The following is a 57,671-nucleotide window of genomic DNA, read 5'->3' as shown; positions in this document are numbered from 1 at the left end:
ACCGCCGGTGGGCGGGATGACGGTGACCCGATCACCACCATAGGTTGTCGTGGTGGTGCCCAGGACCATGCCGCCGTCGCCGTTCCCGGCGACGTGCTTGATCTGGATCTCGCGGCCGAGCCCGTCGTACCTGTGCCAGGTCTGGGTCTCCACCGACAGCGCGTCGTCTAGTCCGATCAGCGTCCGCGACGGCGCCGAGGTCATGTAGTAGGGAGCGAACTCCTTACCGGTCAGGCCGCGTTCGTCGTAGAAGGTGTCGGAGACCAGACGGCCGCCGTTCGGGCCCGGGGCCTGCGTCTGGCGGGCGCGCAGGAAGCCGTCGTAGATGAGGTACGAGGTGTCCTGGCTGCCATCGTTGTTGACGGTCTTCGTGCCGACCGCAACCGCTTCGTTGTCGGCGATGGTGTAGGTGTGCTCGACGTTCGGGGTCAGGTTGTCGGGGCGGTCGGGAAGCCAGGTCTTCAGAACGCGTCCGAGAGCGTCATAGGTGTTCCTCGTCCGCTTAGTGTTCGGGTCCTGCACCAAGGTGGGCAGGCCGCGCAGCGGGTCGAGGGTCGTCGTGGTTTTCAACGTGGAGGTGGGCACCGTCGGGTCGGCGGGCGGAGTCGTGACATCCACCGTCGTTGGGAGACCGGTGGACGGCGTGTAAGTCGTCGTGGTGGTGCGCCCATCGTTGCGTGTGACGCGGGACGGGGTGCCGGTGTTGGTCGCGGTCACGTTCGCGGTCAGATCGGTGGCGGTCAGCTGCCGGCCGTACTGGTCATAGGTCGCACCCGATTCCAGGTAGGTGCCGGTCGTGCCGTTGTGCGACTTCAGAGTGGCGGTGAACCACGGCTCGCCCTTGGTAGGCGCGGCGGTGTAACTCGATCCGTCGTATGCGATACGCACGTCGGAGATCACCTGGTTGGCCCGGGCAGGCGTGGTATCACATTTCACGGCGACCGTCTCGGTCCGCGACGTCAGCGCCATCAGGTTCGCGTCCGTGTTGTCGAGGTACGTGATACGGGTGCAGCGGTCGTCGGTGCTGCGCGCGTTGTCACCGAGGTCGTCGACCTGGGTGATGCGCCCGGCCGTGTCCTCGAAGGTGCTCTTCGTCATGGTCTGGCGCCAGTTCTGCCCGGCGCCGTCGTCCAACGACGTGAACGATTGCGTGGCATCGGTGCCGGTGAGGTTGGCGGTGGTGGTGCCCCACGAGCGGACCCGGCTCGCAGCCTGGTGGAACCAGCCGTGGTTGACCGTCTTGGCCAGCACCCGCCCGCCGGGCGCCGAGAACGCCTCCGTGCGGTACTCAAAGCCGGTCAACGCCTCCCAGTCGGTGATGGTGGCGCCTTCTCCGTTGTCGAGGGTGACGGTCTTGCTGCCGCCCGCGGTGTTCAACCGGTCACCGTTCATCCCGCGCTGGAAGTAGTGATCAGCCTGCGAGACCATGCCGGCGGGGCCGCCGGTCTGCATCCGTACATGCCGGTACCCGTGCCATTGCGACCAGGTCTTGTGCTTCTCCTCCGTCAGGCCGTCGTCATCGTCGTAGTGCCACGCCGCGCCATCCAGATACGCATGATTGGTGACCATGTCCGGTGAGGCGTTGGTCCGGTCGCTCTGCGTGACAGAGGTGACGACATACTTGTTGAACCACTGCAGCGACGGGTTGAGGTCACCCGACGCGGTGTAGTACACCGGAAAACAGCGGGTCGTGTTCGTCTCCGGCGTCGGCAGTTTGGCCCAGTCGCACTCCGCAGTCGAGTAATTGACGTCGACCTGACCGCCAGACTCGTTCATGACAGTGGACAGCCGCTCCTTGATGAATGGCGCCGTGCCGTCGCCTGTCTTGTCCAGCCGGTTGGCATCCTGATGGTAGGAGAACGTCACCTTCGGCAAAGTGATGTTCGGGGTGGCAGTCTTGCCGGTGCGCTCGATGGAGTCCAGCAACAGCTGGTAGTTGATGTCCGCCATTCCCCACTGGTGGTTGAGGCGCCAGCTGTCTACATCGGTGTAGGTGCCACCCGAGTTCAACCTCTGGGTCGTAACGGACGTCAGACGCTTGCGAGTCCAAAACGTCGGCGCGAACGTGCTGCAGTCGGTGCCGGCCGTGCAGTTCTGATCCCACGGCGTGTCATACCAGTACGACGACTGCGTATCGATCGTATCCGGCGCACACGTCACCCCAGAGACCGGCAGACACCGCTCAGACGACCCGAAAACAACCTTCGCCAAAGCCTTCGCCGAATACATGCTATTGCTGCGCAAGCCGTACTCGATCCGGTCCAGAGTGCCGCCACGGGTGTAGAGGGTGTCATCGGCGGCGGTCAGGTTACGGCCGTAGGAGTTCGTCTCCCGGTTGTAGTAGTACGCCATGGCGTCGCCGCGCCGGTCGACGACATAGTCGAGGTTCCACCGCCACGCCTGCTGGCACCACGACGTGGCGAAAGTCGACCTGTTGCAGGGCTCGTCGGTGTTGTTACCGAAGACAGGAACGGTCCAGGTCGAGTCGGTGGTCTCGTTGCCGGTGGCCCAGTTGGGGAGCTTGTGGTAACCGAAGTAATACTGGGTGCCGTCGGTAGTGGTGACCCGCCAGTACTCCTGATCATTGTCCCCGTTGTCGCGGACATCGGTGCTCGAGCCGTTCAGCTTCTCGATCCGGGTGCCGTCGTCCTGCTTCAGCTTCCAGGTGTTGGTTCCGGCCGGGATCAGCTCGCCACTCTTGCCGTTCAGGCTGATGGTGGCGTTGTCGTAGCCCCAGCACTGATCCGGCGGCTTGAGCCCGTTGGTGGTGGGGGCTCCGTCGTCCGAGCAGGACTTGTAGCCGCGCTCGATGTAGCCCGGCCACAGGTCGAAGCCGTCCCCGACCCAGGAGGACTGGTTGTTGGTCGTGGCGGTCCGCCCGTCAATGGCGCTAGAGGAATACGACACGCCGACATCCGGCGCCAGATTGCCCGGCACGGCCGGTGTTGGCATGGAGTAGGACCAGGAGAAGTCACCGGTGTTGAGACTGATCTGCCAAGTACCCGACGGGGACAGCGACGTCGCTTTGTAGTCCCCGCCGTCGCTGGAGGAACCCGAGACCGCCGCCAGGACCATCGCCTCACCGCCGGTCAAGCGTCCCGCGCCAGCCGCCGGGAGGGTCACGGTGGCGGTGAGGGTCTGACGGGCCGTGTCATTGACCGCGGCCACGGGAGTTCCCGTACGACAAGACGTCTCATCCGGAGTGGTCAGAGCGCACGCCGGCAGCTGGATGAGACGAAGACGAGAGCCGTAGCCACCGCCGTACCCCTGCGCGAAACGGCGGTAATCGATCTCCAAACCCACCTTGCCCGGCTGGGCCGCGTTGTCGGTACGACGCGCTTTCATCAGCAAACCGTCGACTCCGGCCCGCTCAGCGGCCGCCTGACCTTCAACGCTGATCTCGGCGCTGCCGACGGGTGGGGCTGTTATGTCCTCTACGCGGGCGTCGGTGCGTGTGAGCAGGTGCGGTGCCCGCAACGCGACTGGTAGGCCGGCCAACGCAGCGCTCGCCGCCGGCCCAGTATCCACGGTGGGTACGGAGGCGGAAGCGCGACCGGCCACCGGCCACGCGGCGGCGGGCGCCGGCGCCGATGAAACCAAATGTTTGCGCGGCGTGACCTTGACCGGATGCCCGGAAAGCGGCTTGTCCGCCTGCACGCGAGGGCGGCCTGTGCTCGGATCACTCGCCACCGACACGGTCGCGTGGACCAGCGCGCCGATCAGCACCACAGGCAGTGTCAGTGCCAGCTGTCGTCGAGCTCGTTCCCGCCACTGCCTTGTCATCGATCCATTCATCCTTCTGCCGCTCCTCAGCGCGCAACCGGCACCGGCGCCCAAACCGGGGCGATGCCTGGGAGTTCATTCGAAATGTGTCGTGCTCTGTGCGTCACGCCTGTGGGCAGGGCCTAGCCACGCATGGCGCAGCCATGCCCTGCCCGGTCCGACGGCTAGCTGTCGCCCGGAACCGTCGTCGGTAGACCAGGTGTGCCGGTGGAGAGTTGCTGGATCTGCGTCTGGTTGAGCACTCCTTCGAAGGCCCACACGTCATCGATCGACCCAGACCAGTTCTGCCCCCAGACCCCGCCGGACTTCGCACGACCCAGCTGCAGCGACTTCGTGGCGTTGAAGCCGACCACATCCGATGTCCAGGACACGAGGTCCGTGCAGGCTGGGTCATTCGGCGTACCGTCACCGTCGGAATCGGGACATAACGTCTGCTGCAGCTCGCCGTTGACATACAGCCGCATCTGACGAGCGAAGGAGTCGTAGACCAGAGCCAGGTGATTCCAGCCGCCCGAGCCCCAGTCGTCGAAGCTCGCGTTGTCCGCGCTGGCCGTGACCGCGGACGTGGTATCCGCGTTCGGCATCGCGACCTGCCAGTGACCGAGGCCGGCCGTGTCGGTCACATAGCGCACGACGAAACCGCTGTTGAGGGCGCCTTCCTGACTGATCACCGCGGCGTCCTCAGTTGGCCGGCCGGACGGCGCCAGCGCCCAAGCGGTGACCGTGAAACTGCGGCTGGCGTCGATCGGGACACTGCCAGTAGCGGCGTAGTCGTCGACCCCGTCCAGGTTCAGCGCGTTGGTGTCGACCCAACCGGTGTCGATGTGCGCGCCGTTGTAGAGCGTCGCGGAACGGTTGCCCGCCGAATCGTCCGGAGACGTGGTGGGGCTGCCGGTGCTGGCTGACTCCAACTTCCACCGGCCCTTGACCACCGGATGCTGTCTGAACAGGCTCGTGATCTCGTCCGCCGATAGAGCCCGGTCGAAGAACCGGACATCGTCCAGGTCGCCCTTGAAGAAGTTGGCGAAGCCACTGGGATAGTTCGAAGCGCCCAGCGTGATCGGCCCAACGGCCAGCCACGGAGTGGTGAACGCCTCGGTGTCGACCAGAACATTGTCGACGTACAGCCGCATCTGCGCGGTGTCCTTGTCATATACGGCAACCGCATGTGTCCACTCCCCCAATCGAGCCGCCGGGCAGGTAGGGGAGCCGGCGGGGCAGGCTTTCTGTTCCGCCCTGACTAGTGGAGCACCCACGGTGTCGGATGTCGCTCGCTGGAACACCCAGCCGGTGCCCGTGTGATACACCTCAAAACCACGATTGTTCGTGCCCGCCTGATGCGCGGCGACCGAGGTCCGGTCCTCCACCGCCAGCCGTGCCCACAACGACACCGCGAAGCTCTGATAGGTGTCCAGCACCGGCTGCGTCGTCACCGCGCGGTCATCCACACCGTCCAGGTGGACACTGGTTTTGTCCACCCCGGGACCGCCGAGTTGCGGCGATCCGTACAGCACAGCGTTCACCTGCTGGCCAAAACCGGTCACCGTGGTGGCAACGGCGTCCTCATCGAACGGCCAGACAACCTTCGCCGGGCGCTGAGGATTCGCCACCGACTGCTTGGAGGCCAGCCGGGCGATCTGATCAGCGGGCAGCTGGCTGTCGAACAACTGCGCCTCGTCCAGCTCACCTGAGAAGAACGACTTCAGCGTCCCGTTCTGCGTGTTGGCGCCGATAATCGTCTGCCCACGGGCGTCCCACGGGCCGCTGAACGGCGCCGTCGCTACCAAGGCCCCATTCACATACAACTTCAGCAGGCTGTTGGTGTTGTCGAACACACCTGCCACATGCGTCCAGGTACCCAGTCGGGCCGCAGTACAGGCCGTGTCACCAGTCGCACATGCCGGCTGAACAGCCGTTACGAATCCCGGACTCGACGCACTGTCCGAGGTGAACCGGGCGAAAGTCCAACCGCCGGAGAATGGCGAGTAGTACAACTGGAAGCCGCTGGTGTACTGCCCATCCTGCGACAACGCCATCAGCGGTGCGCTGGGCTGCTGAGCCGGAAGCTTCGCCCACACCGACACCGAGAAACTCTTACCCGTGTTCAGCACCGGCGAGGCCGTGGACGCATAGTCGTCCACTCCATCGAAATGCAATCCCGTGCCCGTGACGCCCTCATCGCCGGCGTGCATGCCGCCATGCAGATCTGCCACCCAAACTCCACCGGTACCGTTGATGGAGGCAGACCCGGCCTGCTCATCGAGCCCGAGCGATAGGCGTTCGGGCTGCCCGGCCCGCACCCGGAACTGGTACGTCTTGATCTCGCTGCCATTCCCGGCGCTATCGAACGCCTGCGCCGTCACGTAGTTCAGTCCCGGCTTGGTGGGCATGAACGTCACCTTCACCGCACCGCCACCCGAAGTGGTCGCCGTACGGGCGCTGCTTGGGTCAGCGTTGACGCCATACCAGTACTTGACGACATCCGTCGAGGCCGAGTCGATCGTGAACGAACCGTAGCGGCCTACCCCGTCGGTCCATGGGTCATTGGGATCCTCAGGGTCTGAGGCCGGATACTGCCCGGAGGTGATGGACGGCCCGGCGGGCACGGATGTGTCGTAAACAATGGCGCAGGTCGTCGAGCCCGTCGAGGACCATGGCGACCACTCGGCGCGGTCGTAGGATCGCGCATACCAGCCGATCATCTTGTTCTTCGGTGCGCTCGACGTCAAGGGAATCTGGAAGTCCGATCCCGACTTCTTGTACGTGGACAACGCGGACGCCCACCGCTGAATGTTTCCCTTCCCGTCCCCCGCATCCCACCTGGCGGCGAACTGCACCGCCACGCTGTCACCGTCCGGATCGGTCACATTGTTCGCGATCAGGGTCGGCAGGATACGTACCCGCTTGGGCGCGCTGGCGGTCCCACAACCCCCGCCCGGATTCGACGTCAACTGCGACCGAGAAATCTGCCCCGGCGGCCGGTTGTAATGCACTCGAAGATACGCGTCATCGGAGAAGCGCTTCCAGGCGTATGGATCAGACTCATCGGTGGCCCTGATGCCAAACGTCGTCGTGGTCCAGCCAGATGCCGCCGCTTGCTCCACGGCCCGCCCCGCCCAGAACTCAATATCGCCGGGAGCGCACTCACTCCCCCAACCATGCGCGGTGTTCACCGTCTGCAGTTTGTCGATCCAGAACCCCGACGCAAGCTGGCTGTTCCACGTCGTCGACGACGAGATCGGCTTGGTTCGCCACAACTCGACGTTTCGCGCCGAACAACTGTACGAATGGGTCTCGTGTGCCACAAACTCCGCCGACAGAATCGACTTGCCGATGAACGCCGACGTCGGCACCTGGAAAAAGATCCGCTTCTTGTCTTCCGGCGCGCAGCGCGAGTCGCCCGAACAGTAGCCGACACCAGCATCAGATTCGCCGTTGAACTTCCACTGAGGTGACGACGCCCAATATTGCGACACCATCGTCCAGCTCGGCGCACGGGGCGAAGACCACTGTGGGTCGATGTACACCGGATACTCGGCGTTCTTCAACAGGGCTTGATCAGGTGTGAGTACCAGCGCGTTCCCGCCAGCAGCAACGGCGACATCGAGTGGCGCGACATGCGCCGACTTCCCCGGTCCCGACGACGCGTCACCATCCACCGCTGCGCGAGTGGACGCACCAGCCGATGCCTTGGTACCCGCGGTCCTGCTGGAGTCCCACATGATCGGTTGGGGTGCCTCGAACACCACACCGCCGGAGCCCGTGTCCACGGCCTGCAGCCCGCCGCTGGCCATCCGGCTCAATTTCATGCCATGGGTGTCCATCGCCAGCCGCAGCTTCGCCAGCCCCGGATCTGCCGCCGCCCGTGCGGTCTTGACCACCAGCACTTCCGACGCGCCGTCGACGTCGGCGCGAACCCGCAGATCCACACCAGGCAAGACCTCGGCGTACGTCGCCGTGTTCCCGGCGATGGACGGGGCGGCCAGCGCCGCCGGCCAAGACAGACTCAGCTTCTTCCCAGCGCGCTCCAAAGTGATCAACGGCTGGTCACCGCCGCCGGAAAACTCGATACCGAACTCGGCCACCTTCGGCCCGACCGAGCCATCCGGCCGCCGCTCCAGGTGGGTATCGATGGCCTTCCACGCGCCACCAACGCGGGTCCGCACCGGCCGCAGATGCTGCACGGCCTCGAAATGGCCCTGCGGAGTGGCGTACACCTCCCTGGACTCGTTGCGCAGGGCCGCGACTTCAACCTTCTGGCCAAGGCGAGCGGCCTCTCGCAACGCCGCGTCCTCACTGCCGGCTGTTCGCGGTGGCCCGGGAGCGGTCAATGTGCGCGGCGCGGCGGCGGCAGTGCTCGTCAGCACACCACCGCCCGCCACACCTTGGCCAGCGGCCACCAGTAAGCCCGAAAGCACCGCCATCAGCCACGTAGAACTGTGGCCCCGTCTCCAGCGACCTCTCACCGTTGGCCCAGCCTCTCCCAGCGTCTGAAAGTACGAAGAAAATAATGTATGCGACTCGTAACGAAACTCGAAAGTCGTCCAGAAGTCCAGGGAACAATGCTCAGATGTCGCGAAGTGTGGCCTTGCTCACCTGGGGAACAGCGCGATGGACCATCCAAATACGTGCAGGACGACACGGTGACGCTGCCAGGCCTGACACTGTGTCACCGGAGCGCCGAAGTGCGATGTGGTGCCATCGGTCGGTCGGCCTCGTCAGCTGCTGACGTCCTGCGTCTGTGCCACTTGCGTGGTGCTGTTGAGCTTCAGCGCGGACGGGTTGGCGCGGATCAGCTGGGTGTAGAAGATGACGAGGGAGGCAGGGCCATCGGGTCAGGAACTTCGCCGCCGCGTCGCCGTCACAGCGATTCCCGCGGCCCCCTGGGGCAAGTCACCAGTCACGGCCGGCCAGCATCCGTCCACGAGGGACAACGCGTCGAACCCGACGCAGCCGTCAGCTGATGCAGCGCCGACGGGTGCGGGCATCGTCGTAGCGCACCAGGCCACCGTCGGCGTTGGTCCGCGACGTGAACATGGCGTGCGGGTCGTGGTCACGGAGCCACTGGGTCTTGTCGCCCGCCCAACCTCGCGCTGGACCCGTGGGTCGGCGTCGAGGTGCTGGGGGCGCCGACCCGGATCCGTTGGAGCGTAGCCTTAGCCGCCGAGCACGCTGGTGAGCACGGGATACCAGCGGTCAGACATCTTGGCGTACCCGGCGTCGTTGGGATGCACCGTGTCAGGCAGTTCCGCGCTTTTGAGGGTTCCAGTCATATCCGCGAGCCGAACTTGGGCACCTTTGCCCTGTACGACGCCGGGGACGCCAGCGTTGTATTGATCGATCCGAGGCTGGACGTCGGTATTGGTCGTCTGGATGATCTTAGCGACAATGATTTGAGCGTTGGGTTGGGCACGGAGGATTTGGTCGATCAAGGCACTGAGCCGACTGAGTGCGGTGCTGGGCGAAACGCCTTTGAATATGTCGTTGGTGCCAATGTGCAGCAGCACCACGTCCGGCTGGTAGGTGGTTACCCAGGCCGTGGCGCCCGCCTGAATATCCGCGATCGTATAACCCTTCCATCCTTCGTGGTTCTGGTCGATCGGGGTGTCGCCCACAATGCCCTGCGCCACGCTGCCCACGAAATTGGGCACATAGCCGGTCTCGTTGGACAGCCGCAGCCACAGCGGGCCGCGGTAGCCGGCTTCGCCGTCGCTGCCCTGCCCCCAGGTGATCGAATCGCCCAGCGGCATGATCTTCACCGCCCCGGCACTTGGGGGAGCTTGAAACCAGCCTTGAATGTCCACGATCAGGTGAATGGTTCCGGAACTGCCGTTGTAGAGGCGGATCTTTCCCCCTGAGCCGGGACGAAGCACGACCGCATTGGTGCGCCAGACTCCGGCGTTGAAGTCCATCATGGTCACCGACGGCTCGTTCTTACCCGTTGGCCAGGCCTTGAGATACCCGGATGACTCGGGTGTCACGGTCAGGTTGAGCATTGCCCCGGAGACGCCGGCCAAGGGAACCCCATTGACCCCGGCCACCTGCACGTCGATAAAGGCACCCGCCGCCAGCGGCAGACCTGTGCCCGCCGTGCGGGTGTTGAACAACCGGCAGGCCACCGGACGAAATTTCGAACCGCCCCCGACCACGCCCGTGAAGTAGCCCTCCACCGTCACCACCAAGTCCATGGCGGAGCTGCCCTTGTTGTAGAACGTGACCCGGCCGTCGGTGGACAGCTTGACCGAGGCACCCGACTGGGTCGACCCGGCCACGTAGTTGAGGACCCCATTTCCGCTGGCCGTGCCCGGCGGTGCCGCCGCCAGCCAACCACCCATCGCCGCCCCCGGCACGAGCAGGTTCACGTAGGCCGCCGTCGCACCGGCCGGCACATAGCTACCTGCGATCGTGACGGTCCGGCTGCCACCGGACGGGATCGGAGCCGCCGACGTACCGAGTCCGCTGCGGGTGTCGATGATCCGGCTGTGCGCGACCGGCACGAAACCGCCGGCGGCCGGACTGGTGGCCGTGTTGAAGTAACCCTGCACCTCAACCACGATCTGGGCGTTGCCGGATCGGTTGTAGACCGCGATGCGGCCATTCGTGCCGGGGGCCACCACAGCGACGTTGGAGGTGTTCTCCCCAGCGCCCACGTTCAGCATGGACAGGCTGACCGGCCGCTCGACGCCGTCCGGCCACAACTCCAGGAAGGTCGCTGCGGTCGGGCTGCCGGCCGCGACCCGTACCTGTAAAGCTCTGACCCCCGTGGCCGGAATTCCTCCCACGCCCAACACCGGAAAGGTGGTCGTCGAGTCCGGCCCGCGCGCCCCCGTCACGCCTCCAGTGCCAGACCGGGTGTCCAGCACTGACACCGGCGTCACAAACGACACGAGATTCGCCGCCGCCATCTGTGCCGGTGCAGTACCGGTGACGATGTCCAGCAACCGGTTCGGCGAGTTGTCGCAGGCGTCGAACACCACTCCGGTGGTGGCGTTGCCGACCAGATAGGCGCTCACCTGGCTCGGCGTCCACGACGGGTTGGCGGCCAGCGCCAGCGCGGCGGCGCCGGTCACGTGCGCCGCGGCCATCGACGTGCCACTCAGGACGGCGGTAGCGTTGTCGTCGCTGTTCCCGGCCGAGGTGACATCGGTCCCAGGTGCGACGAGATCCACGCAGCTGCCGTAATTGGAGTACGGCGCCCGAGCGTCATTGCCGGTCGTGGCACCAACCGTTATGGCGGCTGGGGCGCGGCCCGGCGAGCGAGTGCAGGCGTCAGTGTTGTCGTTGCCCGCCGCCGCTGCGTACACCAGGCCGGACGCGATCGAGTTGGCGATCGCGGAGTCGACCGCCGTGTCGACGCCGGCGAGGCTGACGCTCAGACTCGCCACTGCGGGCTTGACCGCGTTGGCGGTCACCCAGTCCAGTCCTTCGAGGAGGTCGGTGGCCGTGCCGGTGCCCGCGCAGTCGAGCACCCGGACCGCCACCAGCGACACGTCCTTGGCCACGCCGTAGGCCGCTCCGCCGACCGTACCGGCAACGTGCGTGCCGTGACCGTTGCAATCGTCCGTGCTGCTCCCGTCGATCGCGTCGAATCCGCTCGTTGCCCGGCCCCCAAAGTCGGCGTGCGTGGTCCGGATGCCGGTGTCTATGACGTACGCGTGTACTCCGGTGCCCGCGTTGGGCGACGTGTACGCGCTGTTCAGCGGCAGGCTACGCTGGTCGACGCGGTCCAACCCCCAGGACGGCGGGCTGACTTGAGTGTCGGCCATCCGGACCAGGTGGTTCTGCTCGACGTACGCCACCGCCGGATCCTCAGCCAGCCGCCTCGCCGCCGCTTGGCTCATCGCTGCTTCGAACCCGTGCAACGCAGTCGAGTAGATCCGGCCGACTCTGCCGCCGTACGTGCTGGCTAGGCGGTCCGCCTTGGCAGAGATCCCGATACGGTCGGCGTCGCTCGGCACAACGTCGTCTTTGAGCACGACGATGTAGCTCCCCGACACCGCGGGCGCTCCAGTCGGCGACCGGATCTCGCCGGTCGCTGCGGCGCCCGAGGTCGGATCCGCAGCCGTTACGAACGCCGTCACCGAGCTCGCGAACAGCCCGAACGCCAGCCATCGACGACTTGACATGCGTGAGATCTTCATCTCGAATCCATCCTTGGTGACGATCCCGTGGTCCTCGAATCGAAGCTGTGATCCAACGCCCGGGCCGACCCAATCGACTGCCGCCTATCGGGCACCGGCGGCGTGTAGGGGTCCAGCGCACCGATCCCCGTTTCCGGCGCCCGACCCGCACCGCGACCGGCGGCCGTGTCGGCGGACGGCACACGATGCGCCGTACCCGCCGCGGTCCCGCCCGACTGCGCCGACACACGCCCGCCCCGCGCCTGCTTCGACGAACGTACTGAAGTGGCAGACACACAACGCATGGCAGCGCCCTTTCCCATCGGCAAATGGATCCCAGAAATGACGATCAGCAGATTCACGAACGGCAGCGTTGCCGGTGTGCGGCGCGAAGAACGGGCCGCCTCTTGGCTGGGGGAGTATTGCTTCCCACTCGGCGCGGACAAGATCGAAGTCCGTATCGGCTGACAACTGTTATGCATATCATACAGTACGAGGTGGATATGTCCGCCGTGCGCAATTCGGCTCGGTGCAGTCTGGCGCGAGCCGTGAGCGGGCCGGCCAACGTCGCATCGCGTGCCTCCGCGAGCTCACGACGTTGTGTGTCGACCGACCCCCTTCGCTCGCTCCGGTGCGCGGGGCGTCGGCCTCCCACCGGTGGTGGGACTGTGAATCTAACGGCTTCTCTCTTGTCAACCTGATGCGAGCAGAGAGGTCTCCAACTTGTTGAATGGGTGGACGGAGACCGGGTCTGCAGCCATGATCTGCGAGGTTGTGGCCGGGGCGCCCGGGAACCACCTGCCGCCTGCGGGCCGGCTCTCTAACGGCATGCGTCCCAGCCACAACCGCTGGCGGCGCCGGGTGGTCGGTGGGGCCGTCGTCCCGGTGAGCAGCAGGCCCTCCACCCGAGGCAGCAGGCCCGTATTCGGCGCGACCGCAGGTCAGCCCACGTCGGCCGATCGCAGGCTATGCCTGTCCAACCATGAGGAAATGGCCGCAGCGATCGCCTCTGGTTGGTCCTCAGGCGTGTGATGGCCCCCGGCCCCACACTTTTCGACTTCGAGATGGGCCATGTTGGCGACGCACCAGTCGACCAGCTCCGGAGTCATCATGACGCCCTGGTCGAAGGTGAGCAGAAGCTTGGGCACATCGGCGCTTTCCATCAACCACTCGTCGTAGCGGTCGATCCGTGCGACGATCTCGGCCGGCTCGCCGCCCAGCGGCATCGCGCGTGCCCATTGCAGCATTGGTCGACGGCTTTCGCGAGTGGCGTAGGGCTTGCGATAGACGTCGAGGTCTTTCTCGCTCAGGCCCTGGCCGACGTCGCCAGGCAAAACCTGTTCGATGAATACGTTGTCGTCGAGGATCATGGCCTCCCCCACACCCGCTGTCTTGAGCGCTCGAAAAATGGCGCGACCGCCCTCGGGAAACTCCTCCCAGGTCATCGGCTTCACGATCGTCTCCGTGAACGCGACACCTCGGACTCGTCCAGGATGGCGGGCGGCCCAGTCGAAGGCGAGAGCGCCGCCCCAGTCGTGTCCGATCAGCACGACGTTGTCGAGGCCGAGGGCGTCGAACCAGGCATCGAGATACCTGGCGTGGTCAGCGAAGGTGTACCCGATGTCCGGCTTCCCCGAGTCGCCCATGCCAATCAGGTCTGGCGCAAGGCGCCGACCAGAGTCGCCGACCGCCGGCAGGATGCGGCGCCACAGGTAGGAGGATGTGGGGTTGCCGTGCAGGAAGACGATCGGTACCCCGGTGCCGACCTCTCGGTAGAAGATCATCGAATCTAGAACGTATTCGATGGGCATAGCAGTCCTCTCATACGGAAGGTAGAAACCGCCGAGCGCAACGCATCAGGCGTTGAGGGTCATCACCCGGTCAACGGTGATCTCGAGAAACGATGGGACCGGGCGGGGTTCGACGGTGCAGACCGGTAGCGGCTGGTGTATCGCCAGATGCCGAAACCGGGCCATGGCACAAGGCGGCGCGGCTTTCCGGATTGGCCATGAGGTTGCCGAACTTGCGCGAGGAGGAGAGGTCATGATCCGAGCCAGCTTCGCCGCGCTGTCCCAGATGAATCACACCGGCACCGTGTGGGGCGAAGCGTCCAGCCACATCGCGCTCAGCGTGGAAAGGTAGGTCGCCTCGGCTGGAAGGACTCGACCGAAGCCGACAACGAACAGGGCTACCTCAACGGAAGGCGGCGATGTTGCGTTGTACCCAGTCGGCGAAGACACGTGGCGCTCGGCCGAGGACCCGCTCGACGTCAGGGCTGATCCGCAGCTCGGCGGGTGTGGGCTCGCCGAGGGCATCGAGAGTGGTCTCAGCGACGGGCTCGGGCATGAATCGCAACAGCTGCGCGCGGGCTTCCTCGCGGGTTTGCTCGATGAACCGGACCGGCTCGCCGAGCGCGTTGGCAATGGCCTCGGCCCGTTGCCGGGGTGTGTACAGGGCAGGCCCGGTCAGCTCGTAGACCTGTCCAGCGTGGCCGTCCTCGCGCAGGGCCGCGGCGGCGACCTCGGCGATGTCGGCCGGGTCGATGCTTGGCTGGCCCACGTCACCGAATGGCGCGGCGACCGTCCGCTGCGTACGTACCGTCTCCGCCCAGGCGTACGCGTTGGAGTTCAAGGCACCAGGGCGAAGGATCGTCCACTCCATGCCCGATTGCCGGACAGCGTTGTCGATGGCCAGCATCATGCCGCCGTGGGACGCCGATTGCGGCCTGGTGGCGACTCCGATCGAGGACAGCAACACGACGCGGCCGACTCCGCCGGCTTTCGCGATGTCGAGTATGTCGCGTGGGCTCAACAGATGGGCGCTCGCGGCGCCGTCGTGCAGGAACAGCGCGTCAGCGCCGTCAAGAATGGGCCGAAGACTCTCCGGGTCGGTCAGATCGGCTTGCCGGTGTCGCACGTTGTCCGGCACAGCCGGGTCCGGGACCCCTCGGGATACTGCCGTCACCTGCTCACCAGATGCGGCGAGCGCTTGCACGAGCGGTCGGCCAACGTTGCCGGTCGCTCCCGTCACTACGATCATGGGTAGCTCCGATGTCTCTCAGTCGTGGTTGTTGCCGCCCGAGCGGGCGGAGACGTCGCGGGCCGAGTGGCCTTGCGGCGACCACGTGACGCTAACATCGCCCGTATAGTAGGTACCCACAGGAAAGTGACTATCCGAGAGGATCGCGATGAAGGCGACCCGGGCGCACGCGCCGATCGACCCCGAGCAAGCCTGCCCGATCGCGCCGGTGGTCGACATCGTGTTCAGTCGGTGGACCACCCCGATCCTGTGGTCCCTCAACGAGTACGGCCGGCAACGGTTCGTCGAACTGGAGCGGCGGATCACCACGATCACGCCGAAGGTGTTGACCCAGCGGCTGCGCCAACTCGAACGCGACGGCCTGATCGTGCGCACCTACCACCCTGAGGTCCCCCCTCGGGTCGAATACGAAATCAGTGAGCTCGGCCGCAGCCTGGCCCCGCTGTTCGCCCACCTCGCCGATTGGGCCGCCACCAACCTGGACAAGGTCGACCGGGCCCGCCACGACCACGACGCCAAATCCGCGCGCTAGCGCACCAGCAAAGACGCTCGGAGCCTCTGCGAAATCTCGTCGTTCCTCCCTCGACATCAATGATGTACATCCGCTGCCGGCACAAGGCGTCGGCCTGCTATCGGTGTCAGGTGCGGCGCGGGATGCCGGTCATCGTGCAGACCTCGAGACCGGCATCGCCGCGTCTTAGCGGATCACCTCGAGGTCCTCGAAGGGCCAGGCGGTCCTCCACGGACTTCTTTCACACCCGCAGCTCGACATGCGCCTCACTCAGCGCGCTGGTCAGCTCCAGCAGCGCCGACTCACGCGGGTTGCCCACGATCCGGCCTCCCTCGACCAGACTGGCCTTGCCGCATCGATGAACTGCTGCTTCCACCAGCTGACCAACAGCTCGCTGGTCTTGTTCCTGCCGCGCCGCCTCGGCAATGGTCATTTCACCGGACAACACGCTGAGCACGATGCGCGGCTTCTCGTCGACGGAAACAGCGGAGACCACCTGGCGCGCGACATGATGGCCCAACGCACGCACAGGTCCCTGCTCTCTGCGGTTAACCACGATTCTTTCAATTTATTACTTAACTGATATCATATGGTTCTTTGATTACACGGTGGTTCGGAAGCCCCACCCGATGCAGCGGACCGGACGACCGGGAGAGGAGACACCAGATGAGAATGACGGTCTTTGGAGCAACCGGCGGCATCGGCAGACATGTCGTGCGACAGGCACTGGATGCCGGGCACACGGTGACGGCGGTAGTCCGTGACTCTGCCCGGATTGACGCGCGCCATCGCGCACTCGAGGTGGTGACGGTGCCCGGCCTCACCGACCCTGCAATGCTGGTCCCCGCGCTGGAAGCCAGCGACGCCGCGATTTCGGGCGTCGGCCCGCGCCATCGCAAGGACGGCCCAGTCGCCTCGACCGCCACGCGCGGAATCCTACTCGCGATGGAGGCAAGCCCGCGACGGGCGACCTGGGGGCAGAGAGAGATCGCCCGTCGCGGGCGTCGCCACCCGATCGAAGCTGATGATCGGCTGGCATCCGGAAAGCTGACGGCTGGAGGCCGAGGTGGCGATGAACACCGACGGGCATCAGAATTTCTGGCAACAATTTATTATGTATCCCGTATTTCGTCAAGCGATCGAACCGCGCGACTTGGGCGTTCCTATCGGCGGCGACGAGGACTCCCCGATCAGCTGCGGTGCACCAGCACCACACCGCTCAGGTCGCGGTGGCGGTCTGCGCCTACGTTGACGCCCTCTACGGCGGCAGCGGGCGGAGTCTTTAAGCGGGGCTTGGCGGCGCGGCCGCGCCACCAAGCCCGCGGTGGGGTTTCGGTGTGGCCGCCGACCGCTACCGCCAGTTGCCGTACTGCTCGACGTACACCTGCCCGGTGACCGGCTTGCCCCGGTACCAGCCGGTGACGCTGCCCGCACCCTCGTAGACGCCACCGCCCGCCTGGATTTCCTGGCCCTGCGGCTCGACGACCACGGTCAGGCTGGCGCCCAGCGACGGGATGGTCACCGTCCACCGGGTGCCGTACCGCTTGCCGGTGGTCGGGCTGGTCCAAAAATCGGCGGTGGTGTCGGCGAGCGGAGTCACCGCGACGATCTCGTGGGTCCCGTCCGGGTGGAGCACGGTCGCATACGGGAACTCGCCGCCTTCGCTGAGCAGGTCCCAGAGGTTGACCCGGTCGCCGTTGGACAGCTGCATCGGCATCCAGGTCCATCTCTGCAAGTTGCTCTGGTCCCAGGCGCCCCACTGGCGGTCCAACCACGACTCGCCGGTCACCTCGTAGGCGGTGCCGTTCACGGTCAGCGTCCCCTCGGTTGCCAGGCTGGGCAGCGAGTAATAGTAGCTCGTACCGCCGAGAAACGGCATCAACCCGGTGCCATTGTCGTACATCGCGGGTCCCCGCGCGCCAAGGGTCAGATCGATCTCGCCGACCGGCAGCGACGCGTGGAGGCGCATCGCATCCATCGGCCCCGACAGCGAAGCCGATGGCGTGCGGACGTCGAGCGCGGTGGTGGAGAAACTGGCCTGGTCAGACGAGTAACGCTGGCTCTGCGTGTAGTACTTGCCGGTGGTCTTGTCGGTGATGCCGATCAACGCCTGCGGAGCTCCGCCAATGTTGAGGATCGTGACCTGGTAGCCGAACCGGTGACCGTGGGCGTTGAGGTGACCGACCACGTACCACCATTCGATGGGTGTGTTCGGATGCGCCGCCTGATCGGCCGGCAGGTGAACGAACGTCGGGAAGGCGGGCACCGCGGTCGCGGCCGCAGCTGACGGCTTTGTTATACCCGCTAGGCCGGAACCCGTATTGGCTGATGCCGGGATCGCCGACAACGCCGCGCCGGTCAGGACCGCGCCGAACGCCAAGGAGGCGATCGCTGCGGTGGATCGACGTCGCTGTTTTCGCACGTTGTTCCTCATCTCTTGATCTCTTGCTGTGCGGGAGTCCGTGTGCGCAGTGGTCATCGCCCACTATCGAAATCCCGCATTTCCTGGATGCTGGGGCATGGCGACCATGTGGCAGGAAAGGCAGCCTCTGCGCCGCGTGCGTCCGTCGATGAATGCCTCTTCGGCGCCGGCCTATGTCGTCAAGGCCGCCGTTCGCGCCGCTCACCGTAGGAGTCGGAGGCCGTGGTCATGCCGCCGTGAAATCCTGGAACGCCGGTACATCCACCGCCGGGATGCTTCTCCCGGTTCACCGGGCCGCCGGTCCATCTTCGGTCTGGCGTCGCGTCCCTGCCCGCTGCGCCATCATCGGCCCTTCCTCGCTTGTGCTGGTCAGGTATCGATCGTGGCGGCAGGCCCGGCTCACCGAGCGGGAGCGAGAGGTCGCCGGCCTGGCGGCGTACGGCATGAGCAACGACGAGATCGCCGTCGCCCTGTCCATCAGCCGGGCCACCGCCAAGACCCACATCAGCCGGGCGATTGCGAAACTCGGCGCCCGCGACCGCGCACAGCTGGTGGCGGTCGGACCCACCCTGACCGGAAACTCGCCGATCCCATGACCGCCGACGTGCCCCCGCGGCGTAATCCGCGACCTTGATCCCGAAGCTGAGCAGTTCGCCGTGATGCGTCAGCATCGGAACCGCGATCTCCGACCGGCACGCTGGTGCGCGGCGCTGAGCACGGTGCTCGGCTGACTCAACGGGTCTTCGAATCCGCACGGCCGGCCACCCCCTTTCGAGGTGGCCGGCCGTCGTGCACGGTAAGGCCCCGGCGGGAGGGGCGCGCCGGGACCTTCAGGCGCGTCGCCGAGTCCGTCGTGTCACATGCGGGCGTAACCGGCGTCCGTCACCATGTCGAAGGGCAGGCGGACTGAGGTCACCGTGCCCAGGTTGGTGTTGTTCCGGCGGACGTCGTCGAGCTCAGCGTCAGTCAGCGACCTGCGGAACATCTGGAACTCGTCCAGCGAGCCCTTGAGCGGGTCGCTGCCGTCTGGTCTGGCGCCGAGCTGGAACCCGTCGGCGGCGAACGTGTCGCCGTAGGTTAACGACCCCGCCGGAACGGTCGCTCCGGCCGGCGTGGCGCCGTCCACGATCAACGAGAGCGCGTCACTGGAGCGGCGCAGGCCGACGTGATGCCACTGGCCGTCGCCGAAGGCGAACGCCGGGGACGTGTCGACGACGGCGAGCGTAGTGATCGCCGACTCGGTCTCGAAGGCGGCGTACAGACGATCCTGCGAGGGTTGCGCCCGCAGCCAGATCTGCCGCTGCGCGGCGCCCACTCCGTACGCCCAGAGCAGCACCTGATTTGGGCTGCCGCTGCTCGCGGCGTACTTCACCCAGGTGGAGACGGTGAAGTCCGCTGTGCCCAGGACGCTCGCGGCGTTGTACGGGAGCTGCACCGTGTCGTTGACGCCGTCCAGCGCCAGGGCGGTGCCGAACCTGCCACCGGTCGTGAGTGCCGCCCCGCCCCGGACGTAGGCGTTGTTGCAGTGCACGGAGGAATCGGGGGTCGCCGGCCCGCCGGCCGGTGCCGGCCGCACGACGTTATGGGCCTGGGTGAAGGCGCTCTCGAACGTCCATTGCACTGCGGGGTTGTCGGCCGGGTACGCACCGGCGGTGGCGGCGCCTACCTCCGTGGCGCTCAGCGCCCGGTGGTAGAGCCGGAACTCGTCGAGGTTGCCGGTGAGCACGTCCGTGCCGTCCGGTTTGGACCCGAGGCGAAGCCCGTCGATACCGCTCGGCGCGTTCGCGGTGAGCGAGCCGGTCAACCCGGACGCGCCGGCCGGGCCGCCGCCGTCCACGTTCAGCTGGACCTGCCCGCCACTGCGTCTCAGTGCGAGCAGGTGCCAGGCGCCGTCGCCGAACGCGGTCGCCGGGGAACCATCCTTCAACGTGACGGCAACGTGTCCGGTGTCGGTCTGCACCCAGGTGTAGAGCTGGTCCTGGGCGGGCTGGGCGCGCAGCCAGATCTGCCGCTGGTCGGAGCCCACCCCGTACGCCCACAGCAGCACCTGGTTGGCCGAGGTGCCGGTCGCCGTGTACCGGAACCAGGTCGTGAACGTGAAATCGCCGGAGCCGACGTCGAGGGTCGGCAGGAACGGCACCTCCGCGCCGGGATTGGCGCTGTTCACGGCGAGCGCCCTATCGGCGTCGCCGGGCCGGAAACCATCCGCCAGACTCGCCGCCCCGCCGAGCAGCGTGGCGTTCGCGCAGTGCCCGGACGTGTCGTCCTCGATGGCCACCCGGGTCCGGGTCGCGGTGTTCGCCGTGTCGGCGACCTGGAACGGCAACCGCACCGCGAGCGCCGTGTTGACCGCCGCCGCCGGGTCACCGTCGATCACCGCGGCGTTTCCGGTGCGCACCTGATCGAGCTGATCGGCGGTCAGCGCCCGCCGATACAACCGAAACTCGTCGATGCTACCGGTGAACGGGTCGGTGCGGTCGGGCCTGGCACCCAGCCACAGTCCGTCGACGCCGTTCTGCTGGGTGTCGGTGACCGTCCCCGCCACGCCGGTGGCGGCGACGGAGATCGCGCCGTCCACGGTGAGCGTGACCTGTCCACCGGTCCGCACCAGGGACAGATGACGCCATCTGCCGTCGCCGAACGCGGTAGCGGCGGAATCGTCGGTCAGCGCTATCGAGGCACCGCCGGCGGCACCCTGAACCCACGCGAACAACCGGTCCTGTGATGGCTGCGCCCTCACCCACACCTGCGGCTTGGTGGCACCCATCCCGTACCCCCACAGCAGCACCTGGTTGGGACTGGCGTTCGTGGCCTGGTAGTTGAGCCAGACGGAGTAGGTGAAGTCACCGGCGCCCGGGTCGATGGTCCGGGCGTACGGGACCTCCACCCCGTCGCCGTCGCCACCGAGGGGCACGCCCTGACCGAATCGTCCGCCGCCCAGGGCCGCGTTGCCACGCAGGAAGCCGTCGTTGGCCTCCGCTGTGGCGTCCGGCGTAGTCGACGCCGCGGCCGGGGAACTCTGCGGGAAGACCTTGCCGGTGAAGGACCCCGGCAGTCCGATGTCCGACGGGGCGAACCGGTTGAACCGGATCTCGTCGGCGAAGAAGCCCGGGTTGCCGAGTTCGTCGGTGGTCGCGCCGCCCTCGTACAGGACGCCAATCTCGCCGTCGGGCAGCTCGGCCAGGTCCGAGTAGCCCGAGCGGTCGCCGGTGACCAGGCCGTTGGGCGGGCTCCGCCACGTCACGCCCTGGTCGGTGGAGTAGCGGATCTTCAGAAGCTTGCGGTCGCTCGAGTCGGACGGCCCGGAGAAGATGAGCGTGTCGCCGGGCTGGCGCTGATACGTCGAGCTCAGGGCCAGCACCGCACCCTGCACATCCGGAGTCACCAGCGTCGGCACGACGGTGAGAGCGGGCACGGTGGTGCCGCCGTCGGTGCTCACCGCCCCCGCCCGATGGTTGTTCGATCCGCTGACCTGGTTGCGGGCTGCCACATAGACGCTGCCGCCGGGCAACTCCGCCACGGAGACCTCGCCCGGGTTCAGCACGTCCTTGACGAAGGAGTTGGCGGCCTGGCTGGCCTGCCACGTCGCGCCATGGTCGTCGCTGTAGAGCACGCCGTCGTAGACCGTGTTCTGGTCCGGAATCTGGTGTGCCCCGACCACCAGCCGGCCCGGATGCGCGCCGCCCTTGAGCTGGATGCCGTGCGACGGCCCGGTCGCGAACCAACCGTTGTCCTTCCCGCTGAACGTCGTGGCCAGTCGGGTGGCGGCCGACCAGCTGATCCCGTCGTCGTCGCTCTCCTGCACCCAGCCCAGCCGCTTCCCGGCGATCGTGGCCGGGTTGGACGTGGAGATCAGGAAGACCTGCCCGGTGGTCTCGTCGACCACGGGCGCCGGGTTGCCCCGGGTGAAGGGGGCGTCGGCGTCAGTGTCGCTGCCGGCCAGCACCACCCGGATCGGACCCCAGGTGCGACCGTCGTTTGTCGACCGGCGCACCACCAGGTCGATATCGCCGCGATCCGCGCACGACGGCGATTTCCGCGCCTCCGCGAACGCCAGCAAACTGCCGGCCTTGGTCTTCACCAGGGCCGGGATCCGGAAGCAGCCGTAGCCCGCGGTACCGCCGCGATACAGCACCTGCTGAACACCGACATTGCCGCTCGACAAGGCCACGGATCCCTGCGCCGGAGCGGCGATCGGTGCCGCACCGACAAGCACAGCGACCGAGACCAAACCCTGGGTCAGCAGCCTCACCCGGCTTCGCCCGCCAGGTATTCGGCTGTCATTACCATTTGGCATCTCCAGCACCCATTTCTACGAGCGCAAGCAGCGGCAGACCGCTCGGCGCATTCCCATCGTTGACGTTCGTGAACGAACGCGTGAAGCCTTGCGATTCGCGACGACCGGCCTACGGATCCACCGGCGGTCGCCGGACGTGTTGCGATACACCTCCGATGCCTCCGATGCGATGCCCGCGCTCGGTTCATGAAGCGATCGGACCGGTCCGCTTCGCCGCGCCCGGCGCCGCCAGCCGCCCATACCGGTGGCCGGCCACGAGCCGGCGACTCCCGAAAATCGACAGCGCACGATGAAACGTCTGGCGCGGGCGTCTCGCTGTCCTATGCTGTCCGGAAATTACGCTGCGACGATAGTTTGTGACTCATATTTCGTCAAGGCGGTCAGGAACAGCCGGACCGGCGCCACCGCCGCGCGGGCACCAGCAGCAAAGTGATACGGCTCTCATATTGCGTCGTACGTGGCTCAGATGCTATGAGCCCCATATTATCTCAAAGAGGCGTTACTCCGCATGATGCACGTCGACGACCGCGACCAACTGCGCTTCACACATCCATCGAAAGGAACCATCGTGACCATTGACGAGCTCGACCAAGCAACCGGCCCCGGCCACCGCAGGTTGCCGGGCGCGCCGGCTGAGGCCCAATCTGAGATCAACCCCAAGCGCTGGATCGCGTTCATCTTCCTCGGCCTGGCACAGTTGATGCTCATTCTGGACATCAGCATCGTGAACATCGCTCTGCCGAGCGTGCAGGCCGATCTGGGCTTCTCCGCCGGCGACCGCCAGTGGATCATCACCGGCTACACCCTGGCCTTCGGCAGCCTGCTGCTGCTCGGCGGGCGCATCGCCGACTACACCGGCCGCCGCCGTACCTTCCTGATCGGCCTGGCCGGATTCGCCACCGCATCGGCCTTGGGCGGCATCGCCGGCAACTTCGAAATACTGCTGACCGGCAGGGTCCTGCAGGGCGCCTTCGCCGCCCTGCTGTCCCCGGCGATCCTGTCGCTGATCTCCATCAACTTCACCGACCCCGGTGAACGGGCCAAGGCGTTCGGCGCCTTCGGCGGCATCGCCGCCGCCGGCGGTGCCATCGGTCTGCTGGCCGGCGGGGCGCTGACCGACTACCTGGACTGGCGCTGGTGCATGTACGTCAACGTCCCGATCGCACTCATCGCCGCGTGCGGCTGGTTCCTGCTGCGCGACAACCGCGGCGCCCGGGGCCGGACCCGATTCGACATCCCAGGGGTACTGCTGTCCGGCGCCGGCCTGGTGGCCATCGTGTACGGCAGCAGCCAGGCCGAAACCAAAGGCTGGGGCTCGGCCGAGGTCGTCACCCTGCTGATCACGGGCGTGCTGCTGCTGGCCGCCTTCGCGCTGGTCGAGACCAGGGTGGCCAACCCGCTGTTGCCCTTGCGGATCCTGCTCAGCCGCACCCGCAGCTCCGCCTACCTGGCCATGGGCGTGATCTTCGTCGGCGCGCTGGCCCTCTTCCTGTTCCTCACGTTCTACCTGCAGCTCGTCCTGGGCTATTCCCCGATGCGCGCCGGCGTGGCCTTCCTGCCGATGGCCGCCTCGGTCGCGGTCGGCGCCGGCGGCGTGGCCACGAGGCTGTTGCCCAAGGTCCCGCCGCGGGCGCTGATCGTGCCTGGGATGGTCATCGTCGCCGGCGCGCTGGCCTGGCTGGCTCGCCTGGACGTGGACAGCTCCTATGCCGGCGGCGTGCTACCGGGCCTGTGCATGCTCGGCTTCGGCATGGGCATCTCGCTGCCCGCCACGCTCAACTACGCCACGTACGGCGCCGACGAACACGACACCGGCATCGCGTCGGCCTGCCTGACCACGCTGCAGCAGGTCGGCGGGTCGCTCGGCCTGGCGGTGCTGTCCACCATCGCCACCAGCACGACCGACGACTTCATGAAGTCCGCGGCGGGCGATCCCTCCGCGGCCGCAGGCCCGAAGCTACTTGCCACCGGCCTCACCGAGGGCTTCACCAAGGGTTTCGCCTGGGGTGCGGTCGTACTCGCGGTCGGAGCGGTGCTCATCGGGGTGCTGATGAACACCCGGCGGCCGAGTACGGGCGAGGTCAGCGTCGGCCTCGACCACTGACGGCGACCAGCGGCTCCCAGGAGCCCGCCGCCCGCGGGAGCACCGTTTCGCCCCCGGAGGATCCGCCGGCCAGAGGGAATCGCAGCCGGCGGGTCCGTTCCAGGAGGACCCGCGGTCGCTGACCCCTCCGGCCGGTTGGCCCGGCCGGTTTCCTGCCCGGCGTGCTCGGCTGCCTAGCTGTCGGCGTGGTGGCCGCGCCGTTCACCGCCCCTCAGAAGGAGCAGCAACAGCGATGATGAACAATCCCATGCCCACCGACCGGCGACAGCTCCTGGCCGGGATGGCAGCAGCGGCCGGCGGTGCGCTGATCGGCTCCGCCGCCGCCCCGCGAAACCCTGCGGCCGCCGCCGCGCCCAGCCGACCCGGCGACCTCGATGCGCCGAGGGGGGTCTGTTGCGTTCACTGGCCGGAGTGTCCAAGGCTTGCTCGGTGAAGCATGCCGCTCGGCCGCGTCTTTGGTCACCTCCCCGCTCGGCGTTTGCCGGGTTCCGGTTCCCGGCCGAGGTGATCGTGGTGGCGGTGCGCTGGTACCTGCGCCACGGCCTGTCCTACCGCGACGTCGAGGAACTGCTCGCCGAACGCGGGATAGAGGTCGACCACGTCACGGTCTACCGGTGGATGCAGCGATTCACTGTGCTGCCGGCCGACGCCGCCCGGTCCGCCCGGCACACGCCAGGCGACCGCCGGTTCGTCGACCAGACCTACGTGAAGGTCAACGGAGTCTGGCGCTACGCCTATCGGGCGATCAACCAGTACCGCCAGGTCATCGACGTGCTGGTCTCGACCCGTCGCGATGCCGCAGCGGCGCGCCGGTTCTTTACCCGTGCGCCCCGCACGTTGACGGTGATCCCGAGCGAGGTGGTCACCGACGCCGCACCGGTCTACCCGGCCGTGCTCGAAGAACTGATCCCCTCGGCGTGGCATCACGTCGAGCAGTACGCGAACAACCCGATCGAAGCTGATCACGGTCAACTCAAACGCCGACTACGACCGATGCGCGGACTCCAGACCGATCGCACAGCACAGGTTGTGATCGCCGGGCACACCTTCCTGCAGAACCTGCGCCGCGGCCACTACGACCTCGCCGTCGACACCACCCCGGTAGAACGGGCCGCCGCTGCGTTCACCGAACTCGCTCAAGCCATCTGACACGCCTGTCCCAGCCAAGATCCACGCGGCCACCGATCTCGCAATGCAACGGCGCCCACGCTCCTACTCGTGACCGGGCACTCGCGAACAACGAGGCTCTACCTGAACACCGCCGCCCGTTGGGTGACGTTCTGTGTTCAAGATCAGGGGCAAGGGAGCCGTGGCCAGTGGTGGCCGGGTCCGTACAGTTTGCGAACCTGGCGGGCTGTGGTCCAGTCTTCCTGGCCGGGCAGCGCGGGTCAGCTGGCGGGGTGGCTTTCCCCGATCTCGGCGACAAAGGTCTTGACGGCGGGGAAGGCGAGGTCCGGGCGGTCGCGGAAGATGGTGTGACGCGCCCCGGGAAGTCGCACGAGGCGGGTGGTGTCGGCCGGCAGCTGGCTGGCTAGTTCCTCGACCACGGGCAGCGGGCAGACCGGGTCGTCCTCGCCGGCGAGGACCAGGACGGGGCACCGGACGGCGCCGAGCAGGCTCCAGGGATCGAAGCTTAAGACCTCGTGGCTGTCGTAGTGCGCGGCGACGTCCGGGTTCCTGATCATCCGGGCCAGGAACCGGCGGGACTCCTCGGCCCAGCCCGGCGTAGCACTGTAGAGCGGGTAGCAGACGCGGGTGAACTCAGCCTGGAGATCCTCGGCGTCCGCGGCGTAACCGCCCCGGCGGTATGTGCGGACGCGCTCAACGGTTCCGTTGCGTTGCGAGATCAGTGGACACGCTGAGCTCGGCGGGACAGGCTGTCAGATCGCCTGAGCAAGCTCGGTGAACGCCGCGGCGACCCGCAGTGCGCGCCGGACGCCGACTGCCAGTTCGTAGTGGCCGCGGCGTAGGTTCTGCAGGAAGGCGTGGCCGGCGATCACTACTTGCGCTGTCCGATCAGTCTGAAGTCCGCGCATCGGTCTGAGCCGCCGCTTGAGTTGACCGTGATCGGCCTCGATCGGGTTGTTCGCGTACTGCTCGACATGGTGCCAAGCCGCAGGTATCAGTTCGTCGAGCACGGCTGGGTAGACCGGTGCGGCGTCGGTGACGACCTCCCTGGGAATCACCTTCAGCGTGCCGAGCGCTCGGGTGAAGAATCGGCGCGCCGCCGCGGCGTCTCGACGGATCGCGAGGAGCACGTCGATGACCTGGCCGTGCTGGTCGATGGCCCGGTAGACGTAGCGCCACACGCCGTTGACTTTGACGTAGGTCTCGTCCACGTACCACCGGTCACCGGGCGCGTGCCGGGCGAACCGGGCGGCGTCGGCCAGCAGCGGAGTGAACCGCTGCACCCACCGGTAGACGGTGACATGGTCGACCTCGATGCCGCGTTCGGCGAGCAGCTCCTCGACGTCGCGGTAGGACAGGCCAGAGCGCAGGTACCAGTGCACTGCCACGACGATCACCTCGGCCGGGAAGCGGAACCGGCGAACGCGGATCGAGGAGGAGACCAGGGACGGGACGGAGCAACGGACTTCACCGGTCAACACCGCCTGACCAGCCGACCCAGCCGATGCAACAGAGAGCCACTTTGACGTAGGTCTCGTCGACGTACCAACGGTCGCCCGGCCAACGTCGGGCGAATCGGGCGGCATCGGCATGAACCGTTGTACCCACCGGTAGACCGCGACGTGGTCGACTTCGATTCCGCGTTCGGCTAGCAGCTCCTCGACATCTCGGTAGGACAGCCCGTAACGCAGGTACCAGCGCACCGCCACGACGATCACTTCGGCCGGGAAGCGGAACCCGGCGAACGCCGAGCGAGGAGGAGACCAGGAACGAGCGCGAGCCGCGGACTTCACCAGTCAACCTTGCCCGATCATCCATCAGCCGACGCAACAGAGCCCTCGTCGCCGACCGCGCCCCTCGCGAACTGCGTGAGGCCTATCTCGCCGCCGGCACCGAAATGCTGGACCCCCTCGAACGCATCGGCGTGCGCTTCTGGCATTCGAGGACCGTCGTCGACTACCACCCGGAGCTTCCCGGCTCGGGAGTCGGGCGCGCGCTGGAACCCCACACCTACGACGGCCACCGGCTCGGCCGGGAGCGGTTCGGCCGCATCCGGCGCCCGATCCCGGAGTTCGCGCTGTTCGGCGGCACGCTGATGGTGCGCCGACCCGCGGTGGACCAACTCCTGACGATCTTCGACGGCTCGGTGCGCGGCATGGGCCTGGCGCTGCGCCTGGGGCGCCCGGTGGGCTCGCGACCGGATCCGCTGGCCGCGGGGCACCCGGCTGGCGATGGCAACGCGCTGGTCGCGCACCTCTACCAGCGACTGCTCGACCGGCGGGGCGACGTCTGGTTCACCGCGTCAGCCACGGACCTCGTCGCCGAGCACGGCCGGGTCGTGGGTGCCGTCGTCTCGTACCGGGGGCGCACGGTCCGGATCCACGCCCGCCGCGGCGTCGTCCTCGCCACCGGCGGCTTCGCCGCGAGCCCGCAGCTGCGCGCCGCGTACCTGCCCCGCCCCACGCCGCAATTCACCCCGGTCGCCGAGGGCGGCACCGGGGACTCGATCGCATTGACCCGCGCGGTAGGCGGCGCCCTCGGCGAGCCCCGCGACGACAACGCCCTGTGGTTCCCGAGCTCGATCGGCCGCCGTGAGGACGGGTCGACCGCAGTGTTCCCGCACATCTGGGACCGGGCCAAGCCGGGCATCGTCGCGGTCAACGCCGCCGCCGCCGGTTCGTCGACGAGTCGGTCTCCTACCACCGCTTCACCCGCGCGATGTACCACTCGCAGACGATCCCCGCCTGGCTCGTCCTCGACTCCCGCACCCTCCGGACGTACGGGCTCGGCATGATCCGTCCCCACGCACCGCTGGGCCGCCACCTACGCGACGGTTACCTCAGGACCGGACGCACCATCCGGGAGCTGGCCTCAGCGATCGGCGTCGACCCGGACGGCCCCGAATCGACCGTCGCGGCCGCGAACCGCACAGCGCGGACCGGCGTCGACGAGGAGTTCGGCAAGGGCGCGAGCCCCTACGGCCGTCAGTACGGCGACCCGAAGCACACACCGAACGTGAACCTCGGCCCGATCGAGACCGCACCGTTCTACGCGATCGCGGTGGTGCCGACCCCCCTCGCCTCCGCGCCCGGGTGCTCGACGAGAGCGGCATACCCATCCCTGGCCTCTACGCCTGCGGCAACGATGCCAACTCGATCATGGCCTCGGAATACCCGGGCGCGGGATGCCAGATCGGGGCCAGCCTGACATTCGGCTACCTCGCCGCGCGGCACGCAGCCCGCGACCGGGCTCAGTAAACTTCGATCTTGCCAGTAGGGCGAGGGCTGTAGCAGTCGTTGAAGAAGTACTCGCCGCGGCGACGGAAGGTGTACGTGAACGACTCACCCGGCTTCAGCCGGATGTCGAACAGGCCCTCGAAGAACTGGGTCGCGCCGTGCACGTTGGCGTTGTCCGCCGGGTTGACGAACGTGACCGTGGTGCCGGCCGGAACCCGCAGGTGGGTGGGCGCCATGGCGTTGACGGCGGTCGACTCGATGCTGCCGACCGTGCCGGTCGCGGCGTCATAGGTACGGGCGAGCACCACCGTGTTGTTGACGACGCTGCCCTCCACCGGACCGCCGGAGACCGGGCGGCGGACCACGGGCGGGACGGGAGCAGGAGCGGGCGGCAGGGTGCCGCCGATCTTGAACGCCCAGAGGAAGTCGCCCCGCGGCGCCGAGTCCCCGTACGGGATCCCGGTGCCACCTGCGTACACAGCGAGGTACTCGACGCCGTCGACCTCGTACATGATCGGGCTTGAACTGATAGCCGCGCCGGTCTGGAATCGCCACACCTCCCGGCCGTTGTGAGCGTCGATGGCGAGCAGGTTCCCGTCCGGTTGTCCGATGTAGATCAGGTCGCCCGCGGTGCTGAGCACGCCGTTGCCGTGGGCGAGCGAATACGGCATCCGCCTCTTCCAGCGCACTTTGTTCGTGCTGGGATCAACCGCGACGACCCCGCCGGTCTGGTACTCGCCTGGCGGGCGCAGCCCATTGCTGGCCTCGGTGAGCGAATGGGCGGCTGCGACGTAGCCGTACCCGGTGTAGACCAGCCCGGTGGAGTGGCTGAACGACTGATGACTCCAGTCGGCACCGCCGCCGTGCCCAGGGATGGACAGCACCGGGACGTCCCAATGCGGATCGTAGAGCGCGCCCTGCACGTAGTTCGGCACCGCGCGGTTCGGGTTACCCGGCACCGAGGTGCCGAGTGGCTGGTCCACCACGTGGTTCTCGGTCCACGGACCCTGACGCGGGAAGGGCTGGGTGGGCCAGGTCTTCTGCCGCGGCTCCTGCGGCACCGGCACCTCGTCGATGCCGAGCGGCGCGGAGCCGTCGGTCCGGTCCAGGATGAAGTACATGCCGGACTTGCTGCCGTAGACGACGATCTTGCGTTCCCGGCCGTGGATCCGCACGTCGGCGAGTACCGGCGCCATCTCGTTGTCCATGTCCCAGATGCCGTGATGGATGGACTGGAAGTGCCAGCGGTACTTCCCGGTCTTGATCTCCATGGCGACGATCGAGCTGGAGAACAGGTTCATACCCTCACGGCCGGAGCCGTCCTGCGACGAGTTGTTGCCTCGCGCGTTGCCGAACGTCCAGTAGACCAGGCCCAGCTCGGGGTCGAGCGCCGGATGGATCCACGGCGTCGAGCCGCCGACCTGCCATGAGTCCCCGGCCCAGGTGTCGTTGCCGAACTCGCCCGGGCCGGGCGTGCCCCAGAAGTTCCAGACCAGCGAGCCGTCGGCGGCGCTCAGCGCGAGCGCAGCGGCCCGGGCGCTGTCGTGCGTCCCGACATGCAACAACCCGTCGTGGTACGTGATGGCGACCTTCTCCATGTTCCCGTACCCGTTGATCTGCTTTTCCCAGACGACCGCGCCGGTGGCCTGATCGAGCGCGATCACCCAGTTGCCGCGACCGTGGGTAAAGACCCGGCCCTCGCCGACGGCGACCCCGCGCCGAGTCAGCGTGCCCCGGGTCTGGATGTACTTCCAGTTCGTCTGCCCGGTGCGGGCGTCAACGGCGACGACATTGCCCAGCGCCGATTCGATGTAGAGCACGCCGTCCACGGCGACCGCGGTGCTCTGGTTGGTGCCGGTGGTCAGGCCCCCCTCGATCCGGTTGACCCAAGCGGCCCCGAGTCGACGGACGTTCCCGCGGTGAATGCCGTCCAGGCCCGAGTAGTTCTGGTTCCCGTAGTTGCCGCCGACCTTGGGAAAGTCCTTTCCGCCCGGAGTCGTGCACGACCTCGGCGGCGCGCTCGTCGCGTCGACCGGCGCCGCCACGGCGCCGGTGAGCGGCAGTTGCGTCAGCGTCGTCGCCGCGGCCGCCGCTGCGGCTCCTTTGAGGACGTCCCTTCGTGAGACTTCGATCGCCACTTCGCAACCCTTCTCGAGAGCAGGTCCACCAGGCGGACCTATTGGTCCACTCTGAGGTTAAATCAAAATAGACCTGTTCATCGAAGGGGCGCAATGGTGCTGCACGGCCGGCGGGGCCTGCGAATCAACATCAACAGCGTGAGGACCCGCACCGAGTACATCGATGAACTCATTGTCCTGCTCCAGAGAGAAGGCACCGCGGCGCACTCCGAACAATCGCTCAGCCGGTAGCCGAAAACTGCATTTCAATCGCCCGCCAGTACAAGCGCGGACACCGGGGGCCCGCAACCCGAGTGATCACGCACCGGGCCGAAGCGGGCAAGCGCCCCCGACGGCATCGGACGGCTCGTCCGCCCCATGATCAGGTGGCTAATTGAGCGAACGGTCGAGGGTTTCGTGAGCGGTTCGGCGTCGTTGGCGGATCTTTGTGTCGTCAACGCCGCGGACGGGTCTGGGCAAAGGTGTCGCGGTCGGCGGGAGGGGTTGTTCCCAGGTGGGGATGGCACGTGCGCCTATGCCGTCCGGTCAGCTTGCGGGCGTAGCGGGTGCGGTGACGGGCTCAAGTCCGGATCCGGTTCGCGGTCAACAGCCGATCCGGTCATTCCGTCGTTGGGGGCTGCCGGGTATCGCAGGGCGGCTCAGTCGGCAATCATGCTGCCGGTTGCCGTCGGGTGTCGTCACGCGCTCGGACGACTTTCTCGCTGGAGCCAGAGCGTGATGTAGCGAGCCGGCACATCTTGGTGCGGATCCACTCGACTGTGCCGCCTCGCGCGGCTGGGCGGAGCGCCGGTCGAACCCCAGTGGCGGCGGTACGTGATGATGTCTGGGTGAGCTACGCCAAAGCCGCCGCCTCCAGATGGTCGGTGGTCGTTGTGCTGGGCTTGATCGGCCTCGTCATGTCGACATTGGTATTGTTGACGGTCTTTCTGCTTGGCGAGGGATTGGACAAGGCCGACAAGTGGGCGAGCATTGTCGGTGGGTATGTAGCGGCGGCCAGCCTGCTGGCGGCGGGGTCGTCGTGGCTGATACGCCGGGCCACGCGGAGGTCGCGGAAAGTCGATGGCGATCTGCTGGGTGCGGGGTGGCCGTCGGCGCCGGCTGGGGTATTCGGGAGTGCATCGCTGGTGGCGCCCGCCGCGGATGCAGCGCCGTGCGTGCGTGGCCGGGATCAACATCTGCAGAGGCTGCATCGGGCGGCTCGTCGTCCTGCGGGCAGGGTGCAGGTGTTGACCGGTCTTGGGGGTGTGGGCAAGTCGACACTTGCCCTGGAGATGTGTCGAAGGTTCGCTCGTTCCAAGGAGCGGACGGCGTGGTGGGTCTCCGCGACGGACATATCCAGTCTTGCCGATGGGTTGGCTAGCCTGGCTGGGGAGCTGGGAGCGGACCACGTTCACCTGATGGCGATCAGGTCAGGGGCGCCACGCGCGCGGGAGCGGTTGTGGGAGCTGCTGAGACGGGCAAGGCCGGGTTGGCTGCTCGTGTTCGACAATGTCGACGATCCGCGTACGGTGGGTGTCCTCCGCGATTCTGGCTTGGCGAGGTGCGCTGACCGAGGACTGGTCCTGGTCACGAGTCGGATCAACCAGGAACGGCTGTGGGGCAACGACGCCGAGGTGGTCGAGGTTGCGCTGCTCGCCGAGGACGACGCCGCCCAGGTGCTCGTGGACATGGCACCCGACGCCGGCGACCACGGCGACGCGCGGAGGCTTGCCCGCGATCTGGGCTACCTGCCGCTGGCGCTACATCACGCCGGAACCAGCCTGGGGTCGCCATTCGCGCTCTGGAGCTCGTTCGACGGTTATCGGGAGGCGCTGAACGAACTGGGCCTTGACCGGGTGCTCACCACCAGCCGCCGAATGGGCCACGAGGCGGATCACCGCCGAAGTGTGAAGCTGACCTGGGAGATGTCGCTGACCGCCCTCGCCGAGCACGGTCTGCCGCAATGCAGACCACTGCTGCGGTTACTATCCTACTATTCGGTCGCCGCTCCGATCCCGGAGAACCTTCTGCACGCAGATCCTGTCCGCGCGGTGGTTGGCTGTGACGGCTCGGCGGACGCACTGGATGTGCGGCGGCGTGTGCAGGAAGGTCTGGAAGGCCTCGCCGATCAGAGCCTCATCGCCAAACGCGACGTGCCTGGCCCGAGCGGGCGCGAGCGAGTGCTCACCCTGCATCCCCTCGTGGCCGAGACCATCCGCGCGAACACCGACGGCGCCGTGCGGACCGGTACACCACCGCCCGATTCAGTCGCGCCCGTTTACACCGCTGTCGAACTCGTCACGGTGACCCTCGAACCACTACGGTTCGATGACAACAAGGACTGGTACCGGTTCGGGTTGCTGGCCCCACACGTTCACGCACTCCTCAGGCCCGCCGACACCCACCTTGACCGCGATCATCTCGCTCAGCTGGTCACGGCTACCGCCCACGTAGTCGCCTCCTACGCCTGGAGTGGACTCGAAACAGCCGCCGAAACCCTCGCAGACGAAGGCCTCAAACACGCTGGCCGCCTCGGCGAAACCCACCCGTCGACGCTGCATCTGCGCAGCGAGCGCGCGTGGGCAATTGGTAGGCACGGCCGCTGGGAACAAGCCCAGGCCGAACTGCAGCGGGTTCTCGACGCACGCTCCCAAAGCCTCGGCGCGGAGCACCCCGACACGCTAGACACCCGACACAAGCTCGCCTGGGCCGCGGGCAGACTGGGCGACTGGCGGGCCGCCGAAGCGCAGCTCCGCGCGGTGCTCGACGCCCGCGTCGAGGTGCTTGGCGACGAGCAACCCGACACGCTGCACACCCGTTGCTGCCTCGCCTGGGCGGTCGGCCAATGTGGACGGCACGAGGAAGCCGAGACCGCCTACCACGACGTCATCTCGACCCGAGAACGTGTGCTCGGCAAAGACCACGTCGAGACCCTGGACGCCCGCCACTCGCTGGCCGAGTTGTATGTCCGGCATCGGCGCTTCCGCGATGCCGAGCAGATCCTGCAGAAGATCATCAAGGATCGTCTCCGGCTACTCGGCTCCCGACACCCCGAAACCCTGGACAGCCGGCCACGCTACTGGCTCGCGCGTGCCCTGCGTGGACAGGGACGCCATCGCGAGGCAGACCGTATCCTCCGACGACTCCTGGAGGATCAAATCCAATACCTCGACCCGCACCACCCCGCCATTGAAGCCACACGCCAGCAGCTGCGGACAGGGTCCGGCCCACATAAAGATCATTCAGCGACACCGCCAGTTCAGTGATCTGCCGCTGGCTACACGCGCCCGCTGCGGCGGATGGCCGTTACCGTCCGTACGGACGTGTTGGCGCCGGGCGACGTCCAGTGGTGCGCGGATACGCCGCATTGCGGACGGGTAGAGCCCGCCGTGTCGTGTCTTCTCGCGGTCCGGGCGTCACCGTGGTGCACCGGATCAGAAGCCGTGACGGCGGGTCGGTGTGTGAGCTCAGGAGATGCTTGACCATTCGTCGTCGGGACATGCTTGACGTCAGCTGGGGTTGGCTCCTTTGCCGCGGACGTGTAGGCGGGTGATCGGCGTGGTGTCTTTGCGGGGTCTGACGGTGAGTTCCTCGCCGTCGTGCAGGATCCGGTAGTAGGTGTGGCGAGGTGCAGCTTGGTGGTCAGGCCGCCGCGCGAGCACCCGAGGCCGTGGTTGTCGGGCTCGACTGCGACACCACCGGGCGGCTCCTTCTGCAGGTCCCCCTTTTCCTCGCTCCGGCGGCGTGCTGGTGGGCCCGGCAGACGGTGGAGTCGACGTTGAGGTCCCAGGTGATCAGGTCCTTGGCGTCGGCCCGGGCCTGGAGTTCGGTGAAGATGCGCTGCCAGGTGCCGTTGTGCTGTCAGCGGCGGAACAGGTCGTACGCCCGGCTCCACGGCCCGTACTCGGCGGGCATGTCCCGCCACGGGATGCCGGTACGCAAACCCGGAACCGTATGCCGTCGATCAGCCCCGCCGGGTTCATATCGGTGGCCTGCCGGGCTTATTGTCCTTTGGCAACAGCAGCTCCAGCATGGCCCATTGCTCGTCCGTCAGATCTCCACGCGCCACGAATCAAGATCATCTCACACCCAAGATCCATTTTCGACACGGGCCCTAGAGCGCGCCGCTCTCCGGACCGACGACCCCGTCCCCAGGCGCCGTTCTCGACCTCGTACCCACGATCCCAACGGCCGCTTCAGCGAAGACGACCGTCGCGGGCCGCCCTTGCGCGGTACGGCCTAGAGGCCGCGGCGGGCGAGTTCGTCCATCAGGTTCCGCTTGCGGCGGTGGGTGGCCTTGAACCTGGCCAGCTCCGCGCCGAAGTCGCCGCCGGCGCGGGTCACCAGGTCGCGCAGGATCAGCAGGAGGTTGACGACGCGCTCGTACGCCCGGTTACGGTCCCGGTCGTGGAAGACGAGGGCCTCTTCGATCTGGTTCCAGTACACGTCGATGGCATCCACGGGATGGTTCACCGCGCGGGCCTTGGCCGCCATGACCAGCGTGTGGCTCTCGCAGCCGTACCGGCGGGCGGTCGCCCAGGCCTCGTCCGGCTCACCCTCGGCGAGCAGGATCCGGACCAGCGTGTCCCCGCCGGAAAGGCGCGGCGTATCCCGGCGGAGCAGGTCGAGCACCCCGGCGCGCAGCGGCGTCCAGTTGACGCCGGCCCGGTCGGCGGCCTGCTTCAGCGCGCGGTACGCGGCCTCGGTGCGGGTGGCGGTGAAATGCCGGCGGCGCACCTCCAGGGCCTCGGCCAGGCGGTCCTGGCGGGTGTACAGGCGGGCCAGCAGCTCGACCACCGGGGACGCGGGGTCGCGCAGCGGAACCTCCGGGTGCCGGGCGCGCTCCAGCCAGGTCACCGCCTCGTCGGCACAGCCGGCGGCGACGAGCACCTCGGCGATGCGCGCGTACCGCTGGTAGGTCGACAGGTCGCCCGCCAGGAACGCCACATAGGCGTCCGTGTCACCGATGGCCTGCAGCACCTCGTCGGTCAGCGACCACACCGCGGCGGCGTCGCCCTCGTATCCGTCCAGTCGCGACTGGCAGGCGGCCAGCAACCCGGTCAGCCCGGCGAGGTCGCTCGCGGGCAGGCGATGGCGGTACATGGGATGAGCCAGCCGCAGCTCGACGAACCAGGCCGCGAACGCGGCGGGACCGGGCGGAACGGTTCCGCACAGCACGAGGTACGTCCGCCAGGCCACGCCCACGGCGTCGATCACCGGTGTCTCGTGGTCGACGGCATACTCGTTGACGTCCTCCGCGGCGTAGCTGTCGTCCGGGGCGCCATCGAGCGCCGCCAGCAGATACCGCAGCACCGACGGCAGCAGCTCGTGGGCGATGCCGGCCCGCGCCGCCGGCAGATGGCTCAAGGCGAACACCACCGCCCGGGCTTGCTCGGCGAATGCCGCACCGCCGATGGCCGCGTACCCCTCACCCAGCCGTTCGGTCCGCGCTCGCAGCTGCTCCGGCTCGCTCGCCGAGGCCAGCACCCAGAGGCGGTGGCGCAGCGCCGCGTCGTCCCGAGCCGCGTCGCGCAGCAGCTCGACCAGCTCCTGCCGGGTGCAGCCGTCGACGTACGCCTGAACCGCTGACCACTGCTCGTCCGGCCCGGCCTCCGCGGCCGGTCCCGGCGGGGCGGCGGCGGGCCGGTCGGGCGGCACGCCGTTGACGACGCGCAACCCGACCGCGACGCAATGCTTGCAGAAGTGCCCCTCGAGGCCCTGCGGGCAGTCGCACTCCCCCACCGGCTCGCCGCCGCGCCGCTGCAGGCACACCCGGTACCGCACCGCCGGGCTGCCGCTGCTCGCGACCATGGCGGTCACCGCATCGGGCTGCTCAACGAGGTCAGCGACCGCGCCCACAAGGTACCCACCCCGCTGGTAGACCGTCGCCCCAGCCCTACGGCGCAGGACGACATCGGTGAGCCACGCCATGGTCCAACATCATAGGAGAGCACATCTCGCTCGAATCCATCGAAGCGTCAACAAAGCCAACCCCGCGCCGGAGCGTTAACTCCCGCCGATGAGTCCGGCCAAACCCCCGCGGTCATTGGGCAACTCCCGGAACAGCAGAGACCGAGCTTCCCCCAGTTTTCCGGACACCTGAGGTGAGGTGGATGACGGCTTCCAGGAAGGATGTCGTGTCATGCCTGCTCCTCACCCTGTCGAGTTCCGTCTACGCGCGGCGCAGTTGGCCCGGACCGGGGACAAACCGGTCGGCGCGCTGGCGAAGGATCTCGGGATCCTTACACTTCTCTTGCGCCGCAAGAGTCGGTGATCATCACTGAGGTGATCTCAGCGGATCCGCGAATGTCTTTACGGCACAACCAGGTTCGAGGACTTCGTGGAGCGGATCGGAACCTCCGCACCCGCGGTGTCACGGGCGCTCAAACAGCTGGCGTCCGCACGGATCGTCGCGCGCGTTCCCTATCAGGAACCGGGCAAGCGGGCCCGCGATGAGTACCGGCTGACCGAGGCCGGCGAAGACCTGCTGCCGGTGTTCCTGTCGCTGATGCAATGGGGCGACAAGTACCTACAGGAGGGTCGCCCGCCCCTGTCATTCGTCGAGGCCAACGCCGGCCGTGCGATGCGAGTCCGCGTAACCGCCGACCCGGTCCCGGAGACGATGTCCAACGACATTGAGATCCGGCTGGACCCCGCGCAGCGCGGCTACAGTAGCGCGTCGCGACCGGCAGAACCTGGGAATGCCACGATTCTGAGACTGATCTTGATGACATCACGGTGAGATAACCGAGAGATCCCTAGTGGCACAAGATCGACATGTCACACGCGGCGAAAACCTACAAGGTCAACCACGGTACGTCACCGTCCGTGATCCACATTGCTCTGTTCAGGGTTGGTGACGTCGAGGCGCGCGGCGAGTTTCGTACCGGAGCGGTCCGGGTGGCTCTATAGCAACGACAGCAGCCGGAGCAGGCGTGCGGGCGTTCCCTACATCGGCCCACTGTCGCAGAACAGTAGGACTGGACCTGTCCTACGCGTGGTGCACGCTGGGCAGCATGCATACCACTAAGCCTTTCCGCGTCGACATTCCGCAGACCGCCCTCGACGAGCTTCGGCACCGGCTGGCCGGCACCCGCTGGCCCGACGAACTACCGGGCGTCGGCTGGGAGTACGGGGTCAGCAAGGGATACCTCACCGAGCTGGTCGAGTATTGGCGCACCGGGTACGACTGGCGCAGGCACGAGGCCCGGCTCAATGCGGTGCCGCAGTTCACCACCGAGATCGACGGGCAAACCGTGCACTTCCTGCACGTATGCTCGCCAGAACCGGACGCGCTGCCGTTGATCATCACACATGGTTGGCCGAGCACGGTGTACGACTTCCTGGACATCCTCGGGCCGCTGACCGACCCTCGCGCGCACGGCGGGGATCCGGCCGATGCGTTCCACGTGGTCGCCCCGTCGCTGCCGGGCTTCGCCTTCTCCGGACCCACCCGGCAGACCGGCTGGGGTGTCAGCCGCGTCGCACGGGCCTGGGCCGAGCTGATGTGGCGCCTGGGCTACCGCCGGTACGGCGCCCAGGGCGGCGACTTCGGCAGCATCGTCTCCCCCGAACTCGGTCGCATCGACCCGGAACACGTCGCCGGCGTCCACGTCAACGCGCTCGCTAACGCCGCGACGCCGACCAACCCGAGCGAGCTGGACACGCTCACCGACGCCGACCGGGAACAGGCCGATCAGAACCAGCGGTGGTGGTACACGCATTCCGGGTACGCCACGCAGATGTCCACCCGGCCGCAGACCATCGCGTACGCGCTCAACGACTCCCCAGCCGGCCAACTCGCGTGGAACTTGGAATGGTTCGTCGACTGGGACCCTGCGCAGAGCGACCGGACCCCAGTCGACCGGGACGCGATCCTCACCAACGTCAGCACCTACTGGCTCACCGCGACGGCGGGATCAGCCGCGCGCCTGTACCGGGAGTCGGGCGCGGAAGCGTGGGGAAAGCGCCCCGCACCCTCACCCGTAGCGACCGGGGTGGCGAACTTCCTCGGTGACCGGGCGGTCCGTGGCCTGGCCGAGCTTTCCAATACGATCACACACTGGTCCGCCTATCCCGACGGCGGCCACTTCGCGTCGCTACAGGCTCCGGATCTGCTGGTCGCGGACATGAGGGAGTTCTTCCGTGCGGTGCGGCCGCAGTAGCCCACTCCCACGACCGGCGTCGCCGCCCCACACGCTCCGCCAATAGATCATTCGATTCCGCAAGATAGCCTGAACAACCCGCAGCCCGTTGTTCCGGAGTGATTGCGGATGACCTGGCGGCGTCCAGACTTGGTTGGCGCGTGCGTCGATGGGTGCCACGCAGCATTACGGCCGGAAAAAGAACTCGAGAGCAATGCCGTCGGGGTCACGGAAGGCGACGACCAGCCCACCGCGACCCGCGCTGGCAACGGGCGTGTACGAAACGCCCTGGGCCGCCAGCCGGTCTTGCCAGGCGACAAGTGCTTCACGGTCAGGGACGTGGAAGGCGACATGGTCCAGGCCCGTACGCCCCGGGTCGAAGGCACCACCCTCGCCGGAAAAATGTTGGTGCAACACAAGCATTACGCCGCTGTCCGCATGCAGGCACAGCGTCCGCTTCCACTGCGGTGTGGTCTCGGTGTCGACCGGCTTGAATCCCAGGATCTCGCCGTACCAGCCGACGCTTCGGTCGTGGTCCTGCACCGACAGTGTCACGTGGGCCCAGCCCGAGATGGTCGTCATGGCAGTCAGCGTACGAGCAACTCGCGCGACGCCGGCGGCAGAGCTACTGCTCGCGTGGGCCCCGCCGCCATTGGGCAAAGGTACCTGCGGTTCAATGATCATCTGGAACTGGCGGGCCCCGATCCACCGAATCCGCCAACTGAACCTGGACACCGAGCGATGGAACCGTCCAGGACTACATGGCAGGTCCAGCTCACCTCCTACCCCGACCGCCACTCGCATTTGGACGGGACAGCCCGGCCCGAATCGCGGCGCTGGGTCCGGGACGTCGTCGCGGGGTTGTTGGCGCCGTTGCCGGTGAACAGCTGCTGGACGATCGCGGAACACGCTGGCGACGACAGCCCCGCAGGTATGCAGGACCGATCTCCTTCGGGGGCGTCGATGATCTCGGTCAATGCCCGTCCTTCTCCGCGCTCAAAGGTTTGGCCATGGTGGGCTGGTCAACTACAAGGGCAACTGAGCCTTTATACTGCACCAGTGTGCAGTATAGTGTCTGTGTGAGCAGCTTAGTGCACGACCAGGCAGGGTCGGACCGTCGTGTGGACGGCCATGGAGCGGATCCCGAGGACCTCACCGCACGCGCCCGAATCAGGGAGGCCGCGGTCGCGCTGTTCGGCGAGCTCGGGTTCGAGCGCACCACGTTCCGGGGCATCGCCGAGGTCGCGGGCGTGGCCCCCTCGCTCGTACGTCACCACTTCGGCTCCAAGCAGGGGCTGCGGGATGCCTGCGACAAACACCTGATCAAGACACTTCGGCGGCTCAACGCGCGCGTCGAGACCAACGGCCTCGACGCGGCCCCCGACATGCGGCCCTCAACCGCGCTTGGCCCCTACCAGCGCTACCTGGCCCGCGCCCTGAGCGAAGGAGCGGCCACGGCGCTGTTCGACGAATTCGTGCGCATCCACGAACAGTGGCTCGCGCAGGCGGACCGCGTCAGCGACGATCCCCCGAAGGCCGACCTGCGAGCGCGGGCGGTGGTGCGCACGGCGATGACGCTGTCCATCTCGGTCCTCCACGAACACGTGTCCCGCAGCATGGGTGCCGATCTCGCCGATCCAGACGGCGAACGCCGGCTCCTGCGGGCCATGCTCGACGTGTACTCCCAACCGATGCTCACACCACAAGAGGCCACCGCGGCCCGCGACGCACTGGACAAAGGAGAGACGCGATGACTCAGCTCGACACGAACTTCGCCGGCATCCGCAACAGCGCGTTCGTCACACTGCGCGCCCGCTGGCTCGACAGCCTGGACCGGCGCTCGATCCTGCACGATTCCTGGGCGAACAGCGTGGCCCAACAGCTGAACTTCGACTTCACGCAGCTCCCCCAGTTCGACTACACCCGCTTCACCATCGCCGCCCGCTCCCGCCTGCTCGACGAATGGGTCCGGCGCTTCCTGCCGGACCACCCCAAGGCGGTGGTGCTGGACGTCGGATGTGGACTCGACAGCCGGGTCCTGCGCGTCGACCCGGCGCCCGGGCACCACTGGTATGACGTCGACTTCCCCGACATGATCTCCCTGCGGGACCGCGTCTACCCCGAACGATCCGAGCACACCAGCATCGGAGCCGCCGTCGCCGACCCCGGCTGGCTGGAAAGCATCTCCGGCGACCGGCCAGTGATCGTCGTGGCGGACACCCTATTCATGTTCCTGCCCGACGACGAGCTGCGCCAGTTCCTGCGCCGCGTCGTCGACCACTTCCCGCACGGGGAGGTCGTGTTCACCGCGTACTCGGGCCTAGTCAAGCAGCGGGAGATCAAGAAAGGGCTTCCGCCGTTCTTCGAACGCAACGACATCAGGATACGCTGGACATACGACGGCCCGGATGACATCGCGCGCCTCGACGACCGGCTGCGCCTGGTGGAACGCCGCAGCCAGACCGAGCTGCGGCTACACCACGGCGCGCCACTGTACGACAAGCTGATGTGCACGTTCGTCAACATCTCCCCACAGGGCCGGTACGCCGGGACCATTCTCCGCTACCAGTTCTGACCGACCCGCCAACCCCTGCTCAGGATGTCCAGGATGTGGAGGTGTTCTCCCGGCACGCCGGCTCCCGGCACGCTGGTTCTGCCGCACCGTGTACGCCCCGCTATCTGACTGTCGACGCCGACCGTCGGTAACGAAATGCGCCCGTCTGGCGCCCTGCCGGCCGTCCGCGAAACCTGGCAGTAGGTAGACGAAGATTTTAGCCGCGACTATAATTACGGTCATGGTGGTGGATGACGACCGACTTCGCGATTGGATGGCGGACACTGCTGGTCATTTCGTGCGCCGCGGCTGGCCGCCGATCACCGCCCGGACGCTGGTGTGGCTCACCGTGTGCGATCCGCCTGAGCAGTCCCCCGCCCAGATCGCCGAGGCCGTGCAGGCCAGCCGCGGTTCGCTGACCAGCACGCTGCGGGTCCTGTCGACGGCAGGCATGCTCCGATCCGTCACCCGGCCCGGCGACCGCGCGACGTACTACCGCGTAGCCGAGGATGCATGGGCCAACTCCTGGCGCGAGCAGCTTGCCGGATTGAAGGCGTTCGCCGACCTCACCGGCGAAGGCATCGAGATCCTCGGTGCAAGCTCCCCGAGAGCGGCCCGGGTGCGCAACGCCCACGAGCTCTACCGCTTCCTCATCGAGGAGGCCGAGCCCTTGTGGCAACGGTGGGAAGAGCACACGAAGGCCGGAAAGGACAGTCATGAACTTTCTCAGCCTGTGGGGCGACGCCCGCAAGGCCGTGCGGCAAGGACGTCCCGGAATTGAGCGCCGGCAACAACAACGCCTGGCCGAGGCGATCGCTCACGCCCGCACGCACTCCCGCTTCTACCGCGAGCTCTACGACGGGCTCCCCGACCAGATAAGCGACCCGCGGCTGCTGCCGGTGACCGACAAACGCCACCTCATGGCCCGCTTCGACGACTGGGTGAGCGATCCGGACGTCACGCTCGAGCAGGCGCGCGCGTTCGCCGACGACCCCGCCCTGGTCGGCGCCCAATTTCGCGACACGTACCTGCTCACCACGACCTCAGGCACCACCGGAAACGTCGCGATCTTCCTCAACGACCGGCACACCCTCGCCGTGGCCGCGGCACTGGCGATCCGCGCGATCGTCGGCAGCAACGGCCTCACCCCGGGCATCGTGCTCAAGGCGCTCATCAAGGGCGGCCGCACGGTCAAGATCGCCGGCACCGGCGGCCACTTCGCCGTGGCGGCCGCCGAGATGGCCCAGCAGAGAGCCCACCAACGGCGAGGCAAGCCGCAGCTGTCCCACACGGTGCTCCTGAGCACCCTCTACAAGAGGGAGCAGCCGGTCCTACGCTACGACCTCGGCGACAGCATCCTGCGACGGCCCGATCCCTGCCCCTGCGGCAGCCCGTTCATGGCCATCCGCCTACAGGGCCGCTCCGCCTCGGTACTGACCTTCACCACCGAGAACGCAGAACGCGTGACGATCGTGCCGCTGGCCCTGGCGACCGCCGTGGAACGCACCTCCGGCGTCGAGCTGTTCCAACTTGGCTTTGGAGGTCTCCACCAGCACCGCTTGTAGGTCAGTGCTGACACCACCCGGACCAGGAGGGCACCCTAGTGTTGGTGGGAGTTGACACCACCCTGGCGGGCGCGCAAGCGGAGCTCGTAGAGCAGGCCAAGTGGCGGGAGCACCCCCAATCGGGACGCCCCCGAGCACGTCCGCGATCAGGCCGAACTGTGGGCGGGACACGCACGCACCGAACTGGAGTGGGCGAAGAGCCTGAGCAAACGACTGTCTGAGGGCGCCTACACTATGGCCGATGATCCGGGTTCGTGGCGAACGGTCCCCGGTCACCTCAAGATGCGCTTCTAATCAACCTTGACTAGACGTTTCCTCCTCGTGTACTCTGGCCAAGTAGTCAAACTGGACTAGTCTCTACCAATCCGTTCGCAACACCGAGAGAAGGAATCGAACCCATGGGAAAGTTCGCGATCGAGACGAGAGGGTTGAGCGGAGGTGGGCGCGTGTCGGCGACGAAGCTCCTGGTACTCGGTATCGTGCACCTCTCCGGCGGCGCGCATGGCTACCAGGTGCGGTCCGAACTGCAGAGCTGGGGTGCGGAGAGTTGGGCCAAGATCAAGCCCGGCTCGATTTATCACGCGCTGAAGAAGGCGGCGGCTGATGGCCTCCTCACCGAACACGCCGAGCCGGGCAACTCCGGGCCGGAGCGCGTTCTGTACCGCGTGACAGCTCGGGGACGTGACGAGATAGTCGAACTGGTCCGCGACGGTCTGCGGCGCACCCATGACCCCACCATGCTCGACGCGTCCATCGCCATGTTGCCCATGCTGACCAGGACAGATGCCATCGCGCACGTTAACGAGCGGGTCGCGCGCCTCGAAGCGGAGCTCGTAGTGCAGGCCAAGTGGCGGGAGAACCCGAACCCCGACATTCCCGAACACGTCCGCGATCAGGCCGAACTGTGGGCGGGACACGCACGCACCGAACTGGAGTGGGCGAAGAACCTGAGCAAACGACTGTCTGAGGGCGCCTACACCATGGCCGATGATCCGGGTTCGTGGCGAACGGTCCACGATCCCCTCAAGATGCGCTTCTAATCAACCTTGACTAGACGTTTCCTCCTCGTGCACTCTGGCCAAGTAATCAAACTTGACTAGCTCAACCAATCCGTTCGCAACACCGAGAGAAGGACTCGAACCCATGGGAAAGCTCGCGATCGAGACGAGAGGGTTGAAGAAGAGCTTCGGCAAGACCCACGCGGTCGCCGGTGTGGACCTGGCCGTGAGCGCCGGGGGCGTGTACGGCGTGCTCGGTCCGAACGGGGCGGGCAAGACCACCGCGATCCGCATGCTGGCCACGCTCCTGCGCCCCGATGCCGGAGAGGCGCAAGTGCTCGGTTACGACGTCGTGCGTGACGCCCGGGCGGTGCGGAGCAGGGTGGGCCTCACCGGGCAGTTCGCGTCGGTCGACGAGGACCTCACCGGGGTGGAGAACCTGTTGCTGCTCGCCAGGTTGCTCGGCTACTCACGCCGCCGAGGCAGGGAGCGGGCGGCCGACCTGCTCGACGCGTTCGGTCTTGCCGAGGCGGCCGACCGGCAGGTGAAGAAGTACTCCGGCGGGATGCGCAGGCGCATCGACATCGCGGCGAGCCTGGTCGTCACCCCCGAACTGATCTTCCTCGACGAGCCCACGACCGGGCTCGACCCGCGCAGCAGGAACCAGGTCTGGGAGATCGTCAGGGGCATGGTCGCCGAGGGCGCCACCGTGTTGCTGACCACGCAGTACCTCGACGAGGCCGACCAGCTGGCCGACCGGATCGCGGTGATCGACCACGGGAAGGTGGTCGCCGAGGGCTCGAGTGGCGAGCTCAAGGCATCGGTCGGTGCCGGCTCGCTGCACGTACGGCTACGTGCGCCCGAGCAGCGGGCCGAGGCAGAGCGGGTCCTCGCCGGCGTCCTCGAGGTGCAGGTCGAGCCGTCCGCCGACCCGGCCGCGCTGTCCGCGCGGATCTCCGACCCCGAGCGGGTCGCCCGCGCCCTGGCCGAGCTGTCCCGCAGCGGCATCGACGTCACCGAGTTCGCGCTCGGTCAGCCGAGCCTGGACGAGGTGTTCCTCACCCTGACCGGACACGCCGCCGAGGAGGATGCCGCATGAATGCCACGACCGCGGAGCAGGCGTCGGCGCCGGTCACCGAGGACGCGCTGCGCAGTGTGCTGTTGGCCGGCGAGCGGCCGTCTAGCCCCGGTCCGGTGCTCACCTCGTTGACGTTCGGCTGGCGCGCTTTGCTGAAGATCAAACACGTCCCGGAGCAGCTCGTCGACGTGACCATGTTCCCGATCATGTTCACGCTGATGTTCACCTACCTGTTCGGTGGCGCGCTCGCCGGGTCGACTCAGGAGTACCTGCAGTTCCTGCTGCCGGGCATCCTGGTGCAGGCGAACGTCATGATCACCATGAACACCGGCATAACGCTGAACACCGACATCCAGAAGGGGGTGTTCGACAGGTTCAGGTCACTTCCGGTGTGGCGACCGTCGCCGCTGGTCGGCGCCCTGCTCGGCGATGTGATGCGCTACTCGATCGGGTCGGCGATCGTGATCACGCTCGGACTGGTCCTAGGGTTCCGGCCGGAGGGTGGCGCCGTCGGGGTGGTGCTGTCGGTGGTGCTGCTGCTGGTGTTCTCGTTCTGCCTGTCGTGGCTGTGGACGATGCTCAGCCTGATCCTGCGCACGCCGAACTCGGTGGCGGGGGTCAGCATGATGGTGATGTTCCCGCTGACGTTCGTGAGCAACATCTTCGTGGACCCGAAGACGATGCCCGGGTGGATGCAGGCGGTCATCGAGGTCAACCCGATCAGCCACCTGGCGACCGTGGTACGCGGCCTGATGGACGGCTCGGTGCCCGCCGGGGAAATCGGCTGGGTGCTCGTCTCGTCCGTACTTCTCGTCGCGGTCTTCGGTCCCATCACCATGGTCCTCTACCGCAACAAGAAGTAGATGCCGCTACCGCGAGCACTTGGTCGAAATCAGCTTCGACAACCGGCCCACTCGGCCAACGCCATCACCGGTACCAGGCCCGGACACGACAAGGAGAGCCGAATGAGCACCATCCCCAAGAACAACTCGGAAACCGTTGCGCACACGCCCGGGCGGGCAAGCAGCATCGGAGTCTGGATTCTGCAAGTCGTGCTGGCGGCGATAATCGCCGGCGGCGGAATCTCGAAGCTCGCCGGCGACCCGGTCATGGTGGACATGTTCGCCGACATCGGGGCTGGCCAGTGGCTCCGGTACCTGGTCGGAGCGCTGGAGGTCGCGGGAGGGGTTGGACTCCTGATCCCGGCTCTGGCGGGCCTGGCCAGTCTCGGGTTGGCGGCATTGCTGACCGGTGCTGTCATCACCGATCAGTTCGTGCTCGAGCAGAGCCCTTGGCTGCCGCTCGCCTGTCTCGTCGTGGCGGCCGTGATCGCAAGGGCGCGGTGGTCGCGCACCGAGGCCGTCGTCGGCACGCTGCTCAGGCGCTGAGACAAACCTCTCGAACGGAGATGTGAGATGAACGAGATGGACTTTCGCGTGACATCAAACGATGGCACCACCATCGCCTACGACCGGAAGGGAAGCGGTCCGGCTGTCGTCCTGGTAGGCGGCGCGCTGGACGACGGAGCCGAGAACGCTCCCTTGGTACCTGCTCTCGCCGAGCACTTCACGGTCTACAACTATGCCCGTCGGGGACGCGGCGCGAGCGGCTTCACCGAGCCCTACGCCGTGGAAAGAGAGATCGAGGACCTGGATGCGTTGATCGCGGAGGCGGGTGGCTCGGCACACCTGTTCGGGGCGTCCTCTGGTGGCGCGCTGGCGCTGGAAGCCGCCGCGGCCGGGTCAGCCATCGACACGATCGCCGTGTGGGAGGTGCCCTACGCGGTCGGGGACGACATACGCCCGCGATTCGAGGAGTACATCGCGGACACCCGACGCGCCTTCGACGCCGGGCGAGACGAGGAGGTTCTCGAACTGTTCATGCGCCTGTCCGGCGCTTCCGACGACAACATCGCGGCCAGGAAAGCGGCAGGCAAGCAGACGTCGCATTGGGCGGATTCGGTCGCCCTCGCGCCCACGCTGGTCCACGACAGCGTCTTCCACAACCGCTACCAATTGCCGACCGATCGACTGGCAACGGTCACCCAACCGGTCCTGGTCACCACCGGAGGACCGATCACGGTCCCCTACATGGCAGGCCTGCCCTCGGACTTCTTCGACCGCGCAGCCGACGAGCTTGCAGACCTACTACCCCACGCTCAACGGGAGACCCTCGACGGGCCGGATCACGTCGTCGACCCACAGACCATCGGCCCACTGTTGCTACGGTTCTTCAGCAGCGAACACTGAGAGGCCCGCGAGGTGGTGCGGGAAGACCGATTAGGCACCGCGCAAGCAGATCTTCGTCGCGCCAGGGACACGGGGCGGACAGGTGGTGCCGAGGTTGATGTCGTCGGCGGCATCACAGGCCTGATCCTGGGCGTGCTCGTCACCAACGTCTTCGTCGCCACGCAAGGCCGGGCCGTCGTACTGACCTGGGCTTCAGTGGGACTCGATCTGGCCTACTCGCGGCTCATCGGCTCCGTCGTCGGTCGTACCCCGCACTCCGGGCCGCCTCAGTACCGCCCACCGAACCCCTGCGCAGCACATGACCAGGCACCTCGGTAGGGCCAGTGATTCCGGGCTGTGGTCGCATGCGGTCACCGTTCCCGGGCGGTGGCCCGGTGCCGAAAGTCGTGCCCACGGCGTGCTCACGTCAGGAGTGCCACCGATGACGCAGCCGCGTTCCCGGGTCGACCTGTACGCGGCGATCCGACGGGATGCCCGATCTGGGATGTCCAACCGCGCGCTGCAGCGCAAGCACGGCGTCGGCTTCCGAACCGTGACAGCGGCGCTGGAATCTGCATGGCCGAAGGAGAGAAAGCAACCGCCCAAACGCGACTCACGACTTGACGCGTACCGAGTGGTGATCGACGACTGGCTGCGCTCGGACCTCGACGCGCCGCGGAAGCAGCGACACACGGCGAAGCGGATCTTCGATCGACTGCTTGACGAACATGACGGGGCCGGGGTGGTGTCGTACTGGATGGTCCGCGAGTACGTCGCCACCCGACGCCGTGAGATTCGCGTCGAGGTCGGACGGGAACCTGCCAACGCGTTCATCCCGCAAGAGCACCTCCCGGGCCGCGAGGCCGAGGTTGACTTCGGCGACGTCGCCATCCACCTGCGCGGCGAGCTCGTAACCTGCGCGCTGTTCAGCCTTCGGCTCTCCTACTCGGGCAAGGCCGTGCACAGGGTCAGTGCCTCGGCTGGGCAGGAAGCCTTCTTCGAGGGTCACGTCCACGCCTTCAACGTGCTCGGCGGGGTGCCGACCGGGAAGATCCGCTACGACAACCTCAAGGCCGCCGTCGCGAGCGTGATCGGGTTCTCCCGCCAGCGGGTCGAGGCCGACAGGTGGACCGCCGTCCGTTCCCACTACGGCATCGAAGCCTTCTATTGCCAGCCCGGAATCCAAGGTGCGCACGAGAAGGGCGGCGTCGAGGGGCAGATCGGCTGGTTCCGACGCAACCACCTCGTCCCTATCCCCGAGGTCGACTCCCTAGACGAGCTCAACGCTATGGTCGACGCCTGGGACGAAGCCGACGATGCCCGGCGGATCGGGTCCCGCGCCCGCACGGTCGGGGAACACTTCGCCACCGAGCAGCCACTCCTCGCGCCCCTTCCGACCGAGCCGTTCGAGACCGGCCGCTGGTTCACCCCGCGCGTGGACCGGTACGCCCAGGTCACGGTCCGGATGAACAAGTACTCCGTGCCCGCGCGCATGGTCGGCCGTCAAGCCCGGGTGCTCCTGAACGCCAGCGACCTGGTCGTGTTCGACGGCAGGACCGAGATCGCCCGCCACGAACGGCTCATGACCAAGGGCTCGGCCCGGGTCGACCTGGACCACTATCTCGAGGTCCTCCTCCGCAAACCGGGCGCGCTACCCGGTGCGAAAGCGCTGGAGCAGGCCAGGGCATCCGGGCGGTTCACGCCCGTTCACGACGCCTGGTGGGCCGCGGCCTGCAAGGCCCACGGTGACGCCGACGGCACCCGTGCCCTCATCGAGGTCCTGATGCTGCACCGGCACCTTCCACACGACCACGTCGTCGCCGGACTCGCGACGGCGCTGCGTGCAGGCGCGCTCACCGCGGACGCTGTCGCGTTGGAAGCGCGCAAGTACAACGACACAGCAGATGGCGGAGCCGACGACACAACAGCGGACCACCAGTCCCTGATGAGCGGCGACAGGGCACGCGGAGAAGGCGAGATCCCTGCCGTGCGATCGCTGACCGAGCGCCGGCTCCGCGCCCACATCCCGGCCGACACTCGGCCGCTGCCGAGCGTGGAGAAGTACGACCAGCTGTTGGCCAGCCGACGTGACACCCCGAACGAAGGAGCCGCACCGTGACCACCAAGCGCCGTGGAATGACCGAAGAAGCAGCCGACGCCGCGATCGACCAAGCGTGCCGGATGCTGCGAATGCCCACCATCCGCAACTCCTTCACCGACTACGCCGACCGGGCAGGGCGTGAGCAGATGTCTTACCGCGGGTTCCTCGCCGAACTATTGCTTGCCGAGTGCGACGATCGCGCCCGACGCCGGTCCGAACGCCGGATCAAGGCCGCCAAGTTCCCCCGCGAGAAGTCCCTGCGGGCCTTCGACTTCGACGCCAACCCCAACACCGATCCCGCCGTGATCCACACCCTCGCCAAGTGCGAATGGGTCCAGAAGGGACAGCCGCTGTGTCTGATCGGGGACTCCGGCACCGGCAAGTCCCATCTGCTGATCGCACTCGGCACCGAGGCCGCCATGGCCGGCTACCGGGTCAAGTACACCCTGGCGACCCAGCTTGCCAACGAGCTCGTCGAGGCCGCCGACGAGATGACGCTGGCGAAGACCATCGCCCGCTACGGCCGCGTCGACCTGCTGTGCATCGACGAACTCGGCTACATGCAACTCGACCGCCGCGGCGCGGAACTCCTCTTCCAGGTCCTCACCGAGCGTGAGGAGAAGGCCTCGGTCGCGATCGCGTCCAATGAGTCCTTCGGCGGCTGGACCAAGACCTTCACCGACCCCCGGCTATGCGCCGCCATCGTCGACCGACTCACCTTCGGCGGCACCATCCTCGAGACCGGCACCGACTCCTACCGTCTGGCCCAAGCTACAAAGCAGCGGACAACCTGACACCCGTCGGGCGCGGAAGCGGTGTCGACGCAAACCAACATCCGCGGCACCGACACGTGCCCGGCGGTGTCAGAACTCGCCAATAAGCGGCGTCGGACGGAACCTCCGCAGCCACCAACTCGTGCAAACCACCCCGGACACCCTGCGGATACGACTGCGCGTCGCCGAAGGCGCCGATCCACCACGGGTCCGCGAATCCGTCCGTACCAACCTCACCGGGCTCCTGTCGGACCATCACCTGGCCAACGTCACCGTCGAACCCGCCGAGGAGCCACCCATCCAGACCACCGGCGGCAAATACCCCCAGGTCATCCCATACAAGCAGTAGGTGCGACCCCCGCCCATGCCGCATCCGCGACTCCGTCAACGCCTCTCGCAAGGGAAGGCATCTCTCATGTTCACCGCCTACGTTGTCGTCGCCGTACTGACCGCCGCGGCCAACATCTGGATCTCCGTGTACGACTTCGTCCGCGCCGACTGGGTCCTCGCCAACATGTCGAGTCTGGGCATCCCGCATTCGTGGCTGCTTCCCCTGGGTGCCCTCAAGACAGCCGGGGCGCTCGGCCTGCTCGCCGGTATCGGCGTGCCCCTGATCGGGCTCGCAGCCGCCACCGGCCTCACCCTGTTCTTCGTCGGCGCCATGATCAGCCACGCCCGCGCCCGCGCCCGCGCGGCGCCGCGGACCTACGCCTACCCGGGAATGTTCCTACTGCTGGCCATAGGCTCGCTCAGTTTGCGACTCGCCTCATGGTAAGCCGCAGAGGCCGCCCGCACCCGTCCGCGGGCACGGGCGGTGTCGCCCTGCGATTGTCGGTGGCACCGTTCGGCCTCAGGTAGCAGCGGTCCCGGTGCTTCGGCATTTGCGGCAGTGCGCACCATGCCGGGCCGAGGTGGTCGAGCTGGCACCGTCAGTTCCGCATCAAGGTGTTTCCTGCCGATGACGCCCGGTGCAGCGATGTCGCACGTGTCGGCTTCGTTCTCCCGAGTGCTGGCAGCGATCGTCGCGGACTGAGCACAGGCCCGGCGGTAGCGTTGGGGTTGCCGGACGTAATGAAGATCTTCATTGCCGAGCGTCCGGCCCATCCGCAGCCAACTCGTTCTCCAACGTTTGGCGCGCGGCCACGAGGTCGTCGGCACGACTCGGGTCGGCGACCTGGGCGCCCTGCGACGTGCCGGCTGCCGACTCCGGGGACGGCCGAACCGTCAGGCAACTTGACCGCGCTCCGTCCTGGGGTCGCCCGACAAGGGGAAATGCCGACAAGGTTGAGAGGAAGATGGTCATGAATCTGGTTCTGTGGATCGTTACCGGACTGCTGGCCGCTGTCCTGCTGGTCAGCACTTCCAAGATCTTCGTGCCCAGAGAGAAGTTGGCCTCCTTGGGCGGCGCGGCATCAGCATGGGTCCTGGACTTCAGCCCGGGCGCCCTGAGGGCCCTCGGAATCCTCGAAATCCTGGGTGCGGTGGGCCTGATCCTGCCTGCCGTACTCGACATCGCGCCGTTTCTTGTGCCGGTGACTGCCACCTGTGTGGCGTTGCTGTTTGTCGGCGCGGTGATCATGCGTCTGCGCCGTGGCGAGAAGGCAACGATCGTGCCCGACCTGGTCTATCTCGCCATGGCCGTCTTCGTGGCCTGGGGCCGCTTCGGCCCCGAGTCCTTCAACGGCTGACCCAGGCGCGGCGTCTGGCTGCCCTGCCGTAGCGGCCAGACAACAGCAGCAATGTCGCGTCCGACTCCAGGCTGCGGATGATCAACGCGGCGGCCTGCGACACGCACGGAGGGTCCGGGCTGCGGCGACCCCGGTTGCCCACACGTACCTTGCGGATCTCCGGGGGCCAGGGCCCGTTGGATGCTGTGCCACCTCGCGTAGTCCTGGTTGAAGTCCAGGCTTGTGAGTGGAGCCGACCGCGATTGGACTCGCGCGACGGTGGGTAGTCGAGGCGGGTGCAGACAATCCGAGCGGGGCTGTCATGACCGCGGCAACCGACCCGCAGCCTGCCGTCACGATCGGGATTGGGTTGCCCACGCTTGGCGAAGAGGGACAGCCTGGAGACATGGACGTAGCGGCCGCAGCGCGGCACGTCGAAACGCTCGGGTTCGACTCTGTATGGGCCGCCGACCTGATCATCGGCGACGGCACGCCCGCGCTGGAGGCTACGGTTGTTCTCGCGGCCGCCGCCGCGGCCACCGAGCGGGTTGGCATCGGTTTCGGCGTACTCAGCCTGCCACTACGTCCAGTCGCCTGGGTGGCCGCGCAAGTGCAGGCGCTGCAGCACGTCAGCCGCAACCGGGTCCTGCTCGGCGTGGGCTCAGGCGGCCTGCCCGATTCGCCTTTCTGGCGGGCGATCGGCGTCGCGCGCCAGGAGCGAGGCCGACGGGCCGACGCCGCGCTCGCCGTCCTTGCCCGGCTCATCGCGGGCGAGCCGACCCGGCTGAAGTACCAGCCGGGTGAACCGGTGGTCACGTTGGCGCCCGGGGCACCGGTACCACCCGTCCTGATCGGCGGGAACTCCGACACAGCGATCCACCGAGCCGCGAGCTACGGCGACGGCTGGCTCCCCTCCCAGATCGCACCGCATACGCTCGCGGCCGGTGTGGCGAAACTGCGCCAGCTAACGGCCGAGCGCGGACGCTCCACTCCGTCGGTATACGTCGGCGGCCTGGCAATCCACACTGACGATCAATCCGCTCGGGCGGCGCGCGCCGCGCGCGAATCGTTCGTGCGCAGCCTGCCCGGCAAACACGGCATCACGCCCGAGGAGGCAGCCGCCACCGTGACCACCAGCCCAGCGGAGGCCGCCGAACTCATCGCGCAGTACGCCGCGGCCGGCGCGGCCGGCGTGGTCGTGTCCCCTGGTATTGGCTCGGTCGGTGCACAGTGGATGCGGCAATGCGAGCTCATCGCACAAGTACGGGCCATCTTGACCTGACAGGGAGGTCCGTGGGCTTCTACCCGTCTGCGACCATTCACATTCCCTCGAGTGTCGGGTCGGCTTGCCGGGCCTGACACCCGCTCGACGAACGGACTCCCGTCAACTTCGAACGACCTGGCCGAGAGCGCCGTCGCGCCTGCCCCAAACCCGGTACAGCTCGCCGCCGACAGGTTCGAGCCGAACGGGACCCGCCTTTCACTTGTCGGCGATCATGATATTCGGTTCTGTCACAGGAAACGTGGCGGTGGCGGAGTGGGTCGGATGGCCGACGATGTAGATGGTGGACGGACGCGATGGCGGTACCGGGTTCTGAAGCCGTTTGCCTGCAACGCTTTGCGGATGATCCACTACCGATGATCATGTTGTGGTGCACGATCGATTGGTTGGCGGGTTCGCGGAGCGGTGGATTGCGTTGCGGGCTGACGAGGGCGAATTCATCGACGATGAGTTGGCCAGGGAACTGATCGGCGAGGTCGCGCGTCTTTCCGTCAGCGCGGTAAGAACGGGTCGCTCAATCTACTGCTGGGTCTGTTAGCTGACCGACTGAGCCGGCGCCCTCCTCTGCCGCTGAGCGGGTGTAGGTCAGGTATCCTCGTCTGCGGCCAGGAACGCGAGCAGTTGCGCGGTGACCTCTTCCGGTCGCTCCTCTGCCAGGAAATGACCGCAGTCCAGGGCCTTTCCGCGCACGTTGTCGGCCTGCTGCCGCCAGGTGGGCAGCACATCGTAGGCGGCACCGAGGCCAGTGGCGCTCCACAGCACCAGCGTCGGGCAGGCGATGCGGTGATCGGCGTCAGACGCGTCGTGGTCGAGGTCCACGCTGGCGCCGGCGCGGTAGTCCTCACACGTGGCACGGATGGTGGCCGGGTCGAAGCAGCGCCGGTACTCGGCCACCGCGTCCGCGGCCAGCCTGTCCGGGGTGGCGCACCACTCCCGCAGCGTGTGGGTGAGGTAGTAGCTGGGGTCCGCGCCGATCAACCGCTCGGGCAGGTCGGGTGGCTGCACCAGAAAGAAGTATCGCCACACCGTCGTGGCATGCACTTGATCGAGGGTGCCGTACACAGTCGCGGTCGGCACGATGTCCAGCACGGCCAGCCGCCCTACCGTGTCGGGGTGGTCCAGTGCCATCCGGCGGGCCACCCGCGCGCCCCGGTCGTGTCCGACGACGGCGAACCGGTCGAAACCCAGCGCCCGCATCAGCTCAACTTGATCGCGCGCCATGACCCGTTTGGCGTATGGCTGGTGGCCGGGGTCCGAATCGGGCTTGTCGCTGTCGCCGTACCCGCGCAGGTCCGCGCACACCACCGTGTGCCGCGACGCGAGCCCCGGTGCCACCCGGTGCCACATGACGTGCGTCTGTGGGTATCCGTGCAGCATCAGTACGGGTGGGCCGACGCCACCGCGCACCGCATTGATCGTGATCCCGCCCACCGTCACCCGGACCTGGGTGAAGCCAGGGAACAACTTGGCCGTCACGCGTACCATCCTCGCCGAGATACAGCCGCCCCGCCCGCCGACGCACCGCCGCCGTTCACCCGAACCGACAGCGCGAGCCTGCGTCGCCGCGGTGCCCAGCCTCAGCGTCCGGTCAAGTGATGACCAACCTAGACGGATCACGTCGCGAGCCGAGCCTAAGAGGGCTTGTCATCCGGAACTGCCGCAGATAGCGCTCGGAGCCGGCGCGGTGTCGAGCTCAGCGGCGGGAGTTTCCTCGAACGATCCTTCGCTTCATGGTGGCGCACTGTCAGGCTGCAGTGCGCGCGGCGGACACAGTCGAAGGGAGGAGCGAGCCACAACTGCAGCACACGCGGACGGGCAGCTTCTCGGCCGTAGGTCAAGATCTTCCCCAACATCGCACGTAGAAGGTCGCGGGAACTCGTATCGATCGCCGGTCGCACCTCGATAACGCTGTCCGCGATTCCAACTCCACCAGCGCATCGTCGGACAGTTCGACACGTAGACGGTCGCCGTCGATGGTCAACTCGCGCACGCAGCCGTACGCCGTGGCTTGCTGCTCCGTGACGAGGCAATACGTGTCCATGCCCAGATCGGCGTCGCCCCCGTCCGGTTGGTCTAGTGACGCCTGGAAGATCAGCTCCCGGCCGGTACCGTCACCACGCTCAGCCACCCCGGCCACCAGGCATTCAAGATCTTTAGCTGTTCAATAGAGCTACGGCAAGGGCCTGACGGGGCCCCTGCCGAGGTGCTCGGCGGGACGCTCTCTCATCGGCTGCCCACCTGCGGGTGTGGCTCTCATTTGACTACCGGGAGTCATTCGGCAGGGTTAGCTTGCGGGCGGCGTGGGCGAGGGCGCGGATGCGGGCGTTTTCGTGGGCGGTGCACCAGACCAGCCCGAGCGGTACGGGTGGTAGGTCCCGGATCGGGATGAGCACAATCCGGTCGGTACCGAAGCGTTGCATCTGGACCGTGGGCAGGACCACTTGCCCTCGTGCGATCAAGCTCGCGACCTCGGTCACCGTGCGGACCGGCGTGGGATGCAGCCGGATCGGCCGCCCGGACGGGGTCTGGGTCGGCACCATGGCGCGTAGGACTCGGTTGGCCAGTCCTTGGAAGTCCCAGTTGGGCACCGGGTAATCGGCGAGCACCTCGACCGACACGGTGGGCTCGCCGGCGAGGGGATGCTCGTCGGCGACGGCCAGCACGCGCGGGTACTCGGCGATCCGGGGGCCCGTGGTGAGGCCGGGCTCGTCGAGTACGAGCCAGCAGATCAGCACGTCGATCTCCCCTGAGCGCAGCGGCGTGTAGGAGTCGATCAGTGCGACCTCCTTCAGGATCAGTGTGCAACCGGGCTCGGCGGGTTCGAACGCCTCCACGAGCCGATCGAGGGATGGGCCGGCGGTGGTGGCGGTGAAGCCGATGCTCAGCTGCCCGGCCGGCGAGCGCGCGGCCGTGCGTGCCCGGACGAACGCCGCCAGCAGTTGCTGGTGGACCGGCGCCAACTCGTCGCGTAGCTGGGTGCCGAGGGGGGTCAGCTCGGCCCGGCGGCTGGTGCGTTCGAACAGCGCGCCCCCGATCTCGCTCTCCAAGGCGGCGATGAGCCGGCTGATCCGCGGCTGGGAGACATGCAGCCGCTCCGCGGTCCGCCCGAAGTGGAACTCCTCGCCGAGCACGAGGAACGCCTCGACCTGCGCCAGGTCCACACCCGACCCCTATCCGTCAATTCGCTGTGGTTATCGGGTGTTGCAGATCCTGCCGTTGATCGCGCGGCCCGGCTCTACACATACTGGCGGCATGCTGGCACTTGAGGACTACCGGCCGCTCGGACATTCTGGCCTGCGCGTCTCGCCGCTCGCCTTGGGCACCATGACCTTCGGTTGGGGCGCGGCGCAAGCCGAAGCGAAGGCAATATTTGACGCGTATGTCGAACAGGGCGGCAACTTCGTCGACACCGCGAACGGCTACGCCGACGGCCGGGCCGAGCAAATGCTCGGGGAATTCATTGCCGCCCGGCGCGAGGAACTGGTGATCGCCACCAAGTACTCGATGCCGATGCGGCCGGGCGACCCGAACTCGGGTGGCAACTCCCGCAAGAGCATGGTCCGCTCGGTCGAGGGCAGCCTGGCCCGGCTGGGGACCGACTACCTCGACCTGCTCTATCTGCACATCTGGGACGGCGGCAGCCCGGTCGAGGAGGTCCTGCGGGCGATGGACGATGTGGTCCGTACCGGCAAGGTGTTGTACATCGGCATGTCCGACATCCCGGCCTGGCAGGTGTCGCGGATGCAGGCGATCGCCGACCTGCGGGGCTGGGCGCCGCTGATCGCCTTGCAGATCCCGTACAACCTGATCGAACGCAGCGTCGAACGCGAGCTGATCCCAATGGCTGAGGCCATGGGGATGGGGATTGTCGCCTGGTCGCCCCTGGCTGGCGGCGTGCTCACCGGCAAGTACGCCCGGGCCGACCTGGCCAGTCAGCCAGCCAGTGGGCCGTACAGCCGACGAGACCAGGCGGCGGGCAACGGCTTCCTCACCGCACGGGGACTGGACATCGCCGACGTGGTGGGCGAGATCGCGGCGGAACTCGGCACCTCGCCGTCCCGGGTCGCGTTGGCCTGGACGCTGCTTAACCCGGCGGTGGTCGCGCCGATCGTCGGGGCGCGGACGGTCACCCAGTTCAAGGACAACCTCGCCGCCCTGGACATCGAGCTCGACCCGAAGCCGCAGGCCCGGCTGGCCGAGGCCAGCGCCGTCGACCTTGGCTTCCCGCACGAGACACTGCGCCGCCTCGGTCTGGCCCGCAGGCGATAGGAGACTCATGACCATTCGGCACATCGTCACGATCCAGGTCGCCGCCGACCAGACAGCCAGCTTCGCCACCGCCTTCAAAGCCCTGCAGGCGGTAGTACTGCAAGAAGACGGCTGCGAACAATATGAGCTGTTCCAGAGCCAGGACGACCCCGACAAAATGGGCTCTTGTGATCGGTGTGTGGGTGGGTTTGCGGTCATCGGTCGGGTAGTTCGGGTCGGTGGCCGCCGAGGGTGAGCATGGCCAGGGCGATGATG

At 67.3% G+C, this 57,671-nt stretch carries 42 protein-coding genes and 5 pseudogenes (1 of these 47 running past the window's edge); 28 read left to right on the top strand and 19 right to left on the bottom strand.

Translation table 11 applies throughout. The features are described 5' to 3' along the window. The 3 genes from ACIA5D_RS43565 to ACIA5D_RS43555 form a co-directional block, all read right to left on the bottom strand. Window positions 1-3,726: the 5' portion of a polymorphic toxin-type HINT domain-containing protein gene (locus tag ACIA5D_RS43565; protein WP_396036531.1), read on the bottom strand. It extends 3,114 nt beyond the left edge of the window; only the first 3,726 of its 6,840 coding nucleotides appear in the window; its start codon is at window positions 3,724-3,726; its stop codon lies off the left edge, out of view. Between the two features lie 221 nt (window positions 3,727-3,947). After that, a complete protein-coding gene (locus ACIA5D_RS43560; RefSeq protein ID WP_396036530.1) occupies window positions 3,948-8,207 on the bottom strand; it encodes a LamG domain-containing protein in 4,260 nt (1,419 codons plus the stop codon). A 732-nt stretch (window positions 8,208-8,939) separates the two neighbouring features. Next, complete coding sequence (locus ACIA5D_RS43555; protein WP_396036529.1) at window positions 8,940-11,924, bottom strand: S8 family serine peptidase; 2,985 nt, start codon at window positions 11,922-11,924, stop codon at window positions 8,940-8,942. A 321-nt stretch (window positions 11,925-12,245) separates the two neighbouring features. Here ACIA5D_RS43555 and ACIA5D_RS43550 point away from each other — a divergent pair, with 321 nt between their 5' ends. Further along, on the top strand, window positions 12,246-12,371 hold the full coding sequence (locus ACIA5D_RS43550) for a hypothetical protein (RefSeq protein WP_396036528.1): 126 nt from the start codon (window positions 12,246-12,248) through the stop codon (window positions 12,369-12,371). Window positions 12,372-12,844: 473 nt separating this feature from the next. On the opposite strand, the gene ACIA5D_RS43545 is transcribed toward ACIA5D_RS43550, so the two are convergent. Both ACIA5D_RS43545 and ACIA5D_RS43540 read right to left on the bottom strand, forming a co-directional pair. Beyond that, entirely contained in the window at window positions 12,845-13,714 is an 870-nt protein-coding gene (locus ACIA5D_RS43545) for a haloalkane dehalogenase (protein WP_396036527.1), read from the bottom strand. A gap of 382 nt (window positions 13,715-14,096) precedes the next feature. Beyond that, window positions 14,097-14,942, bottom strand: a complete 846-nt coding sequence (locus ACIA5D_RS43540) for an NAD(P)H-binding protein (protein WP_396036526.1) — start codon at window positions 14,940-14,942, stop codon at window positions 14,097-14,099. Between the two features lie 148 nt (window positions 14,943-15,090). Here ACIA5D_RS43540 and ACIA5D_RS43535 point away from each other — a divergent pair, with 148 nt between their 5' ends. Then, the gene (locus tag ACIA5D_RS43535; protein ID WP_396036525.1) at window positions 15,091-15,474 is read left to right on the top strand and encodes a winged helix-turn-helix transcriptional regulator; all 384 of its coding nucleotides are present in this window, start codon (window positions 15,091-15,093) and stop codon (window positions 15,472-15,474) included. Between the two features lie 220 nt (window positions 15,475-15,694). On the opposite strand, the gene ACIA5D_RS43530 is transcribed toward ACIA5D_RS43535, so the two are convergent. Then, window positions 15,695-15,982: a helix-turn-helix domain-containing protein gene (locus ACIA5D_RS43530; protein ID WP_396036523.1), complete on the bottom strand. Its 288-nt coding sequence runs from the start codon at window positions 15,980-15,982 to the stop codon at window positions 15,695-15,697. 137 nt (window positions 15,983-16,119) lie between these two features. Here ACIA5D_RS43530 and ACIA5D_RS43525 point away from each other — a divergent pair, with 137 nt between their 5' ends. Next, window positions 16,120-16,848 carry an NAD(P)-dependent oxidoreductase gene (locus tag ACIA5D_RS43525; protein ID WP_396036522.1) on the top strand — a complete coding sequence of 243 codons (729 nt, stop codon included), beginning with the start codon at window positions 16,120-16,122 and terminating at the stop codon, window positions 16,846-16,848. Here ACIA5D_RS43525 and ACIA5D_RS43520 read toward each other — a convergent pair. Continuing rightward, window positions 16,805-17,875 carry a lipocalin-like domain-containing protein gene (locus ACIA5D_RS43520; RefSeq protein WP_396036521.1) on the bottom strand — a complete coding sequence of 357 codons (1,071 nt, stop codon included), beginning with the start codon at window positions 17,873-17,875 and terminating at the stop codon, window positions 16,805-16,807. The genes ACIA5D_RS43525 and ACIA5D_RS43520 overlap by 44 nt on opposite strands. 398 nt (window positions 17,876-18,273) lie before the next feature. Between ACIA5D_RS43520 and ACIA5D_RS43515 the strand changes: the two are divergent. Further along, window positions 18,274-18,471, top strand: a pseudogene (locus ACIA5D_RS43515) (helix-turn-helix transcriptional regulator); the annotation flags it as partial. A 260-nt stretch (window positions 18,472-18,731) separates the two neighbouring features. Here ACIA5D_RS43515 and ACIA5D_RS43510 read toward each other — a convergent pair. Next, complete coding sequence (locus ACIA5D_RS43510) at window positions 18,732-22,040, bottom strand: LamG-like jellyroll fold domain-containing protein (RefSeq protein ID WP_396036519.1); 3,309 nt, start codon at window positions 22,038-22,040, stop codon at window positions 18,732-18,734. A gap of 700 nt (window positions 22,041-22,740) precedes the next feature. Here ACIA5D_RS43510 and ACIA5D_RS43505 point away from each other — a divergent pair. Both ACIA5D_RS43505 and ACIA5D_RS43500 read left to right on the top strand, forming a co-directional pair. After that, window positions 22,741-24,276, top strand: coding sequence for an MFS transporter (locus ACIA5D_RS43505; protein ID WP_396036518.1), 1,536 nt, complete (start codon window positions 22,741-22,743; stop codon window positions 24,274-24,276). A 429-nt stretch (window positions 24,277-24,705) separates the two neighbouring features. Then, window positions 24,706-25,425: an IS6 family transposase gene (locus ACIA5D_RS43500; RefSeq protein ID WP_396036516.1), complete on the top strand. Its 720-nt coding sequence runs from the start codon at window positions 24,706-24,708 to the stop codon at window positions 25,423-25,425. Between the two features lie 239 nt (window positions 25,426-25,664). Here ACIA5D_RS43500 and ACIA5D_RS43495 read toward each other — a convergent pair whose 3' ends face one another. The 3 genes and pseudogenes from ACIA5D_RS43495 to ACIA5D_RS43485 all read right to left on the bottom strand — a co-directional run. Next, window positions 25,665-25,961, bottom strand: a complete 297-nt coding sequence (locus ACIA5D_RS43495; protein ID WP_396036515.1) for an alpha/beta fold hydrolase — start codon at window positions 25,959-25,961, stop codon at window positions 25,665-25,667. 195 nt (window positions 25,962-26,156) lie between these two features. Further along, window positions 26,157-26,834 (bottom strand): IS6 family transposase, encoded by a 678-nt coding sequence (locus ACIA5D_RS43490; protein WP_396036599.1) that lies wholly within the window; start codon window positions 26,832-26,834, stop codon window positions 26,157-26,159. 168 nt (window positions 26,835-27,002) lie between these two features. Continuing rightward, window positions 27,003-27,122 (bottom strand): annotated as a pseudogene (locus tag ACIA5D_RS43485) (IS6 family transposase); the annotation flags it as partial. 179 nt (window positions 27,123-27,301) lie between these two features. Between ACIA5D_RS43485 and ACIA5D_RS43480 the strand changes: the two are divergent. Then, window positions 27,302-28,661, top strand: a pseudogene (locus ACIA5D_RS43480) (FAD-binding protein). Here ACIA5D_RS43480 and ACIA5D_RS43475 read toward each other — a convergent pair. Next, window positions 28,655-30,778 carry a PQQ-binding-like beta-propeller repeat protein gene (locus tag ACIA5D_RS43475; protein WP_396036514.1) on the bottom strand — a complete coding sequence of 708 codons (2,124 nt, stop codon included), beginning with the start codon at window positions 30,776-30,778 and terminating at the stop codon, window positions 28,655-28,657. The pseudogene ACIA5D_RS43480 and the gene ACIA5D_RS43475 sit on opposite strands and share 7 nt — an antisense overlap. Before the next feature lie 827 nt (window positions 30,779-31,605). On the opposite strand from ACIA5D_RS43475, the gene ACIA5D_RS43470 reads away from it, so the two are divergent. Beyond that, entirely contained in the window at window positions 31,606-34,023 is a 2,418-nt protein-coding gene (locus tag ACIA5D_RS43470) for a tetratricopeptide repeat protein (RefSeq protein WP_396036513.1), read from the top strand. 356 nt (window positions 34,024-34,379) lie between these two features. Here the strand turns inward: ACIA5D_RS43470 and ACIA5D_RS43465 are convergent. Both ACIA5D_RS43465 and ACIA5D_RS43460 read right to left on the bottom strand, forming a co-directional pair. After that, window positions 34,380-34,790 (bottom strand): annotated as a pseudogene (locus ACIA5D_RS43465) (transposase); the annotation flags it as partial. 206 nt (window positions 34,791-34,996) lie between these two features. Continuing rightward, window positions 34,997-36,688: an SWIM zinc finger domain-containing protein gene (locus ACIA5D_RS43460; protein ID WP_396036512.1), complete on the bottom strand. Its 1,692-nt coding sequence runs from the start codon at window positions 36,686-36,688 to the stop codon at window positions 34,997-34,999. A gap of 367 nt (window positions 36,689-37,055) precedes the next feature. Here ACIA5D_RS43460 and ACIA5D_RS43455 point away from each other — a divergent pair, with 367 nt between their 5' ends. Together ACIA5D_RS43455 and ACIA5D_RS43450 are read left to right on the top strand one after the other, a co-directional pair. After that, a complete protein-coding gene (locus tag ACIA5D_RS43455) occupies window positions 37,056-37,499 on the top strand; it encodes a winged helix-turn-helix transcriptional regulator (RefSeq protein ID WP_396036598.1) in 444 nt (147 codons plus the stop codon). 274 nt (window positions 37,500-37,773) lie between these two features. Continuing rightward, window positions 37,774-38,922, top strand: a complete 1,149-nt coding sequence (locus ACIA5D_RS43450; RefSeq protein ID WP_396036511.1) for an epoxide hydrolase family protein — start codon at window positions 37,774-37,776, stop codon at window positions 38,920-38,922. 165 nt (window positions 38,923-39,087) lie between these two features. Here ACIA5D_RS43450 and ACIA5D_RS43445 read toward each other — a convergent pair whose 3' ends face one another. Next, window positions 39,088-39,483 (bottom strand): VOC family protein, encoded by a 396-nt coding sequence (locus tag ACIA5D_RS43445; RefSeq protein ID WP_396036510.1) that lies wholly within the window; start codon window positions 39,481-39,483, stop codon window positions 39,088-39,090. Window positions 39,484-39,705: 222 nt separating this feature from the next. Here ACIA5D_RS43445 and ACIA5D_RS43440 point away from each other — a divergent pair. From ACIA5D_RS43440 to ACIA5D_RS43365, 16 genes and pseudogenes are all read left to right on the top strand, one after another. After that, window positions 39,706-39,843 (top strand): annotated as a pseudogene (locus tag ACIA5D_RS43440) (IS701 family transposase); the annotation flags it as partial. Window positions 39,844-39,992: 149 nt separating this feature from the next. Then, window positions 39,993-40,655, top strand: coding sequence for a TetR/AcrR family transcriptional regulator (locus ACIA5D_RS43435; RefSeq protein ID WP_396036509.1), 663 nt, complete (start codon window positions 39,993-39,995; stop codon window positions 40,653-40,655). Further along, window positions 40,652-41,476: a class I SAM-dependent methyltransferase gene (locus tag ACIA5D_RS43430; protein ID WP_396036508.1), complete on the top strand. Its 825-nt coding sequence runs from the start codon at window positions 40,652-40,654 to the stop codon at window positions 41,474-41,476. The genes ACIA5D_RS43435 and ACIA5D_RS43430 overlap by 4 nt, the downstream gene beginning before the upstream one ends. 220 nt (window positions 41,477-41,696) lie before the next feature. Next, the gene (locus ACIA5D_RS43425) at window positions 41,697-42,236 is read left to right on the top strand and encodes a GbsR/MarR family transcriptional regulator (RefSeq protein WP_396036507.1); all 540 of its coding nucleotides are present in this window, start codon (window positions 41,697-41,699) and stop codon (window positions 42,234-42,236) included. Beyond that, the gene (locus ACIA5D_RS43420) at window positions 42,172-43,020 is read left to right on the top strand and encodes a hypothetical protein (protein ID WP_396036506.1); all 849 of its coding nucleotides are present in this window, start codon (window positions 42,172-42,174) and stop codon (window positions 43,018-43,020) included. The genes ACIA5D_RS43425 and ACIA5D_RS43420 overlap by 65 nt, the downstream gene beginning before the upstream one ends. A gap of 398 nt (window positions 43,021-43,418) precedes the next feature. Continuing rightward, window positions 43,419-44,060 (top strand): PadR family transcriptional regulator, encoded by a 642-nt coding sequence (locus ACIA5D_RS43415; RefSeq protein WP_396036505.1) that lies wholly within the window; start codon window positions 43,419-43,421, stop codon window positions 44,058-44,060. A gap of 103 nt (window positions 44,061-44,163) precedes the next feature. Continuing rightward, entirely contained in the window at window positions 44,164-45,117 is a 954-nt protein-coding gene (locus ACIA5D_RS43410) for an ATP-binding cassette domain-containing protein (protein WP_396036504.1), read from the top strand. Further along, complete coding sequence (locus tag ACIA5D_RS43405) at window positions 45,114-45,959, top strand: ABC transporter permease (RefSeq protein WP_396036503.1); 846 nt, start codon at window positions 45,114-45,116, stop codon at window positions 45,957-45,959. The genes ACIA5D_RS43410 and ACIA5D_RS43405 overlap by 4 nt, the downstream gene beginning before the upstream one ends. A 102-nt stretch (window positions 45,960-46,061) precedes the next feature. Then, entirely contained in the window at window positions 46,062-46,484 is a 423-nt protein-coding gene (locus tag ACIA5D_RS43400; RefSeq protein ID WP_106247755.1) for a DoxX family protein, read from the top strand. A 27-nt stretch (window positions 46,485-46,511) separates the two neighbouring features. Beyond that, entirely contained in the window at window positions 46,512-47,345 is an 834-nt protein-coding gene (locus tag ACIA5D_RS43395; protein WP_106247754.1) for an alpha/beta fold hydrolase, read from the top strand. A gap of 421 nt (window positions 47,346-47,766) precedes the next feature. Beyond that, a complete protein-coding gene (gene istA / locus ACIA5D_RS43390; protein WP_396036502.1) occupies window positions 47,767-49,443 on the top strand; it encodes an IS21 family transposase in 1,677 nt (558 codons plus the stop codon). After that, window positions 49,440-50,219 carry an IS21-like element helper ATPase IstB gene (istB, locus tag ACIA5D_RS43385; protein ID WP_396036500.1) on the top strand — a complete coding sequence of 260 codons (780 nt, stop codon included), beginning with the start codon at window positions 49,440-49,442 and terminating at the stop codon, window positions 50,217-50,219. Before istA ends, istB begins: the two co-directional genes overlap by 4 nt. 121 nt (window positions 50,220-50,340) lie before the next feature. Beyond that, window positions 50,341-50,547 (top strand): hypothetical protein, encoded by a 207-nt coding sequence (locus ACIA5D_RS43380; protein ID WP_396036499.1) that lies wholly within the window; start codon window positions 50,341-50,343, stop codon window positions 50,545-50,547. A 66-nt stretch (window positions 50,548-50,613) separates the two neighbouring features. Then, complete coding sequence (locus ACIA5D_RS43375) at window positions 50,614-50,973, top strand: DoxX family protein (RefSeq protein WP_396036498.1); 360 nt, start codon at window positions 50,614-50,616, stop codon at window positions 50,971-50,973. 526 nt (window positions 50,974-51,499) lie between these two features. Continuing rightward, entirely contained in the window at window positions 51,500-51,886 is a 387-nt protein-coding gene (locus tag ACIA5D_RS43370; protein WP_396036497.1) for a DoxX family protein, read from the top strand. Between the two features lie 301 nt (window positions 51,887-52,187). Next, a complete protein-coding gene (locus tag ACIA5D_RS43365) occupies window positions 52,188-53,147 on the top strand; it encodes an LLM class flavin-dependent oxidoreductase (protein WP_396036496.1) in 960 nt (319 codons plus the stop codon). 198 nt (window positions 53,148-53,345) lie between these two features. Here the strand turns inward: ACIA5D_RS43365 and ACIA5D_RS43360 are convergent, their stop codons facing one another. From ACIA5D_RS43360 to ACIA5D_RS43345, 4 genes are all read right to left on the bottom strand, one after another. Beyond that, window positions 53,346-53,498 (bottom strand): hypothetical protein, encoded by a 153-nt coding sequence (locus ACIA5D_RS43360; protein ID WP_396036495.1) that lies wholly within the window; start codon window positions 53,496-53,498, stop codon window positions 53,346-53,348. 234 nt (window positions 53,499-53,732) lie between these two features. Next, the gene (locus ACIA5D_RS43355) at window positions 53,733-54,623 is read right to left on the bottom strand and encodes an alpha/beta fold hydrolase (protein ID WP_396036494.1); all 891 of its coding nucleotides are present in this window, start codon (window positions 54,621-54,623) and stop codon (window positions 53,733-53,735) included. A 358-nt stretch (window positions 54,624-54,981) separates the two neighbouring features. Continuing rightward, on the bottom strand, window positions 54,982-55,284 hold the full coding sequence (locus ACIA5D_RS43350) for an Imm10 family immunity protein (RefSeq protein WP_396036493.1): 303 nt from the start codon (window positions 55,282-55,284) through the stop codon (window positions 54,982-54,984). Window positions 55,285-55,408: 124 nt separating this feature from the next. Beyond that, window positions 55,409-56,308 (bottom strand): LysR family transcriptional regulator, encoded by a 900-nt coding sequence (locus ACIA5D_RS43345; RefSeq protein WP_396036492.1) that lies wholly within the window; start codon window positions 56,306-56,308, stop codon window positions 55,409-55,411. 91 nt (window positions 56,309-56,399) lie between these two features. On the opposite strand from ACIA5D_RS43345, the gene ACIA5D_RS43340 reads away from it, so the two are divergent. Both ACIA5D_RS43340 and ACIA5D_RS43335 read left to right on the top strand, forming a co-directional pair. After that, entirely contained in the window at window positions 56,400-57,416 is a 1,017-nt protein-coding gene (locus tag ACIA5D_RS43340) for an aldo/keto reductase (protein WP_396036491.1), read from the top strand. Window positions 57,417-57,423: 7 nt separating this feature from the next. Continuing rightward, window positions 57,424-57,651, top strand: coding sequence for a putative quinol monooxygenase (locus ACIA5D_RS43335; RefSeq protein WP_396036490.1), 228 nt, complete (start codon window positions 57,424-57,426; stop codon window positions 57,649-57,651). The last annotated feature ends 20 nt before the right edge of the window (window positions 57,652-57,671 follow it).

Source organism: Actinoplanes sp. NPDC051513, assembly GCF_044454685.1.
Classification (GTDB): Bacteria; Actinomycetota; Actinomycetes; order Mycobacteriales; family Micromonosporaceae; genus Actinoplanes.
Note: the sequence above shows the minus strand (reverse complement) of the source record. Positions and strands in the feature narration are given on the sequence as shown.

Excerpts from the sequence above, each read along its gene's own strand:
- ACIA5D_RS43560 (WP_396036530.1), bottom strand. The coding sequence starts at position 8,207 with ATGGCGGTGCTTTCGGGCTTACTGGTGGCCGCTGGCCAAGGTGTGGCG.
- ACIA5D_RS43555 (WP_396036529.1), bottom strand. The coding sequence starts at position 11,924 with ATGAAGATCTCACGCATGTCAAGTCGTCGATGGCTGGCGTTCGGGCTG.
- ACIA5D_RS43550 (WP_396036528.1), top strand. The coding sequence starts at position 12,246 with ATGACGATCAGCAGATTCACGAACGGCAGCGTTGCCGGTGTGCGGCGC.
- ACIA5D_RS43545 (WP_396036527.1), bottom strand. The coding sequence starts at position 13,714 with ATGCCCATCGAATACGTTCTAGATTCGATGATCTTCTACCGAGAGGTC.
- ACIA5D_RS43540 (WP_396036526.1), bottom strand. The coding sequence starts at position 14,942 with ATGATCGTAGTGACGGGAGCGACCGGCAACGTTGGCCGACCGCTCGTG.
- ACIA5D_RS43535 (WP_396036525.1), top strand. The coding sequence starts at position 15,091 with ATGAAGGCGACCCGGGCGCACGCGCCGATCGACCCCGAGCAAGCCTGC.
- ACIA5D_RS43525 (WP_396036522.1), top strand. The coding sequence starts at position 16,120 with ATGAGAATGACGGTCTTTGGAGCAACCGGCGGCATCGGCAGACATGTC.
- ACIA5D_RS43495 (WP_396036515.1), bottom strand. The coding sequence starts at position 25,961 with ATGATCAGGAACCCGGACGTCGCCGCGCACTACGACAGCCACGAGGTC.
- ACIA5D_RS43460 (WP_396036512.1), bottom strand. The coding sequence starts at position 36,688 with ATGGCGTGGCTCACCGATGTCGTCCTGCGCCGTAGGGCTGGGGCGACG.
- ACIA5D_RS43450 (WP_396036511.1), top strand. The coding sequence starts at position 37,774 with ATGCATACCACTAAGCCTTTCCGCGTCGACATTCCGCAGACCGCCCTC.
- ACIA5D_RS43445 (WP_396036510.1), bottom strand. The coding sequence starts at position 39,483 with ATGACGACCATCTCGGGCTGGGCCCACGTGACACTGTCGGTGCAGGAC.
- ACIA5D_RS43430 (WP_396036508.1), top strand. The coding sequence starts at position 40,652 with ATGACTCAGCTCGACACGAACTTCGCCGGCATCCGCAACAGCGCGTTC.
- ACIA5D_RS43425 (WP_396036507.1), top strand. The coding sequence starts at position 41,697 with ATGGTGGTGGATGACGACCGACTTCGCGATTGGATGGCGGACACTGCT.
- ACIA5D_RS43420 (WP_396036506.1), top strand. The coding sequence starts at position 42,172 with ATGAACTTTCTCAGCCTGTGGGGCGACGCCCGCAAGGCCGTGCGGCAA.
- ACIA5D_RS43415 (WP_396036505.1), top strand. The coding sequence starts at position 43,419 with ATGGGAAAGTTCGCGATCGAGACGAGAGGGTTGAGCGGAGGTGGGCGC.
- ACIA5D_RS43410 (WP_396036504.1), top strand. The coding sequence starts at position 44,164 with ATGGGAAAGCTCGCGATCGAGACGAGAGGGTTGAAGAAGAGCTTCGGC.
- ACIA5D_RS43405 (WP_396036503.1), top strand. The coding sequence starts at position 45,114 with ATGAATGCCACGACCGCGGAGCAGGCGTCGGCGCCGGTCACCGAGGAC.
- ACIA5D_RS43400 (WP_106247755.1), top strand. The coding sequence starts at position 46,062 with ATGAGCACCATCCCCAAGAACAACTCGGAAACCGTTGCGCACACGCCC.
- ACIA5D_RS43395 (WP_106247754.1), top strand. The coding sequence starts at position 46,512 with ATGAACGAGATGGACTTTCGCGTGACATCAAACGATGGCACCACCATC.
- istA (WP_396036502.1), top strand. The coding sequence starts at position 47,767 with ATGACGCAGCCGCGTTCCCGGGTCGACCTGTACGCGGCGATCCGACGG.
- ACIA5D_RS43375 (WP_396036498.1), top strand. The coding sequence starts at position 50,614 with ATGTTCACCGCCTACGTTGTCGTCGCCGTACTGACCGCCGCGGCCAAC.
- ACIA5D_RS43370 (WP_396036497.1), top strand. The coding sequence starts at position 51,500 with ATGAATCTGGTTCTGTGGATCGTTACCGGACTGCTGGCCGCTGTCCTG.
- ACIA5D_RS43365 (WP_396036496.1), top strand. The coding sequence starts at position 52,188 with ATGACCGCGGCAACCGACCCGCAGCCTGCCGTCACGATCGGGATTGGG.
- ACIA5D_RS43340 (WP_396036491.1), top strand. The coding sequence starts at position 56,400 with ATGCTGGCACTTGAGGACTACCGGCCGCTCGGACATTCTGGCCTGCGC.
- ACIA5D_RS43335 (WP_396036490.1), top strand. The coding sequence starts at position 57,424 with ATGACCATTCGGCACATCGTCACGATCCAGGTCGCCGCCGACCAGACA.